At 49.2% G+C, this 57,671-nt stretch carries 38 protein-coding genes (1 of these 38 running past the window's edge); 3 read left to right on the top strand and 35 right to left on the bottom strand.

Annotated features, from left to right (window positions below):
- The 18 genes from ACYUJT_RS23170 to ACYUJT_RS23255 all read right to left on the bottom strand — a co-directional run.
- A partial coding sequence (locus ACYUJT_RS23170; protein ID WP_460326857.1) for an amino acid adenylation domain-containing protein occupies window positions 1–8,196 on the bottom strand: 8,196 nt, incomplete at its 3' end.
- Between the two features lie 14 nt (window positions 8,197–8,210).
- A complete protein-coding gene (locus ACYUJT_RS23175; RefSeq protein WP_460326859.1) occupies window positions 8,211–9,653 on the bottom strand; it encodes a cysteine peptidase family C39 domain-containing protein in 1,443 nt (480 codons plus the stop codon).
- A 237-nt stretch (window positions 9,654–9,890) separates the two neighbouring features.
- Window positions 9,891–10,940: a hypothetical protein gene (locus tag ACYUJT_RS23180; RefSeq protein WP_460326861.1), complete on the bottom strand. Its 1,050-nt coding sequence runs from the start codon at window positions 10,938–10,940 to the stop codon at window positions 9,891–9,893.
- A gap of 12 nt (window positions 10,941–10,952) precedes the next feature.
- Complete coding sequence (locus tag ACYUJT_RS23185; protein WP_460326863.1) at window positions 10,953–12,266, bottom strand: ABC transporter substrate-binding protein; 1,314 nt, start codon at window positions 12,264–12,266, stop codon at window positions 10,953–10,955.
- Between the two features lie 25 nt (window positions 12,267–12,291).
- Window positions 12,292–13,170, bottom strand: coding sequence for an ABC transporter ATP-binding protein (locus tag ACYUJT_RS23190; RefSeq protein WP_460326865.1), 879 nt, complete (start codon window positions 13,168–13,170; stop codon window positions 12,292–12,294).
- Between the two features lie 4 nt (window positions 13,171–13,174).
- Complete coding sequence (locus ACYUJT_RS23195) at window positions 13,175–16,084, bottom strand: ABC transporter permease (protein WP_460326868.1); 2,910 nt, start codon at window positions 16,082–16,084, stop codon at window positions 13,175–13,177.
- A gap of 21 nt (window positions 16,085–16,105) precedes the next feature.
- Window positions 16,106–17,131: an efflux RND transporter periplasmic adaptor subunit gene (locus ACYUJT_RS23200; RefSeq protein WP_460326870.1), complete on the bottom strand. Its 1,026-nt coding sequence runs from the start codon at window positions 17,129–17,131 to the stop codon at window positions 16,106–16,108.
- On the bottom strand, window positions 17,106–17,792 hold the full coding sequence (locus ACYUJT_RS23205) for an ABC transporter ATP-binding protein (RefSeq protein ID WP_460326872.1): 687 nt from the start codon (window positions 17,790–17,792) through the stop codon (window positions 17,106–17,108). The genes ACYUJT_RS23200 and ACYUJT_RS23205 overlap by 26 nt, the downstream gene beginning before the upstream one ends.
- 345 nt (window positions 17,793–18,137) lie before the next feature.
- Window positions 18,138–19,862: a ribonuclease J1 gene (rnjA, locus tag ACYUJT_RS23210; protein WP_460326874.1), complete on the bottom strand. Its 1,725-nt coding sequence runs from the start codon at window positions 19,860–19,862 to the stop codon at window positions 18,138–18,140.
- Between the two features lie 92 nt (window positions 19,863–19,954).
- Window positions 19,955–20,143, bottom strand: coding sequence for a helix-turn-helix domain-containing protein (locus tag ACYUJT_RS23215; protein ID WP_110932038.1), 189 nt, complete (start codon window positions 20,141–20,143; stop codon window positions 19,955–19,957).
- A gap of 161 nt (window positions 20,144–20,304) precedes the next feature.
- Entirely contained in the window at window positions 20,305–22,092 is a 1,788-nt protein-coding gene (locus ACYUJT_RS23220; protein ID WP_460326876.1) for a glycoside hydrolase family 2 protein, read from the bottom strand.
- Window positions 22,093–22,114: 22 nt separating this feature from the next.
- Window positions 22,115–23,767, bottom strand: a complete 1,653-nt coding sequence (locus tag ACYUJT_RS23225; RefSeq protein WP_460326878.1) for a response regulator — start codon at window positions 23,765–23,767, stop codon at window positions 22,115–22,117.
- A gap of 30 nt (window positions 23,768–23,797) precedes the next feature.
- Entirely contained in the window at window positions 23,798–25,621 is a 1,824-nt protein-coding gene (locus ACYUJT_RS23230; RefSeq protein WP_460326880.1) for a cache domain-containing sensor histidine kinase, read from the bottom strand.
- A gap of 10 nt (window positions 25,622–25,631) precedes the next feature.
- The gene (locus ACYUJT_RS23235; protein WP_460326882.1) at window positions 25,632–26,945 is read right to left on the bottom strand and encodes an ABC transporter substrate-binding protein; all 1,314 of its coding nucleotides are present in this window, start codon (window positions 26,943–26,945) and stop codon (window positions 25,632–25,634) included.
- A gap of 35 nt (window positions 26,946–26,980) precedes the next feature.
- Window positions 26,981–28,756, bottom strand: coding sequence for a family 43 glycosylhydrolase (locus ACYUJT_RS23240; protein ID WP_460326884.1), 1,776 nt, complete (start codon window positions 28,754–28,756; stop codon window positions 26,981–26,983).
- 54 nt (window positions 28,757–28,810) lie between these two features.
- Window positions 28,811–29,650 carry a carbohydrate ABC transporter permease gene (locus tag ACYUJT_RS23245; RefSeq protein ID WP_460326886.1) on the bottom strand — a complete coding sequence of 280 codons (840 nt, stop codon included), beginning with the start codon at window positions 29,648–29,650 and terminating at the stop codon, window positions 28,811–28,813.
- Window positions 29,647–30,546 (bottom strand): carbohydrate ABC transporter permease, encoded by a 900-nt coding sequence (locus ACYUJT_RS23250; RefSeq protein ID WP_460326888.1) that lies wholly within the window; start codon window positions 30,544–30,546, stop codon window positions 29,647–29,649. Before ACYUJT_RS23250 ends, ACYUJT_RS23245 begins: the two co-directional genes overlap by 4 nt.
- A gap of 118 nt (window positions 30,547–30,664) precedes the next feature.
- The gene (locus ACYUJT_RS23255; protein WP_460326890.1) at window positions 30,665–31,966 is read right to left on the bottom strand and encodes an ABC transporter substrate-binding protein; all 1,302 of its coding nucleotides are present in this window, start codon (window positions 31,964–31,966) and stop codon (window positions 30,665–30,667) included.
- Between the two features lie 584 nt (window positions 31,967–32,550).
- Between ACYUJT_RS23255 and ACYUJT_RS23260 the strand changes: the two genes are divergently transcribed.
- The gene (locus ACYUJT_RS23260; protein ID WP_460326892.1) at window positions 32,551–36,231 is read left to right on the top strand and encodes a glycosyl hydrolase family 18 protein; all 3,681 of its coding nucleotides are present in this window, start codon (window positions 32,551–32,553) and stop codon (window positions 36,229–36,231) included.
- A 180-nt stretch (window positions 36,232–36,411) separates the two neighbouring features.
- On the opposite strand, the gene ACYUJT_RS23265 is transcribed toward ACYUJT_RS23260, so the two are convergent.
- The 13 genes from ACYUJT_RS23265 to spoVAE all read right to left on the bottom strand — a co-directional run bounded on the left by ACYUJT_RS23265 (window position 36,412) and on the right by spoVAE (window position 47,810).
- Window positions 36,412–37,185, bottom strand: coding sequence for a class I SAM-dependent DNA methyltransferase (locus ACYUJT_RS23265; protein ID WP_460326894.1), 774 nt, complete (start codon window positions 37,183–37,185; stop codon window positions 36,412–36,414).
- Window positions 37,186–37,316: 131 nt separating this feature from the next.
- On the bottom strand, window positions 37,317–38,249 hold the full coding sequence (locus ACYUJT_RS23270; RefSeq protein WP_460326896.1) for a CvfB family protein: 933 nt from the start codon (window positions 38,247–38,249) through the stop codon (window positions 37,317–37,319).
- A complete protein-coding gene (gene rsfS, locus ACYUJT_RS23275) occupies window positions 38,246–38,593 on the bottom strand; it encodes a ribosome silencing factor (RefSeq protein WP_460326898.1) in 348 nt (115 codons plus the stop codon). The genes ACYUJT_RS23270 and rsfS overlap by 4 nt, the downstream gene beginning before the upstream one ends.
- Before the next feature lie 33 nt (window positions 38,594–38,626).
- On the bottom strand, window positions 38,627–39,202 hold the full coding sequence (gene yqeK / locus ACYUJT_RS23280; RefSeq protein ID WP_460326900.1) for a bis(5'-nucleosyl)-tetraphosphatase (symmetrical) YqeK: 576 nt from the start codon (window positions 39,200–39,202) through the stop codon (window positions 38,627–38,629).
- Window positions 39,186–39,779, bottom strand: a complete 594-nt coding sequence (locus tag ACYUJT_RS23285; protein ID WP_460326902.1) for a nicotinate-nucleotide adenylyltransferase — start codon at window positions 39,777–39,779, stop codon at window positions 39,186–39,188. Before ACYUJT_RS23285 ends, yqeK begins: the two co-directional genes overlap by 17 nt.
- A 21-nt stretch (window positions 39,780–39,800) precedes the next feature.
- On the bottom strand, window positions 39,801–40,091 hold the full coding sequence (yhbY, locus tag ACYUJT_RS23290) for a ribosome assembly RNA-binding protein YhbY (protein ID WP_460326904.1): 291 nt from the start codon (window positions 40,089–40,091) through the stop codon (window positions 39,801–39,803).
- An 87-nt stretch (window positions 40,092–40,178) separates the two neighbouring features.
- Window positions 40,179–41,048, bottom strand: a complete 870-nt coding sequence (aroE, locus tag ACYUJT_RS23295) for a shikimate dehydrogenase (protein ID WP_460326968.1) — start codon at window positions 41,046–41,048, stop codon at window positions 40,179–40,181.
- A 52-nt stretch (window positions 41,049–41,100) separates the two neighbouring features.
- Entirely contained in the window at window positions 41,101–42,228 is a 1,128-nt protein-coding gene (gene yqeH, locus ACYUJT_RS23300; protein ID WP_460326906.1) for a ribosome biogenesis GTPase YqeH, read from the bottom strand.
- The gene (locus ACYUJT_RS23305) at window positions 42,225–42,749 is read right to left on the bottom strand and encodes a YqeG family HAD IIIA-type phosphatase (RefSeq protein WP_460326908.1); all 525 of its coding nucleotides are present in this window, start codon (window positions 42,747–42,749) and stop codon (window positions 42,225–42,227) included. Before ACYUJT_RS23305 ends, yqeH begins: the two co-directional genes overlap by 4 nt.
- Window positions 42,750–42,882: 133 nt before the next feature.
- A complete protein-coding gene (locus tag ACYUJT_RS23310) occupies window positions 42,883–45,126 on the bottom strand; it encodes a DUF4129 domain-containing transglutaminase family protein (protein WP_460326911.1) in 2,244 nt (747 codons plus the stop codon).
- The gene (locus ACYUJT_RS23315; protein WP_460326914.1) at window positions 45,123–46,373 is read right to left on the bottom strand and encodes a DUF58 domain-containing protein; all 1,251 of its coding nucleotides are present in this window, start codon (window positions 46,371–46,373) and stop codon (window positions 45,123–45,125) included. The genes ACYUJT_RS23310 and ACYUJT_RS23315 overlap by 4 nt, the downstream gene beginning before the upstream one ends.
- A 4-nt stretch (window positions 46,374–46,377) precedes the next feature.
- Window positions 46,378–47,334 (bottom strand): AAA family ATPase, encoded by a 957-nt coding sequence (locus ACYUJT_RS23320; protein WP_460326916.1) that lies wholly within the window; start codon window positions 47,332–47,334, stop codon window positions 46,378–46,380.
- A gap of 125 nt (window positions 47,335–47,459) precedes the next feature.
- Window positions 47,460–47,810, bottom strand: a complete 351-nt coding sequence (spoVAE, locus tag ACYUJT_RS23325; protein WP_460326918.1) for a stage V sporulation protein AE — start codon at window positions 47,808–47,810, stop codon at window positions 47,460–47,462.
- A gap of 443 nt (window positions 47,811–48,253) precedes the next feature.
- On the opposite strand from spoVAE, the gene ACYUJT_RS23330 reads away from it, so the two are divergent.
- Complete coding sequence (locus ACYUJT_RS23330) at window positions 48,254–49,327, top strand: M42 family metallopeptidase (protein ID WP_460326920.1); 1,074 nt, start codon at window positions 48,254–48,256, stop codon at window positions 49,325–49,327.
- 62 nt (window positions 49,328–49,389) lie between these two features.
- Here ACYUJT_RS23330 and ACYUJT_RS23335 read toward each other — a convergent pair whose 3' ends face one another.
- Window positions 49,390–51,423, bottom strand: a complete 2,034-nt coding sequence (locus tag ACYUJT_RS23335) for a beta-galactosidase (protein WP_460326922.1) — start codon at window positions 51,421–51,423, stop codon at window positions 49,390–49,392.
- Between the two features lie 117 nt (window positions 51,424–51,540).
- On the opposite strand from ACYUJT_RS23335, the gene ACYUJT_RS23340 reads away from it, so the two are divergent.
- Window positions 51,541–52,386, top strand: coding sequence for an AraC family transcriptional regulator (locus ACYUJT_RS23340; protein ID WP_460326971.1), 846 nt, complete (start codon window positions 51,541–51,543; stop codon window positions 52,384–52,386).
- Window positions 52,387–52,478: 92 nt separating this feature from the next.
- On the opposite strand, the gene ACYUJT_RS23345 is transcribed toward ACYUJT_RS23340, so the two are convergent.
- From ACYUJT_RS23345 to ACYUJT_RS23355, 3 genes are all read right to left on the bottom strand, one after another.
- Entirely contained in the window at window positions 52,479–53,381 is a 903-nt protein-coding gene (locus ACYUJT_RS23345; protein WP_460326924.1) for a M15 family metallopeptidase, read from the bottom strand.
- A 112-nt stretch (window positions 53,382–53,493) separates the two neighbouring features.
- Window positions 53,494–55,866, bottom strand: a complete 2,373-nt coding sequence (locus ACYUJT_RS23350) for a glycoside hydrolase family 95 protein (protein WP_460326926.1) — start codon at window positions 55,864–55,866, stop codon at window positions 53,494–53,496.
- A 109-nt stretch (window positions 55,867–55,975) separates the two neighbouring features.
- Window positions 55,976–57,671, bottom strand: the 3' portion of a protein-coding gene (locus ACYUJT_RS23355; RefSeq protein WP_460326928.1) for an ABC transporter substrate-binding protein. Its footprint extends 50 nt past the window's final position; the window shows 1,696 of its 1,746 coding nt (coding positions 51–1,746); the start codon falls outside the window, past its right edge; it ends in the stop codon at window positions 55,976–55,978.

Consider the following 57,671-nt stretch of genomic DNA (forward strand, 5'->3'; position numbering starts at 1 on the left):
CTCTTCCGCCGGGTTGGCCGATGCTGATGCTTCCACCAGCTTATGCAGCACTGCCTCCCGCGGATAATCAGCAGCTGTGTTATGCTGCAACAGCATTATTTGCTGCTCACCCGTTGTTAACATCTCTAGATTGCCTAACCGCACAGCCGAGGTACTACAAATCCCCTTAAGAAGCTGAAGAAAATGCTGGCCCATTCTCTCCACGGTTTCCTTGCGATACAGTTTCGTACAGTACTCAAAGGTAAACTCAATCTCCGAATCCGTCTTGACTGCCTGCAATAATAAATCCAGTTTGGAGGCTCCATAATTAATCTCACGAGGAATCATACTCATTTCTTCAACCTGAATGGTCTCCAGTTCCCCTGCCTGCAGAACAAACATCGTGTTAAATAACGGATTTCGTCCCAGGTTTCTTTTTATGCCCAGACGCTGAACAAGCTCCTCCAGTGGATATTCTTGATGCTCTAATGCCTTTAAGACCTTATCTTTAACTCTGTGGAGTAATCGATCCAAAGGCATATCGTCCTCTATGGTAGTCCTCATCGCCAGCATATTAATGAACATTCCTATAATGCCTTCCGTATCCTTAGCCGTACGCCCCGCGACTGGCGATCCTACGATAATATCTGATTGACCGCTATATTTGTGAAGAAGCAATGAATAAGCCGCAAGCAGAATCATATAAAGACTAGTATTCGTGCTGTTACCCAGTCGTTGCAGCTGCACCATCAGGTCTTTTCCTGATCCAAAAAAAATGCGATCCCCTTCAAAGCTCTGCTGCAGCGGCCTTGGGAAGTCAGTAGGAAGCTCCAGCACCGGAATTTCACCCATGAATTCATTTAGCCAGTATTGCTCATGCAGGTTAACTGCCCCGCTTGTATATCTGTTGTTCTGCCATTCCGAGAAATCCTTATATTGGATGCGAAGCTGAGGAAGCTCCCTACCCTCATACAATGCCGCAAATTCATCCCCGAAAATCCGGATAGAAACTCCATCGGAAATAATGTGATGCATATCAAATAGGAGATAATGCTGTTTATCAAGAAGAGATACGATATGCAGTCGGAGCAACGGAGCTTGTTCCAAATCAAACGGACGCACGAATCGGGTAATTGTATCTGACAATTCCTGTTCGTCGTTACAGGAGCTTTGTTCCAGAACAAATGGCACTTCGGCCTGTATGATCTGAATAGGCTCCCCATCAATTGTGCTAAACGATGTTCTGAGCGATTCATGCCTCAGAATCAAGGATTGTATGGCCCCCTTCAGCCGATTAAGGTCATAATCTCCCTCTATTTTGACTATACCCGGCATATTATAGCCAAGGCTGTCAGGATCGAATTGGTACAAAATATACTGTCTTTTCTGTGCGGATGATACTGGATAAAATGCTGCCGGTGGAGCCGGTTCGATTCGTGCAGGAGCGCCTGCTTTATGTTGGCCTTGACGAATAATCTCTGCTATTTGTTGGATCGTTGGGTTCATGAAAATCGTCCTTAAGGTCAACTCAACCTTAAATTCATCATAGATTTTGGACAACATTAATGCTGCTTTTAAAGATTGTCCACCCAACTCAAAGAAGTGATCCGTTACATGAATTCGCTCGTTTTGCAGGATATTACTCCAAATCTGCAATAGCCTTTTTTCTGTTTCATCTGCGGGTTCAGCATAAACTCGCTCTGGCTGGATAAATTGTTCACCCAGCGGCAGCGCTTTACGGTCTAATTTGCCATTAGGAGTCAGCGGCAAAGCATCCATCGGGACAAAAAATGCGGGAACCATGTAATCCGGCAGTTTCCTTGATACGTACAGGCGAAGCTCCGAAACGCTTAACTTCCAATCCGCCACAATATAAGCGTATAAATTGATTTCATTAATGCTATTTTGTCTTGCGATAACAATTGCTTCACGAATGGCTTCATGTTCCAGAAGACAATGCTCGATTTCCCCTGGCTCCACCCTGTAGCCCCGAATTTTCACCTGCTGATCCATTCTTCCAATAAACTCTAATGCTCCGTCAGTCCTCCACTTCACCAGATCGCCGGTTCTATACATTTTCTCCCCGGATCTGAACGGATTATCTACAAATCTATCGTTTGTCAGATCTGAATTGTGCAAATATCCCTGAGCTACGCCGTCTCCACCTACAACCAATTCACCTGGGACTCCAACCGGGAGCAATTTCCCCGATGAATGCATCACATACGCTGTAGAATTCGAGATCGGCTTACCGATAGGAATTAATTGTTCCGTATGAGCTTCAAGCCAATAGCTGGTAGAAAAAGTAGTGTTCTCCGTTGGTCCGTACACATTAATGATTTGCAGCCCAGGGCACTTTTCCTGAACAGGGCGTACGGAATATGAAGACAACGCTTCTCCTCCGACAACAAGATAATTCACTCCGCGAAATACGGAAGGAGATTCATTCGAAAGCTGGACAAACCATGGGGTAGTCATCCAAATCATATTGATTTCATATTGCTCTATTGAAGCCCTAAGGCTTCTCTTATTCAATAAATTATTTGAATCCACGATCACCAAAGTTCCACCATTCAGTAATACGCCGAATAGTTCAAAGGTTAGGGCATCAAATCCAACGGCTCCCGTCTGCAGCATCCGTACACTTTGATCTAAAGGCACATAGTTGTTGTTCATAACCAGTGATACTACGTTGCGATGGGTTACCATAACCCCCTTCGGACGGCCTGTCGTACCCGAAGTATAAATAATATAAGCCAAATCCTCAGGATCGTTTGCCAGATCATTGCTACCAGCCATATAGCAAGTCTCTAGACGGTCCAAATATAAAACTTCACCTGTATAAGACAAGACTTTTCGTTGGGTGGCATGCTTCATAATTAAAAGAGCTGCTTCGCTATTTTGCAGCATATATTCTACCCGCTCTTCCGGATAATCAGCATCAATAGGAATGTAGACTCCTCCTGCCTTTAATACCGCCAAAATCGCTATGACCATTTCTATTGACCGATCAATCAGAATTCCTACAGGCGTCCCCCGTTCAATTCCCTTCCCCAGAATCGACTGTGTTAACTGATTTACCCTTACATCCAGCTCGGCATAAGTCAAAGTCTCGCGTTCATTCTGTAAAGCAATATGATGGGGAGAGCGATTCACTTGAGCTACAAACAAACTGGAAATCGAAGCATCTCTGGGGTAATCAGTCAACGTATCGTTGAACTCATGAAGGATCTCCCTCTCCTCTTCCTGGGTCATCATTTTGATGTCATTCAACAACACCGCTTTATCAGCACAAACCTCTTCAAGGATATTTATGAAGTGGCCCGCCATTCTTTTGGCCGTACTCTCCGAGTACAAATCTGTGCTGTACTCAAGAGCAAACACAATATCCTCCTCTCGCTCCATTCCGTACAAGGTCAAATCAAACTTGGAAATTTTGTTGTCGAACTCATATTTCGTTACATCCCAAGCATTGTTTCCAAGAATATTCAACTGTTTATTAAGAAAAACAAATGTATGCTCAAACAGTTCTGCACCATCCATGTCCTTGTGGTGTTCCAGCATATTCATTAATTCTTCCAGCGGAAAATCCTGATGCTCAAATATATCCATTGTTTTTAGCTTCAGTTCCTGGATGTAGGAAATAAACGATTTGCTGCCTTTAGGATAGTTCCGGATCGGCAGCGTATTTGCGAACAGCCCCATAACAGCCATTTCATCCTGGTCTTTTCTCCCCAGCACAGGAGTTCCAACGATGATATCCTCCTGGCCTGAATACCTGGATAGCATGATATTGTATGCAGCTAAAGCAATAATAAAAGGAGTAACTCCGCTATCGGATGAGAGTTGATGGATCTGATCTGCCAAACATTTTTCTACGGTAAAAATGATTTGATCTCCACAATATGTTTTTACAGGAGGCCTAGGATAATCAACCGGCATTGATAACACCGGTACCTTCTCTTCAAATTCAGACAACCAAAACTGCTCATTTATACGATGCTGATTTGTTTTTTGCATGTTTTGCTGCCGAACAGCTATCTCTTTATAACTTAGGTTTAGTCCCTTAAGCGGCCTGCCCTGCAGCAGCTCCAGAAACTCCGTAGAGAAAATAGTTGCCGATACACCATCGGAAATCAGATGATGCAGATCGAACACTAGTATTGAACCTTCAGACCGAGTATGAATTAGCTTTACCCTAAACAATGGTGGAACTCCAACATCAAATGGCTGGACAAAAGAACTGGCCGCTCCCTGAAAATGACCGTCTTCGCACCATTCCTCCTGTACAATTACCTTGATATCTTCATGGATGCATTGAACAGGCTGACCTTCAACCCACTTGAAAGAAGTTCGTAAAATTTCATGACGCTTAACAAGCTGTTGCAGGATATCCTCAGCTGTTAAAGCCTCGATATTCTGTTGAAGCATAACAACAGCCGGCATATTGTAAATCGTATGGTTGGAATCAGTCATTTCAATTTGCAGTAGGATTCTTTTTTGCTGTGATGTTAAGGGATAGTAGGATTGCGTTTCAGTAAGCGGAATCTCTGAGGATGGTACTTCGTTATCGTGGTGTGTGTGATGCTCTAAAATAAAAGCAACCAGTTGATTCGATGTCGGGTTATTAAAAATATCGGATATTTTTAACGTAATGTTCAAATTGCTCTCCAGTTCATCAATGACATTCAGCGCGCTTATGGAATCTCCGCCTAATTCAAAAAAATCACTGTCCGCATCAAATTCTTCATATCCTAAAACATTCTTCCAAATCATGTACACGACTTCGTCTACGGGTGTATCTATAGCTCCAGATCTGCTTGCCTGCTCAGATGGGCCATGATGATAAATCGGCTGCTGCTTTATGCCATTAGATATCCGTTCAGAGAAACGCATCATTCGCAAACTCTCTAACGGAGCCACCATCGAAGTATTTAATCTTCCGAAAATCATGTTTGTCCTATTCGTCGTAAACAAATAACGCTGCAAAGCTTGTAAGGCCGTATCGGGTAGTAATAGATCAAATAACTGCTTGCTAATTAGTTCTTCTCCCAATTGTGCACGTACGAATTCCCATGCCGGCCAATTAATAGATAAAGTTCTTGTATGATTTGCTTGCCGATATGAAGAGAAGCTATCCAGGAAGCTATTGCCCGCTGTATATGCCCCAATGTACTTTCCGCCAACCAAGGAAGCCGCTGAGGAACAAAGAACAAAAAAGTCTAGCCGGTCTTGACTTGTTAGCTGGTGCAAAAGAAGGGTGCCTTGAATTTTCGGAAGCAACACCTGCTCCAACTGCTCCAGAGAATCTGAAACAAGCGAACTTATTGTCCCAACTCCTACTCCGGCACAATGAAAGATTCCTCGAATAGTCCCATACTTCAACCGTATAACTTCAAGCTGCTTTCTTAGCATCTGCTCATCTGTAATATCGGCCTGATTAATTTCAAGTTTGGCCTGCCGAGAAATTAATCGGCTAACCCTTTGTACTTTCTCCTTCAGATCTTGCCTTTCATTCCCGTACATAATATTGTCCCATTCCATTCTGTCCGGGAACTCCGTTCGATTTAGAAGCACAATATGAGCATCGGGGTTCAAGGAAAACAAAAATTCCGCTATGTATAAACCGATATTGCCGAATCCTCCCGTGATTATATAAGCCCCGGAACTTTGAATGGAATTCACCCCTGCACTGGTATTGGACTCGTACAGCACTTCATCCTCAACCTTGTCCATCACTTCTACATACCTTCGGCCTTGCCTGTAGCCGACAAGATAAGGAGGTGAATTAAGAGAAATTTCCGCTATAAGCTGCGCCCCCCCAAGTTCTGCGTCCAGATCAATTGCCCGGCATTGAATGTTCGGATATTCTTGAGAAATGGACTTTCCCAATCCAAACATGGCGGCTGCATAAGGTTGTTGGGCAGAATCAGCGATGCTATGAACCTGATTGGATACCAATACGAGTTCTATCGAATTCTTCAAGCTGTGAATGGCCTTCAGGAGATGATATAAGCTATACACCCCGTCTTGCAGTACAGAATCCAGCTCAGCTGTATGAACAGGATCACCGCTAAAACGGAGGGATGATAAATGAATAATCAGACTAATGCCTCTATCTTGTATCTCGTCAGCCAGTCTTTGATATCCCTCCTCCGAGTGTGCAACGGAATCAAGTTCATATACATTCTTTTTCTGCTTTCGAAGCTCTTCTATCAGAGAATCGCTGTACTTAGAAGCATCCTTAATCACCAAAATATTCTGATGTAATAATGAATTTTCTGCGGATGCAGCCTCTTCTTTCCATGTGATTTTATAGAAGCACGATTGATCGTCAGGGATACTTATCCAGCATCTTTCCCTACAGAACGGATAAACTGGCAGGCTGATTTTATACCGGTCTTCATCTTTGTAGAGCTGCTCCCAAGGAATTTCAGCCCCGTTTATATAGTGGCGGGTAATGGTTAGTAATTGTTCTTCATCCCGATGAATTGTAAAATCCAAAATTGCTGCATCCAAGCTGTCCTTAAGACTGGATTTATCATAAGGAGCCCAGAGCAAATTTGTCAGCAGCCGGTTGCTCATATACTCCTTATCAAGCAGCAGGCGGCCCAGCTCCTCTAACAGTTGTTCCTTGGATTCGACAACTACAGCAATTCGATACAAATAATGATGCCGTCCTGTAGTTAAGGTGTAGCAAAGATCTCTTAAATCCATCTCTTCCTCTCGGAGAAGCTGATCATACTTATGGATCAGTTGGTACAGAGTCCCCTTGTCCTTGGCGGAAAGCGTGAAAAGCTCCGAATGCTGCACATCCTGAACAGTTCGGCTATGCACAGTCTGAGGCGCTTCCTCAACGATGACATGACAGTTGGTTCCGCTAAATCCAAATGAACTGACTCCGCCTCGTCTTGGTGTGTTTTGTTTTTTCCAATCCGTCAATCGATCTACCACGTATAATGGTGATTGATCGAAATCGATCATTTCATTAGGGGTATGAAAATGCAAATTGCCCGGGATTTTCTCATGCTTTAATGCCAAAGCAACTTTTAATAAACCGACTATTCCGGCAGCTGAATCCAAATGCCCGATATTAGTCTTAACTGAACCCACACCGCAAAAGTTTTGAGCAGTTGTAAATTTTGAGAAGGCATTGGTAATTCCCTGAACCTCTATGGGATCGCCCAGTTTAGTGCCAGTTCCATGCGCTTCAATGTATGAAACGGTATCGGGCTCAATGCCTGCGGCAGCCCATGCTTTAATGATGACCTCTTCCTGGGCTTTAGGATTCGGCGCAGCAATACTCATTGAAGCACCATCATTATTCACAGCACTTCCTTTAATTACAGCATAAATATGATCGCGATCTTTCAGCGCTTGATCCAGAGGCTTAAGCAACACCGCCGCTGCTCCTTCCCCCCCGCCTGTCCCATCTGAACTATTATCAAATGTCTTGGTCCTTCCAGTGCTGGATTCAATGCCAAGCTCAACCGGACTTTTAACCGGAAGCAAATTTATCTTTACTCCTCCTGCAATAGCCATGTCACACTCTTTGTTATTAATGCTTTGACAGGCCATATGGACGGCGACCAGCGAAGAAGAGCAAGCAGTATCAACAGCAACGGATGGGCCCTTTAAATCAAGAATATAAGAGATTCTGCTGGGAAGAAAGGATGGCAAATTCCCTACGCTAGACAGCCCAAGGTAACCTGGCTCTGCCTCTTCGATCATGCTGCGATAGGTTTCCCCCTGCGAAATGCTGCCAACAAATATCCCTGTATGCGTCCCCCTTATTTTCAATGCACAACCCGCATCCTCAATCGCTGACCAGGCGGTTTGCAAAAAAAGGCGTTGATTGGGGTCCATCAAACTGGCTTCTTTAGGAGATATTCCAAAAAATTTATAATCAAATTTATCAATTTCGTCCAAAAAAGCATACTCTACAAATCTATGAGCTTCATCGCCAGTGAACCGTTTACTAAAGTTCAGGTAGCGAATAATGTCGCTTTTTCTGGAGTCAGGAATTTCTCTAACACAATCTTTTCCTTGCACAAGGTTATTCCAGAAGGCTCTGTAATCTTCTGCAAGAGGCAAATAGGATGATATACCGATAATGGCAATATCCCGGACCGACCCGGCCATCTCAGATACATTTTCAACATGCTCGGTCTGGCTATTGTCAATCTTCTCAAGAAACTCGAATATGTTGTCGTTCATCATCATTCCTCCTATTAAGACTTTTTCACTAATGATAGGGAAAATATGTGCAGATTCGGATTATACGGCAATGTAACCGCATACATTTTTTCTTCGTAAATTGGGATTTCCTGCATATATAAATTGACTGGTTCTGCCAGTTTATTAGAGCCTTTCCATAATATCTGGTGATTAAAACGAGGATTAATAACAATCCAGTCTGAAATTTCAATGTCAAAATCGGAATTCTTATGCTCATACTTCACAGTCAGCTTCTCAATGCTGTCGCCCCATTCAGAAGTTGCAGCGATCATAATACAGGCATATTCTCCTGCCGGAACATCAATACTTTGACCCATGCAGATGATGTTATCATTGCATCCGGGGCCTGCTTCTGGAAATTTGAAATGGGAAGCTTTGTAAAGCTTATCCAGTGGAGTCTCACGCTCGGCAATATAATCTCCGGTTCCATCAAAATTTGCGGTACATGCTGCTGATATTTTTAAACCTTTATTATTAAAATGGCAGGATAGATCAACGAAGGTGGTATGTTCTAGAGAGGCAGTAGCGTTATGAGGATTCCACTTCATGGCTGGGGCTGTGTTTTCATAGGAGGGGACACAACCATGCTTCAATACCAATTTAATCATGTGGACAAAATCCCGCTCTAAAGCAAATACTAGTTTCAGCTTATCTAATAATCTGTGGTTATATAGTTCAAAGAGGGTATCATCAATTACAAGGGAGAGCTTCTGAATAACATTTCTTAAGATGGCCCATTCATAGGCAATCTGCCTGGCTAGCCTAGCGACCGGTTCCACAACCGGAACGTAGCTGCTTATAAATTCGATAGCATCTGCACATGATTTCCGGCCAAACATACCCTGATTAAAATTTTTATAAAATGGAGTTTCCCAGTATTCCTCGTATCCCTCCATTTCTCTTTTGAAATCAAAAGAGGCTGTAATGTCTTGTATGAATTGTTCAAACTCGGGAAGTTTTGTGTTGTCGATGATGTGATTAAATGTTCGGAGTGCGGTATCCCAATTTGCTGTAGGGGTAAAATCAATGTGAGGACGACTTATGGATAGCAGTTTACCATTATTCCCACGAATAAAATGATCCACAGGCAGCTCTTGAATTTGTTCTGAGAAGATAGGATCTACACAATAGAAATTGTGATTGGATTCGTTGTAGCCAACAATTAAAGTGAAGTGAGGAAAATGTCCGGTCAAATAGCGATTTCCCCAAATAGTCCAATAGGCATCCAAGTATATTAATACAGGTCTGTTATTATGTAGATTATCAATTATTGCTTTATGTAACTGGCCTGAATTTCCTTCCTGCTCCCGTATAGCCAAACCATTGCAGGTTTCCAATAGGTCGGGGGCATATCCCACGGAAATTTGAAGTCTTTCTCCATAACGTTTTGTCTCATCTCTTTCGTAATTAAATTCCCATGATTCTGCATATAACATACAGTATTCTACATCCCAACTCCTGCAGACAGAATGAAGTATGGCCTGAGTGCAATCTCTCCCTGAAGTGAAGTCAGATATTGGCTTTATAGGAATTATCAATATTATTCACCTCAAATTTAGTATAATACCTATTCTATGTCGAAGTAAGGTATAATATGTCACATTATTAAATTTTATTTAATTTTTTAGTAATTAAAAAAGCTAGCGCTATTAAATAGCGCCAGCTTCTCCCTCCTATTCGGAATGTTTAATCCATTTTTCAATTAATGATTGCTCTAATTGTGCCATTTCGGGGAGTTTGAAATAAATGTGCTCGATTAGCGTTTTCTGATTTGTTAGGGAATATTTGATCATAGCATTTCGTAATCCGAATAATTCCTGTTCCAAATTTCGAAATTCCTCTACTTCCCCTTCACCGAGCTCTGTATGCCCTTGTTCTTTCATGTATTGGACTCTTTTCGTCATAAGCTGCTTGTGCTCCCACAAATTATGCAAATAACGAATATCATAGCCTGCCTCCTCTTTAAGAAGAAGTTCATAATATTTCTGAATATAGCTATAACACTCCATACCGTAAACACGATCCCAAGGCTCTCTCAGCATAGCAAACCAATTCGATGTATTATCTCCATTCAAATATTCCTTCAACGTACTTAATACCAACTGCTTGTTAAATGAATATTCAACCGCCAAATTCAGCTCGAAAATTTGAATAGTATTAAAGATGTCAATGCTTGCAGGATGCAGTTCCTGGTGGAACTCATTAGCTGCAATTATATCCCCCACGCCTTGATAAGCCGATAATAATTGCTTGTAAGTCAGCACAGAGGATACGTACTGGCCGTTCTGATCAAAGCCAAGAATATGGAAAGCGGAAATATCGTCATCATAACCGTAAATAAAATTTTCATGTATAAAGCTGAATTTTTGATACGCTCTTCTATTGACGACATAACGCTCATCCAGATATAAATGCACGTACTTGCCATTATTAATACAAGCTTTTATCAATGTCACGATATCTGCGGAAATATCTTGAAGTGTATTTCTGAATATTTTTTCATGCTTCAGCCAAGGTGAAACGGAAAAATCGTAAGAATAGAATGTAAACGGAACGGGACTGTTCTTAAAGTCTTTATCAAAGCATACCTGGATAAAATTACTCATAATCCACGGATATGTCCTCTCGTTGTTCCCTAGGATGCTCAGAGGATAAGCAAAGAAGAGAAATCCTTTTGCAGCTGGTTCGCTAATGGGTAATAGCACTCTTGGAATAACGACCACCCTCTCCTGTTTCTAATCCATGATCCGGATTGATTGCTGTTGCTGCTCTATCATCCACTGCTCATTAATACTTTTAATCTGCTGCTGGAATTCCCCTCTGATTTCCATATCACCCGAGTATAAACTATAGCCGGGATCCATAAAAATAGCGGTTAATTTCATGAGGACATTAAAATAACCCGGTGTGGGAGGCGCGAGCCCCAGCGAATCCTTATTGTTGTTCAATATTTCCCTTACTGTCTCTGTAAAGCTAGGATCTGCAAATAAATTCTCAAATGCGGTAAACACCTTTTCATCCGAGAAGGTAGGAAGAGTGACTCCGCTCCGTACCATTAATTCTCTAGCCTCCGTACTGCTTGATAAATATTTTAGAACCTCGATGGCTTCCTTCGTAAAATTACTTTTGGTAGATACCGCAATGGGCTCTAATGTGCTTATTCCCTGTTGTGATTGATCTCCTCTCGGGAAGGATACAACACCGATATTAGGTACCTTCTCAAAAGTTGAAGTAAGCAATGCAGAGCTGTTTATCATCATACCAGCTGTCCCATCCCGAAAACTCGGATTTACGGAGAAGCCGTCAGATAAAGTCTCGCCGATACGGCCGTCAATTTTGCCGTTTTTGAATAAGTTAGTCAGCATTTCATAGCCTTGGAGAGCTGCTTCCTCATCAAGAGCCAACTGGGTTTCACCCTCTTTGAACGTACTTCCGCTGTAGGCTCCCCCAATTGTATAATACAGCATTGGACCGTTCTCAATACCAACAGTTCCAGCTGATGAATTCGTTAGCTTCTCGGCAATGCTGGCAAAATCGTTATAACTCCAACCCATGGCCGGATAGCTAAGTTGAAACTGATCAAACATATCCTTATTGAAATAAACCAGATAATGCTCGTAAATGAACGGAAGCGCGTATAGCTCACCATCATATCTCAAGTTGTCCAAATTAACATAGTAATCGCTTAGGCTCAAGGAGTCAGCGTATCCTTCGAGCGACTCGACATATTTGGAAATGGCCACCTCACTAATACCTATTGATGAAGGTAGCCATAGTAAATCCACCTGCTCATTGCCTTCATATAATTCATCAAGCTTTTTCAACTGCTCTTCTTCTTCGTTAATCGAAATCATTTCTACCTTAATCTCAGGATGTTGACTGTGAAATTGATCCAGTACGTTTTGAATAACATCCGCTCTTTCATTGTTTTGGTTAAAAGTATACAGTTTCAAGGTGTTCGTTTCTTTCTTGGTAGACGTTGCCCCTATCCCGTTACAGCCTGCAAGAACCACAATACATATTAACAGCAGCAATAATTTCCTTTTCATGAGTCACCTCTTGTATTTTAATTATTTATACTGGGGAAGTCATAATAATTTTTCCATCAACAAGCTCAAGCTTCACCTTATTAGTATCCTTCACATTAATAGATTCAAGATAGGATCTCGGGATTTGAACACGTCCTGCCCTGTCTAAAATAGCATATTCAACGTGGGTATCCTTCTCGGAAAATACCTTTCCTTCCTCGATTTCGGCAAGCTCCTCGGCATAAGATTTACGCCTCAGCATCTCCGATGATATCTTCCCGTCCCTAATAGCAACTACGCGATCCACTTTTCTAGCCAGCAAGGGGTCATGCGTGACAATTACTATCGTAATTCCGATAGTACGATTCAAATCACGAAACAGGTCGAGAACCTGATCGGCCATCTGTGAATCAAGCGAACCCGTAGGCTCATCAGCCAGCAGCAATTTGGGCTCATTGGCTAAAGCAATTGCAATCGCTACTCTCTGCTGTTCCCCGCCAGACAGCTCATGCATCTTATTATGCTTGCGGTGGGAAAGACCAACAGCCTCAAGCAGTTCCAAAGCCCGTTCTTTGCGGCGTCTCGATTTGAGCAAGATCGGCAGCTCCACATTTTGTATAGCCGTCAAATAGGGAACCAGATTGCGGGCATTGTTCTGCCATACAAAGCCGACGCTCTCCCGTTTATACTTGACCAGATCTCGCTCACTCATCTTCAGCATGTCCTTGCCATCAACGTTCAACTTACCGGCCGTTGGCTTGTCAAGTCCTCCCAACATATTCAAGAGCGTTGATTTGCCGCTGCCACTATTGCCAATGATGGCTGTAAGTTCCTGTTTTTCAACCGTAAGATCCAGTCCCTGCAATGCGAATACTTCCAGCTCTGCGGTTTTGTATATTTTAACAAGCCCCTCACAGTGAATCATAAGGTTAATCCTCCCCCAGCTTCAGCGCCTGATGAATTCGAATCCGGGACAGCATATATCCAAGAATAGCTAATCCAATGGCCAGCATTATTCCAATAACGATATAAATACGGATGAAGTCAGTGTGTTCAAATACAACGCGGAACGGAGGTACTAATGTGCCGGGATTAAATGCAATCTGGAAATTTGGAACAAATAATCTGCTTGTTATGTTCCCTACCCAAATGCCAATCATAATGGCGGTTCCTGATGTAAGAACCTGCTCTATTACAAGCATGCCTACGAGTTGGCGCAAAGAAACTCCGAGTGCCCGCATTACTCCATTCTGCAGAACTCTTCCCCTAAGTGACAAAATCCAATACAGCAGAAAGCCTACGAAAGTAATTAGAATAGAGTTTAGAAATCCTAGAGTGAGAATGCCATTAACCGCCATCAGGAAGGGATCGTTTTTAGCCTTGATCAGCTCTTGCCTAGTATTATGTATATCAACGATGTTCAATTTGGCCTGCTCAATAGCTGTATAAAAATCCGCCGTCGAGGTATCGGCATCCATCTTTAGCCACACCTCGTAAGGTTCTAATGCCAATTGAAGCTGTATTCTCGATAGATGGCCTACGATAAGCATAGGCGCATCTCGATTATCCTCTTCAGCCTGTGAACTGCTCTTATCCTCTGATCGTACAGCCGGATTAGGATTAAAGGTAGGGAAATAGTCTACGATGCTGTAAACGATAAATGGCTGCTGATCCACTCCAGTCCAGCCAATCCATATCGTATCCCCAACCTTGGCCTGCTTCTGCTCCGCCAGCGTTCTGGAAATGATAATCGCCCGGGAATCACCGGCAATCACATTTAAATGCTCGTTTAGCGAGTTGGATAATAATAAATCCTGAAACCAGGTAGTATGGCCAAAATCATCCGTATCAATTCCTATTAGCTTGGCGCTTCCCCTTGCCTCACCAACCTGGAAATCGGCCTGTTCTTTTACGAACACCTTAGCTGCAGACTCCACTCCCGGTAACGCTAAAAACGGCTCAAAAGGTGGTTCCTCATACTGAATGACCTTTATACTTGGGGTTGGAGCTGCTGTCGTACTAGCGCTCTCCTGCTGACCATACATTGCCGCCGGGGTGACCACAGGCTTATTGCTGGGCCACTCCGATTTAAGAATAAAATCAGAGCCCCCCGAGTACTTTATTCTCTCCTCCGTGTTATTATTAATCGTTCTAGCTGCGCCTGCGCTAAACACCCCCGTAGCAATCGTGATGATAAAAAAGATCATTAAAAATTGATACTGGCTGCTAGAACGCCCTACCTGAATTAGGGTGATATACCAGGATGGAGGCCAAAGGGATCTCCCAAGCCGGTAAATCAGCTTCAAAACTAACGGATATAGCCTGAGCACAAACATTCCCCCGCCAACAATGAACAGGGCTGGAACAACGAACTGCAGCGGATCCATTTGCAGATCATCAAAAGTTAGTCCTAAACTAGCCATCGCTTTGATTCTTGAGTTAAAGGCATACAAGCCGTATATTGAAACCGCAAGAAGTAGCACATCCAGAAAAATCTTATGCCAGAAAGGCTGTTTATCTACTCTCGACACTTTCTGCTTATGGCCAACGATAGATACCCTAGTTGCAAAATATACCGGCAATAATATCATTAAAAATGAGCCTAATACGGCAAAACCGCTATACTGATAGGATTGAATATTCACATAAACAGGCAGACGGGATCTTTGCACAAATTCCAGGAAGCCGTTAGACGCCCCAAGAACCTTTGTCAAAAACAGTCCTAGAAATGGACCAATCAGCCAAGCTATACAGCAAAGAATGGAGGCCTCAACAGCATATGAGGTCATAATTTGAAACCGCGATGCGCCTCTGCTTCGCAGTACGGCAATTTCACTTTTCTGACGATCCACAATCAAATTGGATACCATAAACATATAGAAGCCCAGCATAAATAGAACCGGTACATTAAGGGACCACATAAGCCTTAGAAGATGTTTTGTGCGTCCAAAATAATCCTTGATGATATCAACGGCAGGCACCGTAACATCTGTCTGATATTGTGAAGTAACGTTCTTCGCCTTCGCCTGAACTTTCTCGCTCATTCCCAGAAAATCATCAATATTTCGCAACTCCATTTTTGAATAATCGAATACGAAGTACCACCAGGCTGAAGAAACAGGCAACGCGTTATCATTTATAAAATATCGCTCAAAGGTTGTCTCGGGAACAACAAATACTCGATCCAAATTGTCGAGTTGCGGGGAACGAAAGTACAGATCATTGTCCTCTTTTTTCTGGTATACCCCGACTGGTTTTACCTTTGTTACTACATTTCCTTGGCTATCTCGAAGCTGGAATACACTACCCAAAACAAAATCCAGGGAGGTCATAGTTTTCTGATTTACAAGAACTTCAAATACCCCATCAACCGGTGCTTCCGAGGGCATATCTCCATCTATAAGCCGAATATGAGCTTCGAAATCGGACAAGGATTTTAATGCCGCAAGTTGCTTGCTGCCGGGTGTTTCCTGCCCGGCCGCCTCCGGAACTACCTGCATACTGGAGGTTTGCAGCTCTACAACAAGCTGTGTAACAGGAATGCCAAAACCCTTGTTTTCAGCATCTCTCATATATTCGTTTAACTCGAGAATGCTCGCTTTGCGCTTATCAGCTGTTTCCTTCTGAAAACTGACCTTGGTTAAATGAATTCCCGGATAAGTATTAGTACTTGTTTGAACAGTTTCCAATTCCTTAACCAGCATCCGTGATAATATTGCTTCCGAATAAATGGGAATAGCACTGACAAGACCTGCCGTCATAAATATACCGAGAAAAAGACTGAATACGAGCCATTTATTTTGGATCATTTTGCGAAGAATCATGAAAAATAAAGACACGTAGAAACCTCCTACAACGAATTATTGCAAAATGATGGTCTGCCCCTCCTCCAGCCCTTTCACGATCTCCACTTCTGTACTGCTAGTAATACCGGGTTCAACATCGATTTCTCTTAACTTTGAGCCATCCTCAAGCACACGAACAAAATTTCTCCCTAAATATGATCTCAATCCACCACGCGGGATCTTGATTACGTTGTCCCGCTGCTCCGTAATAATTTTAACGTCTACAAGAGAACCTATTTCCGCTTCCTCTGGAAGCTCAGCCAAAGAAATATACACATTCTTCCGATATCTTTCCGCCAATTGTTCATTTTGGGTTATCGGAGCAGAAGACGGAGACTGGACCACAACTCCCTTATAAACTGTATTCTTAAAGGTTATTTGTACATCTGATCCCACATCTACCGTCTCATCAGTTGAATTGACTTCAAAAATTACCCGCAAATTCGCAGGATCGGCTACCGATACAAGTGTCTGGTATTGTTCGATAGCATCCCCTTCCTTCAAAGAATCTACGAAAATAACCTGCCCGCCGATCTCTGCACGAATAATTTTACTTTCATACAAGGCTTGTAAGCGCTTGTATTTTGTCTGTTCCAATTCATACTGCATGGAAGCCATCCTATAGGCATCAGGATCCGCGTTTTCGTTGATTTTAGCTTCACGCAAAGTATTTTTTGCATTCTCCAAAGCTATTTCCTGTTCCTGTAACTGAATATCAAGACCATCCAAAAGAAGCTCGACAAGAACATCTCCTTTGTTGACCTTGTCCCCTGACTTAACGTGTATTTTGGATATTCTCCCCTCCTTCTCTTTGTAAATTGCTCTATCCTGCAACGTGGACTCAAATCTCCCGCTTCCCTTAACCTCTTTAGTAATGGTGCCTTTCACTGCCGCAGCCGTCCGATAATTTTCCTGTACCGGCTTCACCAAAGGCGGAGTCAATACCTCCTCCTCTTTGGGCAGCAGCGAGCATCCTGACAGAAGCAACAAACACATCATAAATAGACCCTTTACTTTAAGATCGTGAGACAATAATTCCATCCTCCAGTTCGTAAACTTGATCAACGATATCGATTATGGCCGGATCATGGCTAGTCATAATGACTGACAAGCCATAATCATGAATAAGGTCACGAAATACTTTGAGGATTTTAAGCCCAGTCTGACTATCCAGTTCTGCCGTTGGTTCATCAGCCAAAATGAGCTTCGGTTTATGGGCTATCGCCCTGGCTATAGCGATCCTTTGCTGCTCCCCCCCAGACATCTCGAATGGCCGATGATGCATCCGGGGGATCAGACCAACATGTTCCAGGGCTTCAAGGGAGGCTTTTTTTCTCTCCTTAGCCGAATAACCTGCTATGCGTAAGACAAATTCTACATTTTCATACGCAGTCATTAAAGGAATTAGAGCAAACGATTGAAATACAAGCCCGATCTGACTACGTCTCATGAACTCTCGTTCCCTGTCAGACATAGATGTGATCAATTGGCCCTCAATTTCTATCGTTCCCTCGGTTGGATAATCCAGCGCTCCCAATAAATTAATCAAAGTCGTTTTACCCGAGCCGGATCTTCCAATAAAAGCAGTCATTTGCCCTGGGGGTATCACCAAGTCCACACCATTAAGAACCTTCACTTCACGTGAACCATAACCAAAAACCCTTGTAATGCCAGCGGCCTTAACACAAATTCTTTCTGCCAATGATACAACGACCTCCTAGGAACTTCGTTCCAGAGCATCTTGCAAAACCAATTTAACAACGCTAGTTATGGGAATATAATCCGAATGAATTAACTATGGATGTAAGAGAGAAACTAGTTATCTCAAGTTAATAGGAGAAAGTAGAAGGGTGAGTAACATCAAATCTTAGTAAAAATACGATTTTTTAAATTTAATACAAAAAATCCCTGTATATAACATACATTAATTAACAATACATATCAATAAAATATAAAATTTATATTTTATTTTTAAATACGACAAATATGGACTTCCTCGCCTGAACATAAAAACAGAGCCTTCCCGATGGAAAGCTCTGAGTCCAAACTAAACTTCTAATATAGAAGGCATGATATGCGGCGCTCGGCCCACTTCTTTCATGAAAAATCTGCGCATGATCCGGTGCGTCGACCGAACCCAGTCGGAACGATTGTACTCCTGACGCTCAGCCTGCTTGGACAAGTTCCGCTTCAGCGTCATTTCTGCGCGCCGCAACAGCGGACGGGCATCCTGCATATAGACGAATCCGCGAGTCACGATATCCGGTCCCGCAAGAATTTGGCCCGTCTCGGCGTCAATCGTCATTACTACGATGACGATTCCCTCTCTCGCCAATTCGCCCCTCTCTTCCACGAGCTCATCCTCGTAGGTTCTCATCTCGCCGTTGCTGATGAAGACGTCACCCGACGGAATTGAGCGGCCTTTCTTGGCGCGATTGCGATAGATGGACAGTGTATCTCCGACGTTCATCACGAAGATGCGGTCTTCCGACAGTCCCGTCTGCATCGCCAGCTTGCGATGGGCGAGCAGCATACGGTATTCCCCGTGAATCGGGATGAAATACTTCGGACGAATCATGCTGAGCATGAGCTTCAAGTCCTCCCGGTTGCCGTGGCCCGAGGTATGGATATCGATAATGGAGCCGTAAATGACATTAGCGCCTGCCCGCATGAGCAAATCGATGCTGCGGTTAATGTTCTGCTCGTTGCCCGGAATCGGCGAAGAGGAGAAAATAACCGAGTCCCCCGGGTAAATTTGCACAGAGCGGTGCGCCCCGGATGCGATCCGGCTCAGGGCGGCGTTTGGCTCTCCCTGGCTGCCCGTACAAACGATCAATACTCGATTATCCTCATAACGGTCAATATGTTTCACGTCGATAAGCATGCCGTCAGGCACGCGGATATATCCCAGCTCCTGTCCGATCGTAAATACCTTCTCCATGCTCCGGCCAATGACTGCTATTTTGCGGTCGCACTGCATCGCGGCCTCCACCACCTGCTGAAGGCGGTGCACGTTGGAAGCAAACGTAGCGAACAAAATGCGTCCCTCGCATTGCTTAAACGATTCAAGAATCGCATTGCCGACCTTGCGCTCGGAAGGAGTAAAGCCTTCACGTTCACTATTCGTGCTGTCAGCCAGCAGCGCCAGAACACCCTCGCTCCCGACGCTGGCCATCTTGGACAGATCGGCGGGCTTGTCCTCCGGCGTAAAGTCAAACTTGAAATCCCCGGTATGTACGACCGGGCCGTATGGCGTATCAACGACAATCCCGAAGGCGTCGGGAATGCTGTGTGTCGTTCTGAAGAAATGGACGGCAAGATGCTGGAACGTATACTTGTCGTTCTCATGAAAGACATGCAGCTCGGCTTGTCCGAGCAAACGATATTCCTCCAGCTTGGCCCGAATAAGGCCAATCGTTAACGGGCCGCCGTAAATCGGGATTTGCAGCTGCCGGAGCAGAAATGGAATCGCTCCAATATGATCCTCGTGTCCATGCGTAATAAACAGACCTTTGATTTTATGCTTATTGGCAACCAAATAACTCATATCAGGAATGATATAATCGATTCCGGATAGGCGCGAGTCAGGAAATTTCAAGCCCGCGTCAATGATGATAAGTTCATTTTTGTACTCCACGGCGTACATATTTTTACCGATCTCTCCAAGGCCGCCAAGCGCAAACACTCGAACCGGCGGGGGAGACGATTTAGAACGGCGCTGTGACCTCGCTGTCTTTGCAGTCTTCGCAGTTTTGCTAGCTTCTTCATTCATTATGTGCTTAATTCCTCTCTTGCAAAATACCGGTCACCTAAGTGGCCGGACTTTATTATAGTATTGTATGGCTCTCTATGTTTCGTTGCTCTCTATAACTTTTCACCATGTTTCAACCGTTCAATCAGATCAAACAGATCGCTCCTCTTGACCCTCCAATGTCTGCCGATTTTAAAAGCCGGAATGACTCCCTCGTTCACCATTTTATAGGTTGTTACTTCACTAAGCTGCAAATAATTCGCAACCTGGGCTATCGTCATGATCTCGATTTCCGAATCCATAGAAATAATCTCCTCTATAGAACATTGGTTTGTATTCAATTATACTCAATTATACTCATAATAACTAATTATTTTTCCAAACAACAAAGCTGGCACAGTTCAATCCTGCGCCAGCTTTATATCTTCAACCGTTATTCCATCATTCATTAAAACTTAAAAAATCAGTTCCGGCCCGCCCCCGTAATAATTTGCCGAATTTGCTCCAGCGGGGCTTTAGGCTTCCTGTTATAGGTGAGCAGCCCGTTGATCTCCTGCTCCACGTCTGTAAGCTGCGTATAGCAGAAACCTTGTACGACCGGGGAGGCATACATCGGATCGACAACGTCCTTCAACCGCTGCAAATAATCCTCTTCATTATCCGCACCGGAGTATCCCCAACCTTCCCAATCACTCGCCTTGAAGGCGATTCCTCCAAACTCCGTGACGAGAATCGGCTGGCCGGCGTAAGCCGCTCCGCCAACAAAGATGCGGCGATTCGCCGGCATCGCTTCGATTGTGGATTCTACCGTTTCGTATCTGGCTTCCAGCACCTCGCGGCGGCTCTCATAGTCGTGAATGGTCACCAGATCCGTCGTCATATGCTCCCAGCCGTCGTTATATACGACAGGACGTGTCTGATCGAGCGATTTCGTTAAATGGTACATGGCTAGGCCGTGCTGCTGCTGTTTGGCGTCGATCTGCACGTTCGGGACGCCCCAGCTCTCGTTCAGCGGCACCCATGTCACGATGCAAGGATGGTTGTAATCCCGCTGAATCACCTCCTGCCACTCACTGGTAAACTGCCGCACGTAATTTTCGGAGTAAGCATAAGCATTCGCGGCTTCGCCCCAGACGAGCATCCCAATCCGGTCGCACCAGTACAGGAACCGCGGATCCTCCATCTTCTGATGCTTGCGCACGCCGTTGAATCCCATCTCTTTAGCCAACTCCACGTCCCGCTTCAGGTCTTCGTCGCTCGGAGCGGTAAGAATGCCTTCCTCAAAATATCCCTGATCGAGCACAAGCCGCTGATAATACGGGCGGTTGTTCAGGCACAGACGTCCATTTTCAATGGATACTTTACGCATCCCGAAATAGCTGTCCACCTCATCCAGCACACGGCCCCCGTCTGCCAGCCTGAAGGAAATATCGTACAGATTCGGATGCTCCGGCGACCATAGGCGGCCCAGCCCATGCTCGGCAAAATCATGGAGATGAATGCTGCGGTACTCCTCCGGTCGAAGCACTTTATATCGGTCGCACGCGACCCGCTCCCCTTGAAAAGACACCGTCACCTCAAGCTCCAATTCTGCCTTGCCCTGCACGCCTTCCACGAAAGTATGCAGCTGAATTTCGTTCCGGTCGATATCGGGAGTCAAGGCCACTCGCTTCAGATAAGCCTGATCCACCGGCTCGAGCCACACCGTTTGCCAAATTCCCGTGGTCCGCGTATAGAAAATGCTTGCCGAGTTTTCCAGCCAATATTGCTTGCCCCGCGGCAAGGTAATGTCCCGGCTGAAATCTTCAGCGCGGACCGTAATCGTCTGGCTGCCCGGAACGAGCAAATCCGTGATATCGGCCTGAAACGGTGTGTGCCCGCCTTCGTGGATAGCGGCCAGTTGACCGTTAACCCATATTTTGGCCAAGTAATCGACCGCACCGAAATGAAGCACGATCCGCTTGCCCTGCCACGCCTCCGGCAGATCGAAGCTTTTGCGGTACCATACCACATCGTGGAACTCCGGGTTCCCGATGCCGCTCAGCTTGCTCTGAAATACGAAGGGAACTGTGATCGAATGCGGATATGAAGCTTGAGTATGATTTCCGTACCATTTCTCCTGCTCCCCTATTTCGCCATCATCGAAGGCAAACTCCCACTCACCATTCAAATTGAGCCAATCCGCACGAACAAACTGCGGTCTTGGATATTCCTCGCGAGGAATCGTTTTATTGTTATGGATGTTAGCCACTATTCTTTACCTCCTGTTAGTGTCAAGTAATATCAATCGCTTCAGACTCACCGCTGCAGGAATGCTCCGTGCAATCCTTGCGAAAACCGCGGCGGTAATCTTTGGGGGAGAGCTTGGCCTCCCGTTTGAACACGCGGTAAAAATGACGCAAATTCGGAAACCCGGTTTCTTCGGCAATCGCCGCGATTTTATCGTCGCTGTCCATCAGTCGCCGCTTGGCCTTCTCCACCCGAATCGCCGTCAGCCGCTCCACGAAGGTTGTGCCGGTCCGCTGTTTGAACAGTGAGCTGAAATAAGCCGGATTCAAGTGCACCTGCCCCGCCACCTCGTTCAAAGTAATCTGCTTATGGAAATTGGAATCGAGATACTGCAGCGCCTGCTCCACCGGGTCGTTCCAGGTTTCCAGCCTGGAATCGGCGATGCAACGGGACAGGGCCATCAGCAGCGTCCGGCACTCGGCCATCAGCTCTTCGCTTGACGTAATCGAGCATATATCGAATATGAGGCTGCGAATATCCCGTTCGCCCAGCCAAGCCTTGGTTAAATTCAGCTTCTCAGCCGATTCGTAGAAATGGATGAGAAGCTTGCATATTTTCTGATAGATGAGCTCGGGGCTCGTCGCTTGCCGGCATAGACTGCCGATCTCCGATTCCGCACGGCTGGCTACTTCCTCTACCCGTCCTTCCAGAACCGCGCGCTCCATCGCTACCCAGGATTCAGGATCGACCTCAAGATATAAATCATGATCCCGGCGGATCGTCTCATAATGCAGCACCTTGTCACCGCCGACGATCAACCGGTAGAGCAGGCTGATTTCGGCATCGCGGTAAGAATCCGAGATCGAATTGACTCCTTCGGCTACCCGCCCGACACCGATCGTTACGGTGAGATTCGACAAGGAGGTAATCTGCCTGCGGATCGACTCGGCCAGTTCCATCAGGCCACAGCTGTTATTACTGCTCAAATTGACGATGGCCGCCACCTCGGAATCGGAGAGGACGAGGCTGTAGCCTTTCATCCGTTTATTGACCATTTCCTGTACGAATTGGCGGATGTAGAGCTGGAACAGCGAGGGATCGGCCTTTAAATAACGCTCTGACCCTATGGAACCCTTATCGAGCTTGATCAAGAAGCAGCAATAATAGGGCTGATCGAAATCAACGCCGATTTTGCGCAACAGATCCACATGATGCTGCTGCACCATGCCCCGCATCAACCCCGCAATGACGGACTCGCTCACATGGCGGCGTATAAGCTCGTTCTCCTCCTGATCAAACCTCGGAGCGGAAGCTTTGCCACGCCTTGCCGTCTCTTCCTTCAGCTTGCCGAGAATCCGCCCCAGCTCACTTCGCTCCACCGGCTTCATTAAATAATCCTTGGCGCCGTATCTCATCGATTGAAGCGCATAAGTAAAATCTTCGTAGCCGCTAACCACGACGCATTCGGTTTGCGGGAACCGCTCCTTCACGATGCGCTGCAAAGCGATGCCGTCCATCCGCGGCATGCGGATATCGGTTAATATGACATCGGGATGCAGCACCTCCGCCCGATCCAGAGCCTCGTAGCCGTCGGAGGCATCGCCCACGACCTCCCATTCCGGATCCAAGGACGTAATCATGGCCCGCAGACCCTTGCGAAATATCTTCTCATCATCGACGATCAGAATTTTTGGCATAAGATTCTCCTCCTTGGCTAGCTCATGATGTTAATGGAAAACAACTGAAGCACGATCCTCCTCATAGGACGGCATTTGCTTAGCCGGAGCCGTCAAGGTGACGCGCACCCCGCGGTAAGGCATGCTGTCGATCGTAAGGCCGTATCTTTCGCCGTAACAAAGCACAAGGCGGCGATGCACATTAAGAAGCCCGTTGCCCGTCTCCCCGCCAAGATCGCGGGAGTATGCAAGCTGGTGCCGAATATGCTCAAGCTGTGCGGTAGTTAATCCAATTCCGTCGTCCTCCACAATCAGCCGCAGCAGCCCGTCTTGGATTCCCCCGGTCAGGGCGATCCGCCCCTCGCCTACGCCCTTGTCGAGTCCATGCTTGAAGGAATTCTCGACAATCGGTTGGATCATGAGGGGAATAACTTCACAGTCCATCGCCGCCTCCTCGATATCCAGGGTGAAATGCAGCCGCTCATCGTAACGCAGCTTCTGAATCGCCATATAACGGCGGATATGCTCGATCTCGTCTTTGAGAACGACCCCTGACTGGTGGGCATTCAAGGAATATCTCAGGATGCGGCTCAGGTTGTTCGTCATCATCGTAATTTCCTTGCTGCCCTCCAACTCCGCGTACATACTGATCGATCCAAGTGTATTGTATAGAAAATGTGGATTGATCTTGCTCTGCAGTGCAGCAATTTGCGCATCCTTCTCTCGAATCTCGGTTTCATAGAGCAAATAGCCGAGCTCGCTTAAGCGGGAGACCATTTTATTGAAGGCGCTTCCGAGCTGGCCTACCTCATCCCATTGATTCACGGGAAACGTCACTTCAAGCTGACCCTTCTCCACCTTTTTCATCAGCCGGCTCAGCTTGCGGATCGGCAGCGTAATGCGATACGCCGTAAATACGGAGAACAGCATCGCCGAACCGACGCAAACGATTCCCATTATCGTGATGGAATTACGAACCTGCAGGCTGTCCTGCATCAATTCCGAAACGGGGACAGCCCCGACGGTGGTCCACTGTGTCAGCTCCGATGTGGCATAAGAGACCAGCATTCGTTCGCCGTCAGCTTCCAGATGAGTCACGCCTTCCCCGCGGAACGAAGCTGCGGCTCCGTCCGCCCCTGGAACGACAGAGCCTTTGCGAATAACGAGATCGCCCTTGGCATTCGTAATGTAAAGGGATTCCTTCCGGTCAAGCTGTACCTGCGCCAAAATTTTCTCCACGACCGCCGGATCGACGTCAAGCACGATGTAGCCCAGCGTCCGTCCACTATCGAAGCTGCGCAGCTCCCTCACGATGGAGAACACCTCGTAAACCGAGCCGCTCGTCGGTTTAAGCTCGTGCGTCGTCAAAAAGATCGGCTCCCCGAAATGCCCCTGGGCCTCCTTCAGCCACTCCGCATCTTCATCCAGCTTATAGCTCGTTACGTATTGGCTTTCCGGCATGACGACATAGGATGCCCCTTTGGAACCGTAGAGCGATACGCCCATAATATCGATGCGCCCATTCAGGAACACTTTAGACACGAAGTTGTTCAGCATGCTGATCTCGTCCAGGCTTAAGGAAGCGCCGGACTTTCTTTCCGAGGCCAAATAATCGAGGATATCCTGATACTGATAGGGCATCAGCGAGAGCCGGTTCAACTCTTCCATATAGGTGTCGATATTGAGTGAAATCTGCTTCATCGTCTGCAGTTGGGATTCTCCGACGTTCGCTTCCATCGTTCCCCGAAAGCTAGTGAACGCATAAACGCCAAGCGCTCCGAGCGGGATTACGATCAGAACGGAATTAATGAGGATCAACTTCTGCGCCAGTTTCAAATTTCTGAACCATTGTATGCCTCGTCGCAGTCTCATCATCATCTGTCCCTCACTTGCGCAAATCCGCATTGATTTTCTTCACGGCCGCATCCAGCGCTTCCTCTGGCGTCTGGTAACCATAGATCATTCTCTCGAATTCATTGATGATCCGCTCGTTAATGCTCCACTGTTTGGCGTTTCTCGGCCAGTAAGCGACATAGTTGGCCGTAGCGGCATAATCGCTCCGGTATTCGAGCTGGTTGAATACCTCCGACCTTGTGAGCTCGCTCATGCTGGGAACATGCCCGGCCTTCGCCCACATATCCCCATGCCCCACGATCCAGTTCGCGAAGGTCAAAATCGCCGCTCTCTTCTCCTCCGTCATCCCTCGCTTCCTAGGAATGGATAGGTTGTGGGAATCCCCCCATACCGCGGGATGCTCATATAAAGTCGGCACGGGAACGACTCCAAAATGAAGTCCCACCGCCTTCTCGAAGGCACCCGTTCCCCACATCCCTGTAATCAGCACCGCCGCTTTGCCGTCATAGAACAACTGGAAAGCATCATTGATGTTAGACGGGATCAGCTTATCCTTATATAAACTGTTTACGAAGCTAAGCGCCTTTAAAGAAGCGGGATTGTTAAACACAGCTTCCGTCCCGTCTTCACTGTAGAACCGCCCGCCGTCCGCCATTTGGTTATACAGGCTCCACCACAACCAGGCAGAATCGATCCGCGTGCTGGGCTGGGCCAGCGGAGCGATATCCGGCGGAACCGTCCGCTGAATTTGCTCCAGGAAAGTCTTGAACCCATCCGCGCCCTTCGGGATAATGGGCCTTCCCGCCTCATCCAATACGCCGGCCTTGGACAGCCAGTCCTTGTTGTAATACATCACCAGGGCATGTGTATCGAGCGGTATCCCGTAGTATTCATCCTCATATAATACCGAACGGAGGATATTCGGATTAAAGCGTTTCCAATCGATGCCGATATCTTTAGCCTCCGCCGTCAGTTTCTCCACGTAGCCGTTCTGAACAAACTGGGGCATGATCGTCGAATGGACGATAGCCACGTCTGGCGCATTGCCTGATAATACAGCTGTTTTCAAGCGAGAATAGTAATCATCAAGACGTGAATTTTTCTGGACAACCTGGATTTCCGGATGCTCCTCGTTGAACCGCTCCACCATCTCGGTCATGAATTGGTTATCACCGCCGCTAAAGGGCGTCCAGTATTCCAGGTGAACGACATGGGAAGGCTTGGATATCGGCGAGGCTCCCGAGTTCTGTCCCAGGCATCCGGGCAGCAGCAGGAGGAGTGCGGCCCATGATATGAATCCGATCGTTGCTCTGCTGCGGTATTTATTCCAGCGTTGTCTCTTCATAATTCTCGTCTCCTAACGATACAGAAAGTTACATTCTAGTTAGCGATAATGTCTATATAATCGAGGCTCAAGTCTCCCGAGGCCCCATCAATAGTAATTTCATTATCACCTCTCTGCAGCTTTCCTTCAAACACAACTTCTGTAAAAACATTGCGCCCTGTTGCGGGGACGGTCAGCTTCCCGCCCTTGCTGCCATTGATTTCGAGTTCAACGGTTCGTTCCCCGTCACCCGGGTTGGAGACACCGAGAATCAAGCGATATTCACCGGCTTTAGGAACATGGATCTGCCGGAATACTGCCGATGAACCCTGCTCAATCGTCAGCTTCATCACGCCTTCACCCGAGGCAGACAAATCCGCGCCCACCGCGTCCTCTAAGCCCGAGGATGCCATCTCCGCCTCATATCTCGTTATTTCGATGGCCTGAATTCCACCTAGAATATTTTCCGCTGCGCCATTCTCGCCCGTCCGCAGATCCAGCTCGCCGCCTCCTGCTTCTAGACGAATGCGTCCGTAAGCATAACCGGTCTCATCCTGCGCAGTAACCGGCAAAAGTATCGATCCCGCTTTTGCGTCGTTCACCCGTACCTCGAGCGTTCGGTTGGCGCCCGTCTCGTTTTTGTAGTGAACAAGCAGCGGCATCTCCGTAGGGACAGCAGCCGCAAACTTCCCAAAGCTGAGGCGGTCCCCGTCGCGATTAGCATGCTTCGCCTGATACACGCCCGAACCCGATGGCAGCGGAATCACAGTCTCCAGAGACAGCGGCTTGCCGAACTCCGGCAGCCCCTGCTCGTTCCAAGTGACGCGCTGCGCCCGGGCTTTGCGGTTGTTCCAGCCGTCGGTAGAACTTGTCGTGCCGTGGTATACGATCCAATCCTCCGTACCGTCCGGCGATTTAACAAAGGAATTATGCCCCGGACCATACACGCCGGCTTCCTCATCCATCGTCATGAGCGGCTCGCCCGCTCTCGCCCAATCCTCCGGCTGAAGCGGGTTGCCGCCCTCTCTCAGCGCCAGCAAGCCAAGACTGTAGAACGGCGTCCAGCTCCCTGCCCCGGAATAGACGATAAATACACGGCCATCCCGGTATAGAATCGCTTGCCCTTCCTGAATATAAGGCGGTCCGCCGGCCATTTCCCATTCCTGATCCGGCGAGGACAACATGACCCTCGGTCCGCTGATCGTCACAGGATCGCTCATCGGCGCTATATACGTGTTCTGCCGAATATTAACGTCCTCTTCCCAACCGGACCAGACGAAATACAGCTGCCCTTCATACTCCATCACCAGGCCGTCGATGGCCCACTTATTCGTATCATCCGTAATTTGCCCTTTGAACTCGTATTCGCCAAACGGGTCGTCACCAACCGCTTCTAGCGCGTACATCCGGTGATTCTCATTCTGTCCGTCGTCCGCCGCGAAATAGATATACCATTTGCCGCGAATATACTGAATTTCCGGAGCCCAGAGATTAGCCGAATACATCGTATCGATCGGCGGGTACCACACTACTTTCTTCTCTGCCTGCCTGAAATCGATCGTCCGGGATTTCATGACCATGACATCCGTTCCGTTGTGGGTGAAAGTCATGAAATAATATCCGTCTTTATATACAACGCTTGGGTCGGGAGTATCCATATCGATCAGCGGATTTTTGAACGTGCCCCCGTGTCCGTTGTATTGACCGTCAGCCTTGCCGCTGCCCGTCTGTCTCATCGTAATCACTCCTACTATAACAATGACGGCGATGCCAAGGAGCAAGGCCGCCGCATACATCAACCTGCGTTTCTGCGATATTCGCCTGTCTCTCACAAGCCTCACCTCATGACTAGCTATGAACATGCTATTGATTTGTTGTTGATTTGATCACTTGATTGCAGATTGCGTAATGGCCTTAACGAAGGAACGCTGCCCGATAATGAAAATCACGACGACTGGTATAGCCGCCGCCGCCGTCATCGCCATCAGCTTGCCGTAGGACTGTGTATAGCTGCCCTGAGCCATCATGGCGATCCCTGCCGTAATGGTGCGCATCTCCGGCGAAGTGGTGGCATAGAGCGGCCACACAAAATCATTGTAAATTCCCATAAACGTGAAAATAAGCAAAGTCACCATAATCGATACCGACGCCGGCAGCATAATGCTGGTATACAGCTTCCACTTGTTCGCCCCGTCGATCCGGGCTGCCTCCTCAATGTCCTTCGGGAAAGAAATAAAGAACTGATACAGCAAAAACACACCGAAAGCCCCTGCGGTATACGGCAGAATAAGCGCAGCGTACGTATTGATCAGCCCAAGCGCATTGAATTCCATGTACATCGGCAAAAACGTCAGCACGCCAGGAATCATAAGCGAAGCGATGAACATCGACAGCAGCGTTCTGCGCAGCGGGAGGTCCTTCAATCTGGCTAAGGCGAACGCCGCCATAGAAGCGATGAGCAGCACAATCGCCGTCCCCGCGATACCGACCATCAGCGAGTTCGTGATCCATTGCAGGATCGGAACGTTCATCAATTCGCCGCTAAACCCTTTGATATAGTTATCGAAAGTTGGCTTGAGCGGAATAAAGTTCATTTTCCCGGACAATGCTTCAAAATCGTTCTTAAAGGATGTCGATATCATCCATACGAGCGGCAGCATGAAAACGACGGCGACCACCGAAGCGAGAAGAACAAGCAGCAGCGTTTTGATCCGTTTCATGCTCATGACTCTTCCCCCTTATTTCCGTAAGTCAGTTTAAATTGCACAACCGATATGATCATGATGAGCAGCGCCATCAAAATCGCCATCGCCGAGGCAGCACCGATCTCCTTGCGGATAAACGCCTGATCGAGCACACTGATCAGCAGCACCTTCGTGCTGTCTCCAGGGCCGCCACGGGTAAGCAGGAACGGCTGGGCGAAGACGTTAAACGAAGCGATCGTTGATGTAATCATTACGAACAGCATGACCGGTTTGATCGTTGGAAGCGTAATGTGAATAAACTTATCCCAGGCATTCGCTCCGTCCAGCGAGGCCGCCTCATAGAAATCTTCCGGTACCTGATTCAGGGCATTGATGAAAATAATCATGTTGAAGCCGATCGTCCACCACAAGGTCGTCGTAATGAGCGACACCCAGGCCCATGGCTGGTCGGTCAGCCAGGGAATGGCCGGGATGTTCAGCTTCATCAGAAGGCTGTTCAGAAATCCAGAGTTCGTATCGAAAATCATCAGCCAGATGACGGACATGACCGATGCGGATAACGCATACGGCAAAAAGTAAAACGTGCGGAACATGCCGCGGATTTTTCCCGGAAGATGCTGGATTAGCATCGCAAGTGCGAGCCCGACCACGATCAGCAGCGGCACAGAATAAATGACGAACTGAATCGTATTCCACAGCCCGTTGAAGAACAAGCTGTTTAAATAGGTGCCCGGCGTAAAAATCGTTATATAATGCTTCAAGCCTACAAAATCATGTTCTGGCGATAGCAGCTCGAAGTTATGCAGGCTGATATACACGCCATAAAGTATCGGAAACAATAAGAAAGCGGCAAAACAAATGAAATAAGGCAGCACAAACAAAGATGACGTTAATTTTGAGTGCCAGCTTTTCACCATAGATTTATCCCTCCCGCCCTGGGGCATGGCTTCATTGTGTATCTATAAAATCGAAGGAGACGAGAGAGCAGCTGCCGCCTATTTCCCGTCTCCTTCTGCATTCATTTACTTCGGGCCGTTAATTTTTCATCGCTTGCCGCGATTTCGCGACAGCGTCGTCCATTGCTTTTTGCGGATCTTTCTTGCCTAGCAGCGCGTTGTTCAGCTCACCCCAGATCGGCTCGGAGATCGTTCCCCAGTTGAGTACGTTCGGTGCGAATTGAACATCTGGGAAGCTTGCGGCGATACTGCTTTGAACTTCAAGCTTCTTGAAATCATCGCTTTCGATCATTTTTTTCGAGGCCAGCGCCTGACCGGATTCTGCCCACTCCATCGAGTGCTCCGCCATGTATTTCAGGAAATCGCCAATGCCAGCCAGTTTAGCCTCGTCGGTTAATGCCTTAGGAATTACGAAACCATGGGAACCGGCAAAAGCTGCTGCTTTCACTTTACCGATTTGCGGAATCGGAGCCACGCCATAATTTAAACCCGCTTCATCAAATTGCGATTTCATCCAAGGACCGTTGAATTGAATCGCGTTTTTGCCTTGCAGGAACAATGTATTTTCTCCGTCCTGCTGAACATTGCCCGGGGAATAACCTTGATCGACCAGACTGCGCAGCCAGGACACCATTTCTACCGCTTCAGGAGAGTTATAGGCTACATCGTTGCCATCCCAGAGCTCGCCGCCGTTTTGCCATACCAAGGATGGGAAAATGAACTGCTGCGGCCACAGTGTTGGAAGTACGTAACCGTATACGCCCTTATCCTTATCGGTCAATTTGGCAACAGCATCCTCGAACTCGGCACGGTTGGTTGGAGGACCGCTAATACCTGCCTGCTCGAACAAATCCTTGTTGTAGTACATCACGACCGGATGGATATCTAGCGGAATGGAATACCATTTGCCGTCGATCGTCGAATATTCGACCGGAGCTTCGGCATAATCGCCTTTGCTGATTCCGGACGCGGAAGCGATATCATCCAGCGGCTGTAATTGATCCTTGCTTACGTACGTCGGTACATTATCCACGTGCATGATCATTAGATCGGGGCGCTCTTTGGATGTGCTGAGTGCGACGTCAAGCTGCTTGTAATACTCTCCATTCGGCTGAATGACGAAATTGACTTTGTATTGATCCTGAGAAGAATTATATTTGTCTACGATCTTCTTCATGAACGGACCGTCCGCACCGGAGAATGGGCTCCAGAACAAAATATTGGTCGTTTCCTGCTTTTTGCCGCCGGAAGACTCCCCTCCGCCGTTCACCGCAGCTGAGTTTCCTCCACCGCTCGAATCCTTGCCGCCGCAAGCTGCCAGCCCGATGACCAGAAATAGTGACAGCAGCAGTGCAGCCGGTTTGCTTAACTTTTTCCCCATCTTCTTAACCCCCTAAATGTCTTAGTTGCCTGTTTCTTGCGATGCTTGTTGCCGTGGTGCGAAATATTTAATCACTTGCTTGATTTCATCTTATCGGGGATCAGAACCCAAAAACATGTCATATCTTTAGGTCGTAGGGTCAATTTTTTGGGAATGCAAACATCGTGACTCGCGTAGGAGCCTATTAAAAAAATCTATTAAATTCTATAGTTTTCGACATGAATACTAAATTTGATTTGACGAATATTGGCAAATTATAGTATTGTTAAATTTACAAAAATAGATATATATAATCAATTTAGAGAATATCAAGTAAAAATGGGTATTTTATACTATTCCTTGCTGCTTACATGTTATCAATGATTCTAGTCGGCATTTCTGATAGAAAGGAGGGCTCGATAGCGTTTGAATAATAGGGTCCGATCCCCAACCGGTTCACGGTATGAGCGAAGCTTTGCTGCAAGTCTCACTAATCATAATTTGCAAGTTGACGAATGAACTTGTGAGGCTGCTGCAGGGATATTTCGCATGTTTTGATTTTGCCTTATTCAACTTATCAATCTATCAGCAGAGGAGAAATTTTTATGAATATTAATAGAGTGCGTTCTAAACCAGATAGGGGAAAAATAGCTTGGATTTTATTTCTTTGCTTTGCTATAGTCACTTCAGCACTGGGCTTGTCTGCCCTTGCGCCGCAGGCCGCTGCCGCAGAATCCAATCTGGCATTGGGAAAAACAGCGGTGGCGAGCTCTATTGAAGATGAAGATTTCATAGCAGCCAATGCTGTCGACGGATCGGCAACAACGAGATGGGCAAGCCTTCAGGGGAACGATCCTTCCTGGATTTACGTTGATCTGGGCGAGACTCAGAGCATCAGTAAGGTGCGGCTAAACTGGGAGGCGGCCTACGCCAAAAGCTACACCATTCAAATCTCAAATGACAATGGTATCCCTTCCAATTGGACCGATGTATATTCAACGGTTAACGGGGTCGGTGGAGTTGAAGTAATCGATTTGTCCGTCCAGGACGCGAGATATGTACGGGTTTATGGGACTGAAAGAGGGACGGAGTATGGATACTCGCTTTATGATTTTGAAGTGTACGGGGCTTATGACGCCGGAGCAGCGGCTGACAATGCAAGCTCGCACCCGGAATGGAATGCGGATACTGCCTATACGGCCGGACAACGGGTCGAATACGGCGGAATAACATATGAAGCAAAATGGTGGACGCTAGGAGATCCACCTAATCTATCGGGAGAGTGGGATGTATGGAAAGTAATCGGTCCTGCAGTTCCGGGAAATGACAGCGGCAACAACGGGACACCGGATACGATCGCACCTACTGCGCCAAGCGGCCTGGCCGCAGGCAATGTAACACAAACCAGTGTGAGGCTGACTTGGAACGCTTCGACGGACAATGTCGGCGTATCGAGCTACATCGTTTATCTGAATGGAAATCAGGCAACATCCGTAACGAATACGAGCGCTGACATCAGCGGCCTGACTGCTGGAACCAGCTATTCTTTCACAGTGGTCGCAAAGGATGCGGCCGGCAATCAATCTCCTGTAAGCAGCGTGCTTTTAATAACTACGTCTGCGGCAAATACGCCGCCGGTGCCAACACCACAGTCCAACAAAATCATCGCCTATATGGCGAGCTGGGTAACCTGGAATGCAAACGGCGTAAAGCCTGAGCAACTAACGCATATCAATTATGCTTTCTCCCTGGTTTCGGGTGGCAAGGCGACGCTTACGAATCAAGATGCCAACAACCTGAGAACTCTCGTTGGATTGAAATCTAAAAATCCTTCACTCAAAGTGCTCGTGTCCGTAGGAGGCTGGGGAGCTGACGGCTTCTCCGATGCGGCATTGACGGATGCTTCGCGCACAACGTTTGCCGATAGCATCGTTCAACTGATCAAAACACACCAATTGGATGGTGTAGATCTAGATTGGGAATATCCAACGAACTCTTCAGCAGGAATTAAAGCAAGACCGGAAGACAAGCAAAATTTCACGCTGATGCTCTCCAAAATCCGCGAGAAGCTGGATGCACAAGGAAAAATAGACGGCAAAACCTACCTGCTGACCATTGCCGCAGGAGCCAGCAATGGTTATTTGAACGGTGTTGAGATCGGCAAAATCACCCCTCTGCTGGATTGGATCAATCTGATGACCTATGACTTCCACGGAAGCTGGGACAAAACGACAGGCCATCATACCAATCTGTATAACAGAGACAATAGTGTCGACGCCGCAGTGAAGCTATTCAAGAATAACGGTGTACCAGCAAGCAAGCTGGTCATTGGAGGCGCTTTTTACGGACGCGGCTGGCACGGTGTCAAAAATTCCAACAACGGCCTGGATCAACCGGTCACTGGCGGAGGCTTCGATCCCGATTACAATACGATTGTCAGCCAGTACCTGAACAAGAACGGATACACGAGATACTGGGACAATAATGCACAAGCGCCGTATCTGTTCAATGGCAGCAGTTTCATCACTTATGACGATCCTCAATCATTGAAGCTGAAGGTGCAATATCTTAAAAATAACAACCTTGGCGGCATCATGTTCTGGGAGTACAGCAATGACAGAAGCGGAGAGCTGCTTGCGGCGATTTATTCGGAAATGACGAACGGAGCCGGAAACGGAGGCGGAAGCGAGAACGGCAACGTAAATCCGGGCGGAAATAACGGAACTAGCCCAACAGGGATTGGTCCCGACGGATTTTTGAAAACGAGCGGCACCGTCATTAGAGATCGTTCGGGAACAGGCAATATCGTGAATCTGCGGGGTACGAATCTCGGCGGTTGGATGCTGCAGGAAGGCTGGATGTCTCCGTTGGGTGTTAAGGACGAGTGGACGCTGCGCGAGACACTAACGAACCGTTTTGGCGCCGATATAGCGGAAAGCCTGATCGCGACATACCAGAATGCCTGGCTGACGACAAAGGATTTGGATAATATCAAAGATATGGGGATGAATGTTGTCCGGGTACCGATTCTTTATTTGGAGTTGATGGACAAATACGGAAACTGGAAGAAGGATCCTTGGAGCAAGCTGGACTGGCTTGTCAAAGAAGCAGGTGACCGGGGCATTTACGTGCTGCTCGATCTTCACGGCACCTTTGGCGCCCAAAATACGTTCGACAATTCCGGAGAAGTCAACTCCGATCCGCAATTGTGGAAAAACCCCGTATATCAGGACCGCACGGTTAAGCTATGGGAGGGCATTGCCACCCACTACAAAGGAAATCCGACGATAGCGGGATACGATTTACTGAACGAGCCGGACAGAGTCAGCAAACAACAACTAAACGCATTTTATGACCGTCTCTACAAAGCGATCCGTGCCATTGATCCGGATCACACCATCTATATGGAGGCAGCCTGGAGCTGGAATCAGCTCGACGCACCCTCGACTTATGGATGGACCAACGTCGTTTACGAAATGCATTATTATGCTATGGCCGGGAGCGAGGCTTCCAACTGGAACGCGCAAAACAATCTGGTCAACAATGCACTGCAGGGAATTCGCGAACATCAGAGAAATTGGAACGTTCCAGTATTTGTAGGTGAATTCTGCTTGTTCGATTTCAACGACCTTTGGGAGAAATTCCTGGCAGGCATGAACGAATCCAACGTATCCTGGACCAACTGGACGTATAAGGTCAGCTCCAATTACGGAAACTGGGGTTATTTCAACAACAATCCGAACCCCGTTCCTAATATCAGCAGCGATAGTGCAAGTACAATCTCCTCGAAATGGAGCAAATTCAATACGGAAAACTTCAGAGCCAACACGACGCTGCAAAATCTGGTGAAAAAATATACCACTGGGACTACGCCACCTCCAGCTCCGAGCGGATATTCCTATCTCGTATCGCAGGCCAACCAGCAAATCGTCTCCGCGGAAAATTACGGAAACGATCCGCTAGTGGCAAACCGGGCGAGCGCAGGGGATTGGGAGCTGTTTGAGATCATTACGAACAACGATGGCACATTGTCGCTCAAATCAAAGGTGAACGGCAAATATGTAGCTGCTGATCTGAACATCAGCGGCAAGCTGATCGCTCGCAGCGACACTATTCAGCAGTGGGAGAAATTCAAGAAAGTTGATTTGTCTGACGGAGCAATCGCCTTACAGGCACTGGCCAACAATAAGTACGTGTCCGTTGATTTGAATAACGGGGCAGGACTTATAGCTAACCGCGATAGCGTTGGCGGCGCTTGGGAGGCTTTCCGTCTTAGAAGTAATTAACGAACGGAATGTGAATTATAACAAAAGCTATGCAAGCAGCGCGTGCCGATATTCAATCGGTGCGCGCTGCTTTAGTTTTTATTAAAGTAGAGTTCCAAACTTAACAAAACCCGCTCAATAGAAATAGGCCACCTACTAAGGTGGCCTGGATCAAACGCAAAATTCAGATATAAAACGATATTACTTCACCGCCACATAAAACAAGCGGGTAGCATCATCGACCGCCTCAACCCACTCGAAGTCCGCATAAACCGTAACCTCCCGGAAGCCGCAGCGAAGCAGTTCGCTCTTCATCCATGCCGGGTCGTAGGCCCGCTGAATATGCGTCTCTTCAAACCGGCGGTACATATTGGGCCCGATGCCTTCTTCCCGGGCGAAGATGGACAAATAATGCTGAATCTCGTCCCTTGCCGCATCACGCTCGCACGTCCAAATATAGGATACGGAGCGCTCATCGCATATGAAGGGCTGTTCTTCATCATAACGCTTCAGCGTATTGGGATGATGAACGTCAAACAGGAAAGTTCCTCCCGGCTTCAGCCCGTTATACGTTCTTTGGAATGTACGGACGATATCATCTTCCTCAAGCAAATAATTAAGACAATCGCAGAAGGAAATGACGGAGTCTACCGGCTCCGGAACCTCCCAATCTCTCATATCCTGCTGTACCCAGCGGACGCTGCCCTCGCGGAACAGCCGTACACCCTGCGTGCTTCCTTCCATTTTGCGCCGGGCTACAGACAGCATGTCCGCGGACAGATCAATACCCGTTACTTCGAAACCCGAATTGACCAAGGGAATCGTAATGCTTCCCGTGCCGCAGCCGAGCTCAACGACCGTCTGCGGCATGCCTAACCGCTCCCAAGCGGTACGCGCAAAACGAAGCCAATCCGGGTAAGGCATGTCCTCCATCAATTCGTCGTACACATAGGCAAATTTACGATAAGCTGCCACATTGTCACCTGACTTTCTGCAATCCACACCATTCTGATGCTGCTAGGCCTGATCGTTCTAACGATCTCCTATTCATTCCGTACACTTGCAAGCTTCATCATACTCATTCCCTAGGCTAAATTCCTAGGGCACTAACTTTTCGTCGCATCCGTGCCTTGAGCATTCGGCTCATTGGCTTCGCCCGCGCCCGGTTTCACCAGATACGTCCAGTTCTCCTTCTGCGTGACCTTGCCTTCCTTCATCAGCTTGCCGAGCGCCCGTTTGAACGCCGACTTGCTGATGCCGAACCGCTGCTTGATCAGATCGGGCGCCGTCGTGTCGGAATAAGGCATGCCTCCGCCGGGACGCTCCTGCAGGAATTCCAGAATGCGTTCCGAATCCTCCTTGCGTCCGACCTCCTTGCGCTGAGCCATCGACAAGTTAACCCGCCCATCTTCGCGGATATGGGCGATGCGCACCTTGACCCGCTCTCCAAGCCGAAGCAGCCGGCTCCGCTCCGAGGAGTGGATCATGCCAATCGCGCCGAAGCCAAGCACGCCGCCATCGACGACAACGAAGGTGCCCATTTGCAGTGGCTTGTACACGATAGCTTCGGCCCACTCGTTCTTCCACGATGTAGGTGCGTGAAAAGTCTTCGGCTCCAGCTCCTGCTCACCGGCAAGCTTAGCCTTCAAGCGGCCCTGCTTGTCATGCTCCATAATAACGTAGACGCTGTCGCCGACCTGGGGATGGAGCTCACGCAGCTCCGGCAACTCGCGAATCGGCAGCAGCAGTTGGCGACCCAGCCCCATTTCCAGGAAGCAGCCAAGACGGGGATGTACGTCCGCTACCTCAAGGAGAGCTAGCTCGCCCAGCGTCAAATAAGGCTTCTTCATCGTCGCAGCAAGGCGGTCTTCCGTATCGTAGAACAGGAATACCTCCACCGTCTGCCCCGGCTTCACCTCACGGGTCAGCTCGGAATAGTGCAGCAGGACATCCTGCATGCCATTCGTCAGAAAATAGCCGTAGGGCGAAACCTCGCGATCGATCGGAAGCGATACGATAGTGCCGGCAATCAAGCTCATACGGTCTCCACGACTTTAGCATCGGACCAAAGCCGTTCAATGTTGTAAAATTCGCGTTCATCCCGGTGGAAGATATGCACGATAACGTCTCCAAGGTCCATCAGCACCCAGCGGGCTGAGTCCATTCCTTCAATTCCTCGGATATTCACACCGGCCTGCTGTGCCTTATTGCGAACCTCCGTCGCGATGGATTGAACCTGCACGTCCGAGTTTCCGTGGCAAATCACGAAATAATCGGCAATAAGCGAAATTCCCTGCAAGTCCAGCGCCACGATGTCCATTGCTTTTTTCTCATCCACGGCCTTTACGGCCAGGTCTAATAATTGTTTAGGTGAAATCGGCATTCATACGAACCTCCTGAATCATTATTGTATAGTTTACTTGCTTCTTATTTGCTGAATCAAATCATTGCGCGCCAATACAGTCGTCGGAAAAATACGTTTCCGCTTCTCGATCAGGAAGGATATCGTCGAATCCAGTCCAGCGACGAGCGCTTCCTCCAAGCTATGCTCGGCCAGCTCACGAATACGATCCACGCCGGGAAAATCCCGCCCAGGCTCGATATAATCGGCCAGGCAAATGATTTTGTCCAGCTTGGTCATGCCGATGCGCCCCGACGTATGATAGCGGATCGCATCAATGACACCGGCATCCTCCACACCGTAATCCTGCTGGGCTACAAAGGCTCCGACCTCGGCATGCAGCAGCTGCTTATCGTAATCAAGCAGCTCCATATTCAGCTGATGATCGCGAATAACCGCCTCCTGCTGCTCGATCGGCCAATATTTGGCCAAGTCATGCAGCAAAGCAGCTAAGTCGGCCCGCTGAGGATCTTCGCCATACCGATGGGCAAGCGCCACCGCGGAATCCATGACGCCTAGCGTATGCCCCCAGCGCCGTTCGGGCATTTGGCCGGATACGATGGCCATTAATTCCTCACGGGTGTAATCCATACAAACCGCTCCTTGTCATATAATCATGAACAGAATCCGGAACCATGTACCGTATGGAATCGCCGGCGGCTAACCGGCCACGGATCATGCTGGACGATATGTCGACCAGAGGCATTTCCGCCAAGTGGACGGCCTCCTGAATAAACGGAGGCAAGGCATCAAGCTCGAGGAAGCTCCCCGGACGCTGAAGGCCGATAAATCTTAGCATCTGCGTCAATTCTTCGATACCTTCCCATTTCGGAAGGTAGTTGACCATATCCGCGCCAATGATGAAATAGAATTCTATATCGGGATGCAGCTTCCGCAGCTCTGTGACCGTATCGACGGTATATGACACGCCTCCCCGGCGCAGCTCGATATCCAACGGTTTAAACGCCGGATTGCTGCGGATTGCCTCCGCCACCATGGCAAGGCGCTGTTCCCCGCTGACACCGGATTGATGCTTGTGGGGAGGCGTATTCGAAGGCATGAACCAAACCTCATCGAGCTTGAGCTGCTCGCGGGCTCTTTCCGCAGCCAGCAAATGGCCGTGATGGATCGGATCAAATGCTCCTCCCATAATGCCGACTTTCTTCATCCCTATCCCTCCCGGTCCGGCTTAAGGCAGCTCGATTTGTTTATATTCCCGTGATTCCTTGTACAGGACGATCGTTCTGCCGATAAGCTGTACCAGTTCTGCGCCAGCTCCCTCAGCCAATTCGGACGCGATCTCCTGTGGATCGTCCAGGTTGTTGTTCAGAATCGACACCTTAATCAACTCGCGGCGCTCCAGCGCTTCCGAAATGTGCCGAATCACCTGTTCATTGGTTCCGCCCTTTCCGACCTGAAAAATCGGCTGAAGGTGATGCGCTTGGCTGCGCAAATAACGTTTTTGTTTTCCCGTAAGCATGTAATACAAAACCCCTTAACATTCAAATGTACTGCTTATTAATAAAGTTCCATTCAAAGCTGCATTGCAATCTATAATTTTGATGGATTATGCCTGCAAACTGCTCAAGACAGCGGCGCGCATCGCTTCGATCGGCGCAGGCCGCCCCGTCCAATACTCAAAGGCATAAGCTCCCTGATATACGAACATGCCGAGCCCGTTATGAATACGGCAGCCGATCGCCTCCGCCCGAACCAGCAGCTCGGTCTTCAGCGGATTATAGATCAAATCGCTAACGACCATATGCGGCGATAAAAGCTCTGCCGGAATCGGCAGCTCGCCGGCCTTGGGATACATCCCGACGGACGTCGTATTAATGACAATATCAATGTGATTCTCTTGGAGAATCTGGGCCAGCTCCTCGATGCTGCAAGCGCTGATGGCTCCTAAATGAGTCCATTCGTCCACAAGCTCCTGGGCCTTGGCGACCGTCCGGTTGGCGATCAGAACGCGCCCCGGCTTCTCCTGCAGCAGGGCATACACGATGCCCCGAGCCGCTCCGCCGCAGCCGATCACAAGCACATGTTTTCCGGACAAATCAGAAACAGCCTCTTCCTTAAGAGACCGAATGTAGCCTATTCCATCCGTGTTGTAGCCGGTCAGAACCCCATCTTCGTTCACGATGGTATTGACGGCCCCGATGTGCTTCGCCGCCTCATCTAGCACGTCCACATATTTCATGACGTCCACTTTATGAGGCACGGTTACGTTAACTCCGCGATAGCCTAGAGCGACGATTCCCTTTATGGCATCCCCTAACCGCTCCTGCTTGACATGCAGCGGCACGTAGGTACCCGAAAGGCTCTCAGCCGCAAGCGCCGCACTATGCATCGCTGGCGACTTCGTCTGGGAGATCGGATCTCCCATAACGCCAAACAACAATGGCAAACCGTTATTCCCCTTCAATTCATTACCCATTTTCGTTCCTAAGCCTCCCTCTCCACCGATCATGCCTAAGCCAACGATTTCGTCAGATTAACGAAGGACGAACCATAACCTTAATTCCTTTCGGCACATGGGCAGCAACGACGGAACCAATCTCTCCGTTAATTTTGATCCAGCCCAATCCCGAAATGAAGATGTCCATACGGCTGCCCCTTGGAATGCGGAATTCATGCCGCGTGAAATCCGGCAGTTTCTGCAGGTTCTCGCGGGAAGGAGGGGACAGAAGCTCTCCGCCATGCTCCTCGAACAGCTCATCCGCTTTCTCCAGCTTCGTCCGGTGAATCGGAACGCGGCCGCTGACGAAGCACGTAAACGATTGCCGTTCCCCTTGAATAAAGTCAAAACGACCGAACCCGCCGAAGAACAGCGTTTGCCCTTCATTCAGCTGGTACACGGCTGGCTTAATCGGCTTGTCCGGCAAAATAGCGCCTAAATCCTCCGGGCTGACCAATTCGCTGTAACGGGATGGGTACACGATTCCCGGCGTATCGATGATGGCGCGGCCATCATCCAATGGAATATGGACCATGTCCAGCGTCGTTCCCGGATAGCGGGAGACCGTCAGCTCCTGATCCAAATCGCTGTAATCGCGAATCAGCCGATTGATCATCGTCGATTTGCCCACATTGGTCGCGCCGACGACGTACACGTCGCGGTTGCCGCGATGCTCGGCCACGGCGTCCAGCAGGCGGTCGAAACCGCTGCTCTGCTTCGCGCTGCACAGGACGACGTCCTCGACCTTCAGCCCGGCTTCCTTCGCTTCCTTTTGCACCCAATTGCGAACTTTATTCCAGTTCGTAACCTTGGGCAGCAGGTCGATTTTATTGACCGCCAGCAATACGGGATTGTTGCCGATGAAGCGCTGCAAGCCCGATATGATGCTCCCTTGGAAATCGAAAATGTCCACGATATGGATGACCAGTGCCTCTTTGCCGCCGATCTGGCCCAGCAATCTCAGAAACTCATCCTGCTCGACCGTAATTGAAGACGATTCATTATAGTTCTTAATCCGGAAGCAGCGCTGGCAAATGACGATCTCCTTCTCAATGGCCTGCGCCGGCACGTACCCCGGTTGATCCTTATGCTCGCTCTGCAGCTTGATGCCGCAGCCGCTGCAGCGTCCGGCGTTCAATTCGCCATGTTCCTCTCTCACTTATTTTCCTCCTCCAGCCATAATCCGCTCTTATGAAGCCTACGCTTGACGATTCGTTCCAGCCGGCGGTTAAACCTGGTCCCAAAGCCTTCATCGATAACGGCAATCGGCAGTACCAGTACAGTGAATAGCCCTAAACGGTTGCCGCCGTACACATCGGTCATCAGTTGGTCCCCGACCACAATGGTCTCCTTAGGGGCCAGTCCCATCATGCTGAGCGCTCTGTGGAAGGCAGAGCCCAGCGGCTTCCTCGCCGCATGCACAAATTCGATATTTAAAGGGGTAGCGAATTTCGACACCCTGTCCAGATTATTGTTTGACACAATGACAAGTTTAAACCCGAATTTCTTCACTTTTTCAAACCACTCGACGAGTTCGGGCGTGGCTAATGGCGCCTTTGCCCCGACAAGGGTATTGTCCAAGTCCGTAATGATTCCCCGGTACCCTTGGGCATAAAGACTTTCCAAGTCGATATCAAATACGCTGTTCACTCTCAGCTTCGGCAAAAATCTCTCAAACAAATACGTTCACCTCGGTTTCATACGACAAACTATACCACAATCTTCCCGCGACTTCCTTATATTTTAAAAAAGAAAACGCCCCCGTTGCAAGCGCACCGGGGACATTTCGGAAATTGAATCCCGTCTCTGATTGTTATGCGGATTTCTTTCTCCCGTTAACCGCCTTGTTCAGCTTGCGCGAGAGCTCCTTCACTTCCTGCAAGTGCTCTGGCAGAACGGCATCCGGGCTGTAGTTCGCTTTCTCAAAGCTGATCAGCAACGGGCGAAGCAAGTGCGCCAACTGCGGCTGATCCAGCTCCCAGCGGACGAAGGATTCCCGCATCGTCTCATGTTCTTCCCGGTAAAGCCCATGCCGCCGCAAACGCCGGACCACTCCAAGCACCTCGAAGGATATTTTCTCCGCCACAGTCAGGCTGCGTCCAAGCCGGATTCTCACGATACCCAAATATAGCTCGGTCCGAACCATATATAGGAGCGACAATACAAGCGTAGTAACCGATAGCCCGAATACCCAGCGCAGTACCCTCGGATCCAAGTCATTCAGTATGCCGGATGACTCCTCTCCGCTTCCGTCGACCTCCGTCAAGTCCTCGCTCCACGTATCCACGCTCTCCTCTTCCGGGGTCAGCAGCGTCGTATCGAAGCCAGGAGTCGCTTCAAACGGGATCCAGCCATATTCTTCGCCGAAGTACAACTCAGCCCAAGAATGGGCATCCGAATTGCTCACTCTGTAGCCGCTCTCCATTTCCGGGAAACGCTGCAGCATTTCCATGCTGGGCATGCTCCCCGGTGCATAGCCCTTAACCCATCTCGCCGGAATTTGCAGGGAACGGGCCATCATAACCATAGAAGTCGAATAATAATCGCAATAGCCCTGCTTAATCTCGAACAGAAAGCTGTCGACGAAGTCCTCGCTTTGCTTCCTGGTCAAATCGGGCTTGTTCGTATACTCGTAATTTTGCCGGAGATAGGTTTGCAGCAGCTCCATTTTCTCATAAGGTGTGGAGCCCTCGGCCGTAACTTCCTGCGCTAGATCACGTACCCTTTGCGGAAAATTAGCCGGGATCTGCAAATATTTGCTGTCCACGCTACGTGACGAATAAAGCGCGTCATAGCTTGATTGCCTCAGCTCGTCCAGCGGAATGATCGGGATCTCGGCGATGACCTTGTACTGCTTCGGATAAGCGTAGCCAGGATCCGCTCCGCTAAAACCGTTCCAACGCAGCTCCGCCTCCTTGCTGGCCCAATGCATCCGGGGCCGGGCTTCCGTTTCCTCATCCAGTACTTCTACACTGCTGATGGCGTAGCCACCGAACAGCACCGGATAATCTATATCCGTCTGCATCGTGACAATCTGCTCCACCTTGCGGGTCTTCACCTTGCCCGCTTCGCGGTTAACAAGGGGCTCGCTATTGTCACCACCTGCATAGAAATGCGTGTCCCGCCCTTCTTTGTCCAGATCGGCCCAGCCGGCGCCCGTGTATAACCGGCGGGTCTCTCCCCGCCAATACGAACGGACATCGGAGATTACATTCATGACCGGGCTGTAGCTGAACTCGAAGCCATCTCCCAGACTGGTATCATCCCGGCTATAGCCGGACAATACTTCCTCCGGGGAATTCGGCGATGTAATTATGCTCACTTCGCTGGAAGGCACGGCACCCGGACCGGGCGCTGGCGCAGGGGCGCCTCTTTTCTTCCAAGCCGTGTACGGGTCGGTTAAAGTAGGCGAAACCGAAGGCATGCTTATCCCGATCAAGAGCACCGAAGCGAAAATAACGACGATGTTCAGCGTAATTTTTAGCGGCTCTTTACGCAGCTTTACCCACCCTTGCGGGTATTTAAGCTGGAACTTGCGAAAATGAAGGCATACGAGCCATCCTAACCCGGCGAACACGAGCCAAGCGACATTTCCCCATAAATAATAGGAAGTAAAGGAATCCAAGATCGTTAAGGCGATTAAATTGCAGCTCAGGAACATCATGACCCTGGCGCGGTCCGTCAGCAAGCGGATCAGCAAATCGAACAGTCCCCAAGCGGCCAGAGCAAACCATATATAAGGGGATGAATGCGCCAGCAGCTGGAGGGCCTGATCCGGAAAGAGCGGGCCGTTCGGATAATAAATATAAATGCCTAAAACGATTCGAAGTATGATCATGACGGCAAGAGACTTCACCGTCCAGTTAAGCCATGGGCGCGAATGCAGCAATGCTTCGCATAAGGCAACGGCAATGAGCGTAACTGTAACGAGAGCCGTCGTCTCCTGATACCACATCGGTTCCGTGTAATCGATCCATTGCATAGCGATCATCATCATCCAGACAATGACGAAGAGCCTATACCACAGCGGTTCGGCCGATTTTACCGCACTGTTCATGTATGCCCCCCTCCCATCGCGGCGGGAAGCTCCTGCAGGGAGGTGACTTGAATTCCCCGGATTCCCCGGTGATGCAGAGCCGTTTGCCAGGATGAACGCGCTCCTCCCCCTTGCCCTGAGGCGGTCACCTGAATATGATAGGGCGTCATCCTCCTCATTTTGGCCCAGCCCAAGACGTTCGCCGCAGCTTCATCCGCAAGCGGACTGATCCAAATGAAGAAAGAACTTTCTGGAAAAAAGTCCCGGATCTCGTCCAGCCGTTTGTGGTGGCTCCCGATTCCGTCCGCATCGATATCGACTAGATGCTGAATCATTTGCTGGCGCTCGATGTATCCTTCGGCCGGTGCAAATCTGCGAAGCTCCCGATTCAGCGTACAAAGTCCCATGCTGATTCTTTCCCGCAAACCGTATTCAAGCAGTGATGCACATACGGACACCGCCAATTCAAACTGCTGTGAAGTCTTATAGCTGCTTGCATTCGCATCTAGGACCAATACGGTCTTCGGCAGAGACTCATGCTCAAATTCCTTAGACTTCCAAGTCCCCGTCTTCGCCGTTGCGCCCCAGTGTATTCTCGAGATCCGGTCGCCGTAGACGTAATCACGGACCCCGTTGATTTGCGTCGTCTCACGGCGGGAATTGGATACGGCCGTCTCTGGTCCGGGCAGCCTTGAATTCCGGCTGTAGAGCTGCCAGTGAGGAATGAACACCGTTCTTGGAAGCACGCGAAATTGGCCAGCAGCCTGAAAGAACCCTTTATGCTCCATAAGCCCAAATATATCCTCGGATGTGCATTCCGTACCGGAAAACTCGTATTGCCCCCGCTCCAGCGGCGGCGTATTATACACGAGCTCGGCTTCGCCGCGGTTTTGGGGAACGACACTGTCCTCGAACGCCCACGAATCGCCGTTATGGCGCTTCATGATTTCCCGAACGATAATATAAGGCAGCGGCAGCAATCTGGGAAGCTGCAGCTGCAGCCTGATTTGGGCCTGATCCCCCGCCTGAAGCAGAAATTGCTCTCCCTGCACTGACAACATCGTCCGGTTGCCTTTGATTTGGCGGATTCCCCACAGGCTGCTGAGAAGCCAGTAACAAACGAGCAGGGTAACCATCGCGAAAAGCATAAATGAAGTTTTGCCGCCCTGAAACAGCAAATAAAGCAGACAAATCAACCATAAGGAGGCGACTCTCCAAAATTTCAATGAACGTACGCCTGATTTCCATGTATTCAGCAGGGCTCGCATCTTCTCAACCTACCGATGATACGGGCACTTGCGCCTGATTAATGATTTGCTGGAGCACCTGCTGCGAGCTCATGCTGCCAAGCCGGGCTTCCGGGCGAAGCAGGATCCGGTGTCCAAGCACATAGGCCGCAAGCGTCTTGATATCATCGGGAATAACATAATCCCGCTCCTGAAGAAAGGCATACGCTTTGACAGCCATTACGAAAGCAAGCGACGCCCGTGGACTTGCGCCAAGAATGACGGCTTCATGCTCCCGGGTGCGACGGACGATGCCAAGCAAATAATCGCTTAGGGCATCGCTCAAATAAACGTCGCGGATCTCTTGTTGGATAGAGGCGATTTCATCCATGGTGGTCACCGCCTGAAGATGATCGACAGGCTGGCCCTTGGCATGGAACAACAGCATGGCTTTCTCCGTTGCCGCATCGGGATAGCCCATCGCTATTTTCATCATAAAACGATCCAGCTGAGCTTCCGGCAGCATATAGGTACCCTCAAAATCAATCGGATTCTGCGTAGCACATAGCATGAAAGGATGCGGCAGCTCGTATGTATGACCATCCGCCGTCACACTGCGTTCCTCCATGACTTCGAGCAGGGCGGACTGCGTCTTCGTCGTCGCACGATTAATCTCATCGGCAAGCAAAATATTCGTCATGACCGGACCTGGCCGAAATACGAAACGTTCTTCATGCGGATGGAAAACCGATACGCCTGTAATATCGCTTGGCAAAATATCGGGGTTGCATTGGATCCGTCTATAGTCTCCGCTCATCGACCTTGCCATCGCTTTAATAAGCTGGGTTTTTCCCGTTCCGGGCACATCCTCGATCAAAACATGACCTCCAGCAAGGAGAGCAGTGAGAAGAAGGGTGATCTCAAATTCTTTTCCCAATATGCAGGATTCCAGGTTTGCTCGGACAGCAGACATCGTTTGTATCGATTGCTCTCTTACAGGCATCAATTATTCCCTCCTCAGACATCATTCGTCATACTTATACTTATTGTACATGAAGCAGGGAGGGGAAGTACACACACAACGAATCCCCGTGAAAGCGTTACACGCTCCAACGGGGATTCTACTCGTTATCCTCTTGGCCGAACGACAAGGGCGGCCAGGAAGGAGAAAATAATCGCCGCCGATATCCCGGCGCTGGTTACTTCAAAGATGCCGGTGATGACACCGATCCAGCCATCCTTCTGCAGTTCGGTCAATGCGCCGTGAACCAGCGAGTTGCCAAAGCTTGTGATCGGCACCGAGGCGCCGGCGCCGGCGAATTTAATCAGCGGATCATACCAGCCGAACGCATCCATCACCGCGCCGACCACGACAAGCGTGCTCATCGTGTGAGCCGGAGTCAGCTTCAGGACGTCAAACATCAATTGTCCAACGACGCAGAACAATCCTCCGACAATAAACGCCCATAGAAAAATCATTGCCCACCATCCTCCATTTCCAGAGCTACCGCCTGAGCGATGCAGGGTATGCTCTCATTCTTTGCCAACTATTATTTGCCGCAGCGCCACTTGTTATGTTTGGTAAATCATCCATAATCGGAAATGCCACGAGATTTATGCATAAAAAAAGCGCATCTCCTAAGCCGTTCCGCTAAGGAGATTACGCTTCCGCCGTACTTTTCTTATGACGCATGTTGCCCCATGTTATCTTGTCTACAAATATTGAAGCACAATAACGAGCAAAATGAACAACAAGCAGATCAGCAGCCAGTCCCTCGAAAATCTATCCATCGACATTGACATTGCCTCCCTATGACTCCCAGCATGCTCTTCTGCAATTATATGCATTGTCTTGGACCGTGGTGCATAGACAATCCGGAGAAGCTGGTTCATACTAAAATAGACGGAAGGAGAGACACGCTATGAATGAAGAAACACGTTCACTATTTAAACAATTAACCGAGTTTCCAGCGGCTCCGGGATTCGAAAAAAACCTTCGGGCGCTGCTAAAAGAGAAGCTATCGGCATATACGGACGAATTTGTGCAGGACCGCCTGGGCAGCTTGTTCGGTGTCATCCGCGGAGATGAGCAAGGCCCTAAAGTGATGGTGGCCGGGCATATGGACGAAGTAGGTTTCATGGTTACCGGCATCACGGAAACGGGCATGGTCACGTTCCAGCCGCTCGGCGGTTGGTGGAGCCAGGCGGTATTGGCTCAGCGCCTGCAGATCATTACGCAGGACCGAACCATCGTCGGCGTCGTCGGCTCTACGCCGCCGCATTTGCTGGATGATGCCGCCCGCAGCAAGCCGGTCGATCTTAAGGCGATGTATTTGGACGTCGGTGCGGACGATCGCGCCGAAGCGGAATCCTTCGGAATACGGCCCGGACAGCAGATCGTGCCGATTTGTGAATTTACTCCGCTGGCCAACCCGAAGAAGATTATGGCGAAGGCCTGGGACAACCGCTACGGCGTCGGGCTTGCCATCGAGTTAATGCAGGCGGTGCACGGCAAGAAGCTCCCGAACACGCTGTACTGCGGAGCTAATGTCCAGGAAGAGCTTGGCCTGCGCGGCGCAAGAACGGCAGCCAACCTGATTCAGCCAGATATCTTCTTTGCCCTGGATGCCAGTGCCGCGAACGATATGGCCGGAGACAAGCGGGCTTTTGGCAAGCTCGGCGAAGGCACTTTGCTGCGGATTTACGACCCGACGATGCTGACTCACCGCGGCCTGTTGGAATACGTGCAGGATATGGCCGATACGCATCGCATCAAATATCAATACTTCGTCTCCCCGGGGGGAACCGACGCAGGCCAGGTGCATTTAAGCGGCATTGGCGTCCCGTCGGCTGTCATCGGCATCTGCTCCCGCTATATCCATACATCCTCTTCGATTATCCACACCGATGATTATGCAGCGGCCAAGGAGCTGCTGATCAAGCTCGTCGAGGGGCTGGATCGCAGCACGTTGAACACGATTCTCGAGAATAGCTGACGATAAACGTTGAAGGCGCCTGCTCTTGCAGGCGCCTTTTGCAGTTCTTTTCTATTAATATTTTACTTCAGCGCGCTTTCCAGAATCATAACGCCACGGCCTGGCACCGTAACCGAGCCTTTGACCGTCTCATTCGTAAGAAGATCTTTCTGCTCGTTATCGCCAATCTGTACCTCAGCCGGAGCTGCGTTATGGTTAAGGAGGAATAGATACGCGTTGCCATTCTTGACGCGGCGGGCGGATTCCAGGCCCTCTCCCGCGGACACAAGCGGCTCGATTCCTTTCTCTGCGCACAGGTTGGATAAGAAACCTTTCAGGAAGGACCCATCCGGACTGCTGGCTACATAGTAGGCTTGACCGGAGCCAAATCGATTTCTCGTAACAACTGGCATGCCCTGATAGAAATCGTCGCCGTACTCGGCCAGAACTTCCGCCCCTTCGGAATGAATCAAATCGCAGAGCAGGCCGCAGTCATATTCACCCTGCAGTTCTCCCCATGGCTGCTTCATGACGATTCTGTTCTTCTGATCCGGGAACAGCGCATCAATCTCCTCAGCCCAGATCCCGAGCAAGGAACGAAGCTCTCCCGGGTAACCTCCAAGCGTGACAATATCATTCTCGTTGACGATGCCGCTGAAGAAGGTCGTCACGAACGTGCCTCCGCCAGCCACGTACTCCTCTGTTTTCTTGGCAAAGCCTGGCTTCACCATATACATAACTGGAGCGATAACGATATCGTATTTGCTGAAATCCTCCTCCACGCTTACCATATCTGCTTCAATGTTCTGCTCAAAGAGGGCGCCGTAAAATTTATGCACTTCATTTACGTAATTCAAAGCGACGGTCGGCCCGCTCGACAATTCAATGGCCCAACGATTCTCCCAGTCATAGACGATGGCGACTCTGGCCTGCGTTCTCGCATCGATCAGCTTGTCGGACAGCTGCTGCAATTCGCGTCCAAGCTCGGCGCACTCCCGGAATACGCGCGTATGCTCGTGTCCAACGTGCTCGATGACGGCGCCGTGGTATTTCTCGCATGCCCCGACTGAGCGCCGCAATTGGAAGAACATAACCGTATCTGCGCCTCTGGCTACAGCCTGATAGCTCCACAGGCGCATAACGCCCGGCCGTTTCAGGGAATTGTAAGCCTGCCAGTTCTGCTGGCTCGGCGTCTGCTCCATCAGCATGAACGGCTGGCCGCTTCTAAGCCCGCGCATTAAATCATGGCTCATCGCCGTAAAGCTGATCGGCGTATCCAGGGAAGGATAGTTGTCCCAGGAAACGACGTCCATCTCCTTGCCCCACTTGAAGTAATCCAGCTCAGGGTAAGTTCCCATCAGATTGGTCGTGATCGGAATGTTCGGTGTATGCTTCCTGATTTCATCATGCTCCAGCTTGTAGCATTCCAGCAGGCTGTCCGACATGAATCTACGGTAATCAAGGGAAATTCCCTGGAAGTTCGTGCGGTTGCCATTCCATTCCTCGCTCAGTTCGCTCGGCTGCACGATTTCATCCCATTCATAGAAAGTATGGCCCCAGAATCGCGTATTCCAGGCCTTGTTCACGTTCTCGATCGTGCCGTAACGCTGCTTTAGCCATACGCGGAAGGCCTTAGCGCAGTTGTCGCAATAGCAATAACCGCCGTACTCATTCGATACGTGCCAGATCAGCAATGCGGGATGATCCTTATATCGCTCGGCCAGCTTCCCGGCGATTCGGGCGGAATATTTACGGTAAGTCGGGCTGTTCGGGCAGGAGTTATGCCTGCCGCCGAACTTGCGTTTTCTGCCCTGTACATCCACTCGCGTCACGTCAGGATATTTCTTGGCCATCCAGGCCGGATGAGCCGCCGTACTTGTACCCAGGCACACATACACCCCGTTGTTATACAAGCGATCTATCGTGGCATCCAGGGCCGAAAAATCATAGGTTTCTTCGTCGGGCTGAAGAACCGCCCAGGCAAAAACGTTTATCGTCGCTACATCAATGCCCGCCAGCTTGAACATGCGGTCATCCTCGCTCCATGCCTCCGGACCCCATTGCTCCGGATTATAATCTCCACCGTACCAAATCTTTGGCAGCTTATCATTAATCAATGCGATACACATCCTTTAATGAAATATAATTATATTATCATTGTAATTGCTTCACTTACTGCTATATATATAATAATATCGATTATGGATATAATAATATGGAACTTCAATAAGCAGGTGATTCTATTGACTGCAAAAGCGATGCGCCGCTTCGTATTTTCTCCGTCCGGCGCCTCAGGCCTTCCGCTAAGCGTGGAGAGCATCGGCTATAATCCCGAGCAGGAACCCATTGCCCGCCCGGAGGGTTATCCCAAGTATCATTGGATTCAAACCGAAGAGGGCGAGGGGATCCTGAATTATGCTAATGAAACGATCAGGCTCACTGAAGGAACAGGGGTGCTCCTGCCGCCAGGGCTGCCCCATAACTACGAAGCTTTCCCCACCGGGGTATGGCGTACTTATTATTTGACCTTCGGGGGCGAGGCTGCGGCGCAAATTATATCATCCTTTGGCGTGCTGACTTCATCGCTGTACCGCCTGGATACCGACTCGCCCTTTGTTCCTCTGCTGAGCAATATGCTGTCCAGGCTGGATACGGACACCGATGTATTCGGGCTCGAGACGTCCACGGACGCCTACCGCTTTCTTGGCCTTCTTAGCAAATACGGCCAAATCAGTGAAATGTCCGCATCCCGGAACATCGAAAGGCTGACCCCCGTCCTAAAATGGATGGAGCAGAACTTTAGCGACAGCGACGTTGGACTTGATGATCTTGCAGAAATCGCGCAAATGTCGGGCCGGCAGTTGAGCAAGCTGTTTCAGCGAGCCTTCGGCCTGTCCCCGTACGCCTACTTCGTGCAGATGCGCATTCATAAGGCGAAGGAACTGCTGGCCGGCCGCTCTGAATTGACGGTAGCAGCGATAGCACACCATACCGGGTTCCGCGATCCAAGCCATTTCGTCGCCACGTTCCGCCGCAATACCGGCATGACGCCGCAGCACTTCCGCAAAGTATATTCATAATAACTTTCAGCTTTATTCACCAGTGTCAAACTGGAGATTAAAAAGACAAAAGGCCCAGAATACGGAAGCCTCCATCTTCTGGGCAGTTTGCGCTATTCCACATCAAAGTCAAAATACTTCTTGGGATATGGCTCATTATTCAATGTATAGTGCCACCATTCCTTGCGGTACGGTTTAAAACCGGCAGCCATCATCGTTTCTTTCAGCAGCAAACGATTCTCTGCCTGCGCTTCTGTCAAGCCTGCAGCATCATGCGCGGAAATTTCGCCCAGGAAATCATGTATTCCCCCCATGTCGAGCGGCTCTCCTGTTTCATTATCCGCTAATGTTAAATCAACAGTACTCCCGCGTGAATGACCTGAGCGGTGTGAAAGATAGCCCAGCTTGAACACATTTTTCTTGTCAATGTCAGGATAAAACTCCTCCTTCATCTTCACATCCTGCTCATCTGCCGCCCATTGACTAAAATGCTCTACCGCCTTTTGCGGGCGATAAGCATCATAAATGAGCAAGGAATAACCCAGCGGCTCTAACGCCTGTTCTGCCTTTTTTAGAGCATTTGCCGCTTGCTCGCTTAAAATAGCAAACGGCGCATAATAGCCGTCGATTTGTTCTCCAACAAAGTTGTATTCAGCATAATAGCGAATTTCATAGAAGGCATGCTCGAGCACCTCGTCCACATAAACAAATCCCTTAGGCAGCTTTCGCTTTTTCTCAATCGCGGCAACCGGCTGATCTCCTACATCGCTAGCCTCAGCTTCTAGCTGAGCTTCTTCCCTTTCTTGCGCGAAGTTCTGCTCAATTTCCGCTTGACCGCTCTCCAAATCTGGTTCGGCATCCTTCTCAGTGTGCTCGCTCTTTTGCACTTCCTCAGACATCGTTTGACTAGAGAAATTGTTTTCGTAGGCCGGCAAAGAAGTGGAGGAGCATCCCGCCAGTAATGCTGCCAATAATGCTGCCAAGCCTAAGCCTATCGTTAACCAATTTCTGCTCATAAGATCCCCCCTTCATTCCCAAAACACAAAAAACCACCAAGATCAGAAATGCACAGAGAATATACTCCTCTTACATTTAAGAATTTTGGTGGTGCCGTTGTCAACAATCGGCTTATAGTTGAATACAGTAAGTCTCGCCCGATTCCGCCCAGAATCGTTCTCCCTTGCTGACGATCGTTCCGTCAGGCGCCTGAACGCTTAGCTGCTCTGCATAATGCACTGAGCACCATCCTGTCAAGGTGGGGGTCAATTCAGCTGAGCGAAGGCGTCCGTTCTCCCAAGCCGCGCTAACCGTAAAGCCCCCTCTGGCTTTCAAGCCGCTGAACCGGCCGTTCTTCCATGCCTCGGGCAGCGCCGGAAGCAGTTCAATCGTCTCCTCATGGCTTTGGAGCAGCATCTCGGCGATGCCCGCTGTCCCGCCAAAGTTGCCGTCAATTTGAAACGGCGGATGAGCGTCGAATAAATTCGGATACGTCGAGCGGGACAACAAGGTATTCACGAAGCGATGCGCCGTATCCCCGTCCTCCAGTCTCGCATACAGATTGATCAGCCAGGCGCAGCTCCAGCCCGTATGGCCGCCGCCTTGCGCAATCCGGCTCTCTAGCGACTTTCTGGCTGCCTCGGCGAAATCCGGCGTCCGCGACGGCGTAATAGCATTGCCAGGGTAAAGTCCGCACAGATGCGAAAGGTGACGGTGTCCCGGCTCGGCTTCCCGATAATCCTTGCTCCATTCCCGCAATCGGCCGTCTGGCCCGATGGACGGCTTCGCCATGCTCTCCGAGACCTCTGCAAGCCTGCTGGCAAACTCATTATCGATGCCGAGAATCCGCCCCGCCTTCATGCAGTGGTCAAACAATTCTTGTATGAGATACAGATCCATCGTCGATGCGGCGGATACGCTGCAAGGCTCCCCTTCTTCCGTCAGGAACTTGTTCTCCGGCGAAGTCGACGGTGCGGTGACAAGCTCTCCGCCTGGTCCCGGCACAAGCCAATCGAGACAAAACTCCGCCGCGCCTTTCATTAGCGGATACGCCGTCTCGGCCAGAAACTGCTCGTTCGGGTTAAATGCATAATGCTCCCACAAATGTCGGCACATCCATACTCCGCCCATCGGCCAGAACGCCCAGCTCGGCTCTCCGTCGGACGGCGCTGCGGATCTCCACAAATCCACGTTATGATGCGCAGTCCAGCCCTGGCAGCCGTAATGAATACGCGCTGTCCGTGCTCCCGTCTCGCTCAAATCCAGTATCATATCAAACAACGGCTCGTGCAGCTCGCTTAAATTGCAGATTTCCGCTGGCCAATAATTCATTTCAGTATTGATGTTCGTCGTATAATTGCTATTCCAAGGCGGCTGCATATGCGGATTCCATATTCCCTGCAAATGCGCTGGCTGCGTGCCCGGCCGTGAACTGGCCATCAGCAAGTAACGCCCATATTGAAAATAAAGCGTCTCAAGCATCGGATCCGGATTGCCTGACTGATATGCCTTCAGGCGTTCATCCGTCGGCAGGGAGCGGCCAGCTGCGGATAACTGCGGGTCCAGTTCCAGCTCCACCCGGCGGAACAATTTCCGGTGATCCTCGATATGGCGGCCGAGCAGCCGGTCATAGCCGTGCCGAACCGCAGCTTCAAGCGGCTGCCTGCATTTCGCGGCGATGCTTGAAGCTGCGTCTGTGCCCGGCGTGACCTGATAACCGGCAAAGTCGGTCGCCGCCGCTAGCAGCAGCGTTACCGGGCTTACGCCGGATATCTCCAGCCGGCCACTTTGTACGGCTAAGCTCTCCCCGTCATGCAGCACGCGTACATGCGCTTCGTAAGACAATCCCAGCCCATCCTCATAAAGAATAGACTGCGGATGATCGCCCCGATAATTATCGGCGATATGACTTGGGGCCCGGCCGCGCATTATCAGCCCCCCTGCTTCCTCGCACGTCTCGACGCTATGCTGCAGCGGGGAGTCCAATGCGATTCCGAGACGAAACGTCCCCTGCCCTTCCGTCTCTAGACGAACGACCAGCACCTGATCGACTGCGCTGACGAATGCCCGTCTCGTAAATCTGGCCCCATCCATACGGTACGTCACGGTCGCAACGCCCGTGTCCAAATCGAGCTCCCGATAATATTCCGTGATCTCGCCCGCATCCAGATGCTCCAAATATAAATCGCCCAGCGGCTGGTACGATTCCGTGCGCTTACCCAGCATTCTGGCCTCGATCAGCCGTTCGGCTTCCTTGTATTCCCCCGCAAATATCAACTCTCGCGACCGCCTCAAATGGCGAAGCGCATCATAATTATGCGGGTCACGAGGAAAGCCGGACCATAACGTATCTTCATTAAGCGCAATCTGCTCACTGCGGCTGCCTCCAAACACCATGCCGCCCAGCCTTCCATTCCCGACAGGAAGAGCTTCCTCCCAGCGGGCTGCAGGCTGACTGTACCATAGCTTGGTGTCCTCGCTTCCCCTACGGTGCTCTCTACTCATCTTCTCGCCTCCGTTTGCAAAAACTTAGAGAAAAGGCCCGAGTATTTACGGGCCTTTTCTTGGTTCAAGCTATCCAATTTTCAACAAATCAGCTCAACTGAGTGCTGAATTATTTAATGTCATTGCCTGTGAACAGGGACACTCTTGCTTTAACGAGCTCTGTATACTCAGCTTCCATTTTTACAGCGCCTGCCTTATCGAGCTCGGCGAGGAAATCGTCATAAATTTTGTCGAAGTTCTCGCGTTTAGCCAGAACGGCTTCAGGAATCTTTTTGCGGATGATATCCTGCGTTTTCTTGAAGATGATTTGGTAGTCGCCGTCCGTAGGAACCGGCATATTGTACAGCGCGCCCCATTCCTTCGCTTTAAAGTCGCTTTCTTGCGGGAACAAGTCTTTCCAAGTGGTAGCGCTGTAAGCTGCTAACGATTCTTTTTCAGCATCGGAATACAGCTCCACGATTTGCTCAGGGAAGTTGATCGTATAGTAATTTCCTGTGGAATCTTTGACTCCATCGCCATAACGGGCACTCATTGCAGCATATAATCCGGCTGGATTGCCGAGACCTGTTTCCTTAGTAAAATTCGCGGTATCGTTCATTCTTCTTTCCGTAATTTCGGCAGGGATTACGCGTTGGCCGTCTGCGCCCACCGTGTAATGCTTGCCTTCAATCCCCCAGTTTCTGAGGACTTGACCTTCATCGGAAGCGAGCCAGTCAAGGAATTGAATCGCACGAACCGGATCTTTACAAGCCGTTGTAATCGCTATGCCGTAACCGTCTACGCCAGCAGGCTGGAAGGAATGGTCAACATACTCTTCGCTCAATGTAACAGGGAAGTGAGAGTACGTGTATTCGTTTTTGCCCGAAGTTTTCAGCGCATTCTCCGCATCCATGTAGCCCCACTCCTGGTCAATCAAACCAAGCACGCGGCCGCTGGCGATTTTCGCCTTGTATTGGTCTTCCTTCTGAACAAAAGTATCTTTGTCGAGCAGACCTTCATTGTACATATGGTTCAACCATCGGAAGTATTCTCTCTCTTCCGGACGTTTGTAATGCAGCTTCGCTTCATACGTTTCCGGGTCGACATAGTATTCACCGTCATCCGGTGCACCGGTAGCCAAGAAGGCTGGGTTGGTGACCGTGATCATGATTCTCCAGTCATCCGCGCTCAAAGTCAGCGGAATCGTCGGTTGTCCGTCCGTAGTCGGATGCTTTGCGTAGTATTCTTTTAATACGTTTTCATAATCTTGCAAGGTGCGGACCTTCGGATAACCGAGTTCCTTCAACACACGGTGCTGGATTTCAAAACCACCGGTCGCATCAAAGTATTGGTTGTCTACGCCCATATTCGTCACGATGGAATAAATCGATGGATCTTCATTGCTGTATTTCAAACGGTTCATGTTATCGCCAAAAATCTTCTTGATGTTCGGCGCATGCTTGTCGATCAAATCGGTCAAATCAATAATGAGTCCTGCATCTACCAGTTTGGAAAGCTCGCCTTTCGCGAAAATCAGATCGGGAACATCGCCGCTCGCAGCCATCAGAGCAATTTTGCTCTCGCCACCGCCAGCGCCTACATCAAATTCCGCATCCAAGGTAACCCCAGTCTTCTCGGTAATGACTTTACCGACTTCGTCCTGCATGTTACTCCAGTTCGGGCTAGAGTCGGCCCCGAAGAATGTAAGGGTGACCGGGCTCGTATCTGCTCCCGCCTCAGCGCTTTGATTCGTGTTGCCCGTATTAGAACTCCCTGCATTTTTGTCGCCGCCGCCGGAGCCTCCGCAGCCGCTAAGCAGCAGTATG

It is taken from the genome of Paenibacillus sp. YSY-4.3, from assembly GCF_054767475.1.

Bases quoted from the DNA above. Each gene is read 5' to 3' on its own strand.
- ACYUJT_RS23200 (WP_460326870.1), bottom strand. From the start codon at position 17,131: ATGGAATTATTGTCTCACGATCTTAAAGTAAAGGGTCTATTTATGATG.
- ACYUJT_RS23235 (WP_460326882.1), bottom strand. From the start codon at position 26,945: ATGAAGAGACAACGCTGGAATAAATACCGCAGCAGAGCAACGATCGGA.
- ACYUJT_RS23230 (WP_460326880.1), bottom strand. From the start codon at position 25,621: ATGATGAGACTGCGACGAGGCATACAATGGTTCAGAAATTTGAAACTG.
- ACYUJT_RS23250 (WP_460326888.1), bottom strand. From the start codon at position 30,546: ATGGTGAAAAGCTGGCACTCAAAATTAACGTCATCTTTGTTTGTGCTG.
- ACYUJT_RS23320 (WP_460326916.1), bottom strand. From the start codon at position 47,334: ATGCCTGTAAGAGAGCAATCGATACAAACGATGTCTGCTGTCCGAGCA.
- yqeK (WP_460326900.1), bottom strand. From the start codon at position 39,202: ATGGATTACACCCGTGAGGAATTAATGGCCATCGTATCCGGCCAAATG.
- ACYUJT_RS23350 (WP_460326926.1), bottom strand. From the start codon at position 55,866: ATGAGTAGAGAGCACCGTAGGGGAAGCGAGGACACCAAGCTATGGTAC.
- aroE (WP_460326968.1), bottom strand. From the start codon at position 41,048: ATGGGTAATGAATTGAAGGGGAATAACGGTTTGCCATTGTTGTTTGGC.
- ACYUJT_RS23245 (WP_460326886.1), bottom strand. From the start codon at position 29,650: ATGAGCATGAAACGGATCAAAACGCTGCTGCTTGTTCTTCTCGCTTCG.
- ACYUJT_RS23190 (WP_460326865.1), bottom strand. From the start codon at position 13,170: ATGATTCACTGTGAGGGGCTTGTTAAAATATACAAAACCGCAGAGCTG.
- ACYUJT_RS23315 (WP_460326914.1), bottom strand. From the start codon at position 46,373: ATGCGAGCCCTGCTGAATACATGGAAATCAGGCGTACGTTCATTGAAA.
- ACYUJT_RS23330 (WP_460326920.1), top strand. From the start codon at position 48,254: ATGAATGAAGAAACACGTTCACTATTTAAACAATTAACCGAGTTTCCA.
- rsfS (WP_460326898.1), bottom strand. From the start codon at position 38,593: ATGCCGATTTCACCTAAACAATTATTAGACCTGGCCGTAAAGGCCGTG.
- ACYUJT_RS23215 (WP_110932038.1), bottom strand. From the start codon at position 20,143: ATGGATTCGGAAATCGAGATCATGACGATAGCCCAGGTTGCGAATTAT.
- ACYUJT_RS23345 (WP_460326924.1), bottom strand. From the start codon at position 53,381: ATGAGCAGAAATTGGTTAACGATAGGCTTAGGCTTGGCAGCATTATTG.
- yhbY (WP_460326904.1), bottom strand. From the start codon at position 40,091: ATGCTTACGGGAAAACAAAAACGTTATTTGCGCAGCCAAGCGCATCAC.
- ACYUJT_RS23285 (WP_460326902.1), bottom strand. From the start codon at position 39,779: ATGAAGAAAGTCGGCATTATGGGAGGAGCATTTGATCCGATCCATCAC.
- ACYUJT_RS23260 (WP_460326892.1), top strand. From the start codon at position 32,551: ATGAATATTAATAGAGTGCGTTCTAAACCAGATAGGGGAAAAATAGCT.
- ACYUJT_RS23310 (WP_460326911.1), bottom strand. From the start codon at position 45,126: ATGAACAGTGCGGTAAAATCGGCCGAACCGCTGTGGTATAGGCTCTTC.
- spoVAE (WP_460326918.1), bottom strand. From the start codon at position 47,810: ATGATTTTTCTATGGGCGTTTATTGTCGGAGGATTGTTCTGCGTCGTT.
- ACYUJT_RS23175 (WP_460326859.1), bottom strand. From the start codon at position 9,653: ATGTTATATGCAGAATCATGGGAATTTAATTACGAAAGAGATGAGACA.
- ACYUJT_RS23270 (WP_460326896.1), bottom strand. From the start codon at position 38,249: ATGAGCTTGATTGCCGGCACTATCGTATCGCTTCCGATCGATCGCGAG.
- ACYUJT_RS23225 (WP_460326878.1), bottom strand. From the start codon at position 23,767: ATGCCAAAAATTCTGATCGTCGATGATGAGAAGATATTTCGCAAGGGT.
- rnjA (WP_460326874.1), bottom strand. From the start codon at position 19,862: ATGAATGAAGAAGCTAGCAAAACTGCGAAGACTGCAAAGACAGCGAGG.
- ACYUJT_RS23255 (WP_460326890.1), bottom strand. From the start codon at position 31,966: ATGGGGAAAAAGTTAAGCAAACCGGCTGCACTGCTGCTGTCACTATTT.
- ACYUJT_RS23185 (WP_460326863.1), bottom strand. From the start codon at position 12,266: ATGAAAAGGAAATTATTGCTGCTGTTAATATGTATTGTGGTTCTTGCA.